The sequence below is a fragment of the Roseovarius sp. MMSF_3281 genome (assembly GCF_030733685.1).
In the GTDB taxonomy this organism is placed as follows: Bacteria; Pseudomonadota; Alphaproteobacteria; order Rhodobacterales; family Rhodobacteraceae; genus Roseovarius.
Window position 1 is genome coordinate 1 of sequence record NZ_JASHIM010000001.1, and the last position, 50,232, is coordinate 50,232.

Annotated in this window: 71 protein-coding genes (1 of these 71 only partly in view); 46 read left to right on the forward strand and 25 right to left on the reverse strand. The window is 59.5% G+C overall.

Going from position 1 to position 50,232, the window contains the following annotated elements; translation table 11 throughout:
* Positions 1-360 precede the first annotated feature (360 nt).
* The 4 genes from RBB32_RS00005 to RBB32_RS00020 all read right to left on the reverse strand — a co-directional run bounded on the left by RBB32_RS00005 (position 361) and on the right by RBB32_RS00020 (position 2,285).
* The gene (locus RBB32_RS00005) at positions 361-876 is read right to left on the reverse strand and encodes a hypothetical protein (RefSeq protein WP_306150615.1); all 516 of its coding nucleotides are present in this window, start codon (positions 874-876) and stop codon (positions 361-363) included.
* Positions 877-1,020: 144 nt separating this feature from the next.
* The gene (locus RBB32_RS00010) at positions 1,021-1,356 is read right to left on the reverse strand and encodes a hypothetical protein (RefSeq protein WP_306150616.1); all 336 of its coding nucleotides are present in this window, start codon (positions 1,354-1,356) and stop codon (positions 1,021-1,023) included.
* Between the two features lie 47 nt (positions 1,357-1,403).
* Positions 1,404-1,763, reverse strand: a complete 360-nt coding sequence (locus RBB32_RS00015) for a hypothetical protein (protein ID WP_306150617.1) — start codon at positions 1,761-1,763, stop codon at positions 1,404-1,406.
* 168 nt (positions 1,764-1,931) lie between these two features.
* Positions 1,932-2,285, reverse strand: a complete 354-nt coding sequence (locus RBB32_RS00020; RefSeq protein ID WP_306150618.1) for a helix-turn-helix transcriptional regulator — start codon at positions 2,283-2,285, stop codon at positions 1,932-1,934.
* Between the two features lie 89 nt (positions 2,286-2,374).
* Here RBB32_RS00020 and RBB32_RS00025 point away from each other — a divergent pair, with 89 nt between their 5' ends.
* Together RBB32_RS00025 and RBB32_RS00030 are read left to right on the forward strand one after the other, a co-directional pair.
* Entirely contained in the window at positions 2,375-2,596 is a 222-nt protein-coding gene (locus RBB32_RS00025) for a hypothetical protein (RefSeq protein WP_306150619.1), read from the forward strand.
* A complete protein-coding gene (locus RBB32_RS00030; RefSeq protein ID WP_306150620.1) occupies positions 2,593-3,024 on the forward strand; it encodes a hypothetical protein in 432 nt (143 codons plus the stop codon). The genes RBB32_RS00025 and RBB32_RS00030 overlap by 4 nt, the downstream gene beginning before the upstream one ends.
* Before the next feature lie 14 nt (positions 3,025-3,038).
* Here RBB32_RS00030 and RBB32_RS00035 read toward each other — a convergent pair whose 3' ends face one another.
* Complete coding sequence (locus tag RBB32_RS00035) at positions 3,039-3,368, reverse strand: hypothetical protein (RefSeq protein ID WP_306150621.1); 330 nt, start codon at positions 3,366-3,368, stop codon at positions 3,039-3,041.
* 167 nt (positions 3,369-3,535) lie between these two features.
* On the opposite strand from RBB32_RS00035, the gene RBB32_RS00040 reads away from it, so the two are divergent.
* The 33 genes from RBB32_RS00040 to RBB32_RS00200 all read left to right on the forward strand — a co-directional run bounded on the left by RBB32_RS00040 (position 3,536) and on the right by RBB32_RS00200 (position 30,503).
* On the forward strand, positions 3,536-4,072 hold the full coding sequence (locus RBB32_RS00040; RefSeq protein WP_306150622.1) for a hypothetical protein: 537 nt from the start codon (positions 3,536-3,538) through the stop codon (positions 4,070-4,072).
* Positions 4,069-4,818 carry a hypothetical protein gene (locus tag RBB32_RS00045; RefSeq protein WP_306150623.1) on the forward strand — a complete coding sequence of 250 codons (750 nt, stop codon included), beginning with the start codon at positions 4,069-4,071 and terminating at the stop codon, positions 4,816-4,818. Before RBB32_RS00040 ends, RBB32_RS00045 begins: the two co-directional genes overlap by 4 nt.
* Positions 4,815-5,804: a PcfJ domain-containing protein gene (locus RBB32_RS00050; RefSeq protein WP_306150624.1), complete on the forward strand. Its 990-nt coding sequence runs from the start codon at positions 4,815-4,817 to the stop codon at positions 5,802-5,804. Before RBB32_RS00045 ends, RBB32_RS00050 begins: the two co-directional genes overlap by 4 nt.
* Positions 5,801-5,992 carry a hypothetical protein gene (locus RBB32_RS00055; RefSeq protein WP_306150625.1) on the forward strand — a complete coding sequence of 64 codons (192 nt, stop codon included), beginning with the start codon at positions 5,801-5,803 and terminating at the stop codon, positions 5,990-5,992. Before RBB32_RS00050 ends, RBB32_RS00055 begins: the two co-directional genes overlap by 4 nt.
* The gene (locus tag RBB32_RS00060) at positions 5,989-7,101 is read left to right on the forward strand and encodes a hypothetical protein (RefSeq protein WP_306150626.1); all 1,113 of its coding nucleotides are present in this window, start codon (positions 5,989-5,991) and stop codon (positions 7,099-7,101) included. Before RBB32_RS00055 ends, RBB32_RS00060 begins: the two co-directional genes overlap by 4 nt.
* Positions 7,094-7,453, forward strand: coding sequence for a hypothetical protein (locus RBB32_RS00065; protein WP_306150627.1), 360 nt, complete (start codon positions 7,094-7,096; stop codon positions 7,451-7,453). The genes RBB32_RS00060 and RBB32_RS00065 overlap by 8 nt, the downstream gene beginning before the upstream one ends.
* Positions 7,450-8,169, forward strand: coding sequence for a helix-turn-helix domain-containing protein (locus RBB32_RS00070; protein WP_306150628.1), 720 nt, complete (start codon positions 7,450-7,452; stop codon positions 8,167-8,169). The genes RBB32_RS00065 and RBB32_RS00070 overlap by 4 nt, the downstream gene beginning before the upstream one ends.
* Positions 8,169-8,744 (forward strand): hypothetical protein, encoded by a 576-nt coding sequence (locus RBB32_RS00075; protein ID WP_306150629.1) that lies wholly within the window; start codon positions 8,169-8,171, stop codon positions 8,742-8,744. Before RBB32_RS00070 ends, RBB32_RS00075 begins: the two co-directional genes overlap by 1 nt.
* Positions 8,741-9,487 (forward strand): hypothetical protein, encoded by a 747-nt coding sequence (locus RBB32_RS00080; RefSeq protein WP_306150630.1) that lies wholly within the window; start codon positions 8,741-8,743, stop codon positions 9,485-9,487. The genes RBB32_RS00075 and RBB32_RS00080 overlap by 4 nt, the downstream gene beginning before the upstream one ends.
* 13 nt (positions 9,488-9,500) lie before the next feature.
* Positions 9,501-9,677, forward strand: coding sequence for a hypothetical protein (locus tag RBB32_RS00085; protein WP_306150631.1), 177 nt, complete (start codon positions 9,501-9,503; stop codon positions 9,675-9,677).
* 444 nt (positions 9,678-10,121) lie between these two features.
* The gene (locus RBB32_RS00090) at positions 10,122-10,496 is read left to right on the forward strand and encodes an HNH endonuclease (RefSeq protein ID WP_306150632.1); all 375 of its coding nucleotides are present in this window, start codon (positions 10,122-10,124) and stop codon (positions 10,494-10,496) included.
* A gap of 197 nt (positions 10,497-10,693) precedes the next feature.
* Entirely contained in the window at positions 10,694-11,056 is a 363-nt protein-coding gene (locus RBB32_RS00095; RefSeq protein WP_306150633.1) for a hypothetical protein, read from the forward strand.
* Entirely contained in the window at positions 11,037-12,758 is a 1,722-nt protein-coding gene (locus RBB32_RS00100; protein ID WP_306150634.1) for a terminase large subunit domain-containing protein, read from the forward strand. The genes RBB32_RS00095 and RBB32_RS00100 overlap by 20 nt, the downstream gene beginning before the upstream one ends.
* Positions 12,755-13,984 carry a phage portal protein gene (locus RBB32_RS00105; protein WP_306150635.1) on the forward strand — a complete coding sequence of 410 codons (1,230 nt, stop codon included), beginning with the start codon at positions 12,755-12,757 and terminating at the stop codon, positions 13,982-13,984. Before RBB32_RS00100 ends, RBB32_RS00105 begins: the two co-directional genes overlap by 4 nt.
* On the forward strand, positions 13,981-14,814 hold the full coding sequence (locus RBB32_RS00110) for a head maturation protease, ClpP-related (RefSeq protein WP_306150636.1): 834 nt from the start codon (positions 13,981-13,983) through the stop codon (positions 14,812-14,814). Before RBB32_RS00105 ends, RBB32_RS00110 begins: the two co-directional genes overlap by 4 nt.
* Before the next feature lie 15 nt (positions 14,815-14,829).
* Complete coding sequence (locus RBB32_RS00115) at positions 14,830-16,134, forward strand: phage major capsid protein (RefSeq protein ID WP_306150637.1); 1,305 nt, start codon at positions 14,830-14,832, stop codon at positions 16,132-16,134.
* Between the two features lie 100 nt (positions 16,135-16,234).
* Positions 16,235-16,468 (forward strand): hypothetical protein, encoded by a 234-nt coding sequence (locus RBB32_RS00120; RefSeq protein WP_306150638.1) that lies wholly within the window; start codon positions 16,235-16,237, stop codon positions 16,466-16,468.
* 6 nt (positions 16,469-16,474) lie between these two features.
* Complete coding sequence (locus RBB32_RS00125; protein ID WP_306150639.1) at positions 16,475-16,756, forward strand: head-tail connector protein; 282 nt, start codon at positions 16,475-16,477, stop codon at positions 16,754-16,756.
* Positions 16,756-17,112 (forward strand): head-tail adaptor protein, encoded by a 357-nt coding sequence (locus RBB32_RS00130; RefSeq protein WP_306150640.1) that lies wholly within the window; start codon positions 16,756-16,758, stop codon positions 17,110-17,112. Before RBB32_RS00125 ends, RBB32_RS00130 begins: the two co-directional genes overlap by 1 nt.
* Positions 17,112-17,591 carry a hypothetical protein gene (locus RBB32_RS00135; RefSeq protein ID WP_306150641.1) on the forward strand — a complete coding sequence of 160 codons (480 nt, stop codon included), beginning with the start codon at positions 17,112-17,114 and terminating at the stop codon, positions 17,589-17,591. Before RBB32_RS00130 ends, RBB32_RS00135 begins: the two co-directional genes overlap by 1 nt.
* A 4-nt stretch (positions 17,592-17,595) precedes the next feature.
* Positions 17,596-17,847 carry a hypothetical protein gene (locus tag RBB32_RS00140; protein WP_306150642.1) on the forward strand — a complete coding sequence of 84 codons (252 nt, stop codon included), beginning with the start codon at positions 17,596-17,598 and terminating at the stop codon, positions 17,845-17,847.
* Positions 17,847-18,200 (forward strand): hypothetical protein, encoded by a 354-nt coding sequence (locus RBB32_RS00145; protein ID WP_306150643.1) that lies wholly within the window; start codon positions 17,847-17,849, stop codon positions 18,198-18,200. Before RBB32_RS00140 ends, RBB32_RS00145 begins: the two co-directional genes overlap by 1 nt.
* 39 nt (positions 18,201-18,239) lie before the next feature.
* Positions 18,240-18,668 carry a phage tail tube protein gene (locus tag RBB32_RS00150; protein ID WP_306150644.1) on the forward strand — a complete coding sequence of 143 codons (429 nt, stop codon included), beginning with the start codon at positions 18,240-18,242 and terminating at the stop codon, positions 18,666-18,668.
* 8 nt (positions 18,669-18,676) lie between these two features.
* A complete protein-coding gene (locus tag RBB32_RS00155) occupies positions 18,677-19,045 on the forward strand; it encodes a hypothetical protein (protein ID WP_306150645.1) in 369 nt (122 codons plus the stop codon).
* A 285-nt stretch (positions 19,046-19,330) separates the two neighbouring features.
* The gene (locus tag RBB32_RS00160; RefSeq protein WP_306150646.1) at positions 19,331-21,508 is read left to right on the forward strand and encodes a hypothetical protein; all 2,178 of its coding nucleotides are present in this window, start codon (positions 19,331-19,333) and stop codon (positions 21,506-21,508) included.
* Positions 21,508-22,146 carry a hypothetical protein gene (locus RBB32_RS00165; RefSeq protein ID WP_306150647.1) on the forward strand — a complete coding sequence of 213 codons (639 nt, stop codon included), beginning with the start codon at positions 21,508-21,510 and terminating at the stop codon, positions 22,144-22,146. Before RBB32_RS00160 ends, RBB32_RS00165 begins: the two co-directional genes overlap by 1 nt.
* Positions 22,143-22,760 (forward strand): hypothetical protein, encoded by a 618-nt coding sequence (locus RBB32_RS00170; protein WP_306150648.1) that lies wholly within the window; start codon positions 22,143-22,145, stop codon positions 22,758-22,760. Before RBB32_RS00165 ends, RBB32_RS00170 begins: the two co-directional genes overlap by 4 nt.
* Positions 22,757-23,194 carry a GNAT family N-acetyltransferase gene (locus RBB32_RS00175; protein WP_306150649.1) on the forward strand — a complete coding sequence of 146 codons (438 nt, stop codon included), beginning with the start codon at positions 22,757-22,759 and terminating at the stop codon, positions 23,192-23,194. Before RBB32_RS00170 ends, RBB32_RS00175 begins: the two co-directional genes overlap by 4 nt.
* Before the next feature lies 1 nt (position 23,195).
* The gene (locus RBB32_RS00180) at positions 23,196-27,476 is read left to right on the forward strand and encodes a phage tail protein (RefSeq protein ID WP_306150650.1); all 4,281 of its coding nucleotides are present in this window, start codon (positions 23,196-23,198) and stop codon (positions 27,474-27,476) included.
* Between the two features lie 13 nt (positions 27,477-27,489).
* Positions 27,490-28,959: a hypothetical protein gene (locus RBB32_RS00185; RefSeq protein ID WP_306150651.1), complete on the forward strand. Its 1,470-nt coding sequence runs from the start codon at positions 27,490-27,492 to the stop codon at positions 28,957-28,959.
* 72 nt (positions 28,960-29,031) lie between these two features.
* Entirely contained in the window at positions 29,032-29,406 is a 375-nt protein-coding gene (locus tag RBB32_RS00190; protein WP_306150652.1) for a hypothetical protein, read from the forward strand.
* Positions 29,407-29,526: 120 nt separating this feature from the next.
* Positions 29,527-30,180, forward strand: coding sequence for an N-acetylmuramoyl-L-alanine amidase (locus RBB32_RS00195; RefSeq protein ID WP_306150653.1), 654 nt, complete (start codon positions 29,527-29,529; stop codon positions 30,178-30,180).
* Entirely contained in the window at positions 30,177-30,503 is a 327-nt protein-coding gene (locus RBB32_RS00200; RefSeq protein WP_306150654.1) for a hypothetical protein, read from the forward strand. The genes RBB32_RS00195 and RBB32_RS00200 overlap by 4 nt, the downstream gene beginning before the upstream one ends.
* Before the next feature lie 347 nt (positions 30,504-30,850).
* Here the strand turns inward: RBB32_RS00200 and RBB32_RS00205 are convergent, their stop codons facing one another.
* Entirely contained in the window at positions 30,851-31,132 is a 282-nt protein-coding gene (locus RBB32_RS00205) for a hypothetical protein (protein ID WP_306150655.1), read from the reverse strand.
* 314 nt (positions 31,133-31,446) lie between these two features.
* Here RBB32_RS00205 and RBB32_RS00210 point away from each other — a divergent pair, with 314 nt between their 5' ends.
* Entirely contained in the window at positions 31,447-32,409 is a 963-nt protein-coding gene (locus RBB32_RS00210) for a site-specific integrase (protein ID WP_306150656.1), read from the forward strand.
* A 141-nt stretch (positions 32,410-32,550) separates the two neighbouring features.
* Here the strand turns inward: RBB32_RS00210 and RBB32_RS00215 are convergent, their stop codons facing one another.
* The 19 genes from RBB32_RS00215 to RBB32_RS00305 form a co-directional block, all read right to left on the reverse strand.
* Positions 32,551-32,778 carry an excisionase family DNA-binding protein gene (locus RBB32_RS00215; protein ID WP_306150657.1) on the reverse strand — a complete coding sequence of 76 codons (228 nt, stop codon included), beginning with the start codon at positions 32,776-32,778 and terminating at the stop codon, positions 32,551-32,553.
* Between the two features lie 3 nt (positions 32,779-32,781).
* On the reverse strand, positions 32,782-32,991 hold the full coding sequence (locus tag RBB32_RS00220; protein WP_306150658.1) for a hypothetical protein: 210 nt from the start codon (positions 32,989-32,991) through the stop codon (positions 32,782-32,784).
* Positions 32,991-33,311 (reverse strand): hypothetical protein, encoded by a 321-nt coding sequence (locus tag RBB32_RS00225; RefSeq protein WP_306150659.1) that lies wholly within the window; start codon positions 33,309-33,311, stop codon positions 32,991-32,993. Before RBB32_RS00225 ends, RBB32_RS00220 begins: the two co-directional genes overlap by 1 nt.
* Positions 33,301-34,866, reverse strand: coding sequence for a hypothetical protein (locus RBB32_RS00230; protein WP_306150660.1), 1,566 nt, complete (start codon positions 34,864-34,866; stop codon positions 33,301-33,303). The genes RBB32_RS00225 and RBB32_RS00230 overlap by 11 nt, the downstream gene beginning before the upstream one ends.
* On the reverse strand, positions 34,863-35,051 hold the full coding sequence (locus tag RBB32_RS00235; RefSeq protein WP_306150661.1) for a hypothetical protein: 189 nt from the start codon (positions 35,049-35,051) through the stop codon (positions 34,863-34,865). The genes RBB32_RS00230 and RBB32_RS00235 overlap by 4 nt, the downstream gene beginning before the upstream one ends.
* Entirely contained in the window at positions 35,048-35,446 is a 399-nt protein-coding gene (locus RBB32_RS00240; protein ID WP_306150662.1) for a Lar family restriction alleviation protein, read from the reverse strand. Before RBB32_RS00240 ends, RBB32_RS00235 begins: the two co-directional genes overlap by 4 nt.
* 4 nt (positions 35,447-35,450) lie before the next feature.
* Entirely contained in the window at positions 35,451-35,624 is a 174-nt protein-coding gene (locus tag RBB32_RS00245; RefSeq protein ID WP_306150663.1) for a hypothetical protein, read from the reverse strand.
* Between the two features lie 235 nt (positions 35,625-35,859).
* On the reverse strand, positions 35,860-36,132 hold the full coding sequence (locus RBB32_RS00250) for a hypothetical protein (RefSeq protein ID WP_306150664.1): 273 nt from the start codon (positions 36,130-36,132) through the stop codon (positions 35,860-35,862).
* 83 nt (positions 36,133-36,215) lie between these two features.
* Positions 36,216-36,536 (reverse strand): hypothetical protein, encoded by a 321-nt coding sequence (locus tag RBB32_RS00255; RefSeq protein WP_306150665.1) that lies wholly within the window; start codon positions 36,534-36,536, stop codon positions 36,216-36,218.
* Positions 36,533-36,733, reverse strand: coding sequence for a hypothetical protein (locus RBB32_RS00260; protein ID WP_306150666.1), 201 nt, complete (start codon positions 36,731-36,733; stop codon positions 36,533-36,535). The genes RBB32_RS00255 and RBB32_RS00260 overlap by 4 nt, the downstream gene beginning before the upstream one ends.
* Entirely contained in the window at positions 36,730-37,041 is a 312-nt protein-coding gene (locus RBB32_RS00265; protein WP_306150667.1) for a hypothetical protein, read from the reverse strand. Before RBB32_RS00265 ends, RBB32_RS00260 begins: the two co-directional genes overlap by 4 nt.
* A 227-nt stretch (positions 37,042-37,268) precedes the next feature.
* Positions 37,269-38,318, reverse strand: coding sequence for a hypothetical protein (locus tag RBB32_RS00270; protein ID WP_306150668.1), 1,050 nt, complete (start codon positions 38,316-38,318; stop codon positions 37,269-37,271).
* Positions 38,319-38,443: 125 nt separating this feature from the next.
* Complete coding sequence (locus tag RBB32_RS00275; RefSeq protein ID WP_306150669.1) at positions 38,444-38,704, reverse strand: hypothetical protein; 261 nt, start codon at positions 38,702-38,704, stop codon at positions 38,444-38,446.
* On the reverse strand, positions 38,701-39,102 hold the full coding sequence (locus tag RBB32_RS00280) for a nuclease domain-containing protein (protein WP_306150670.1): 402 nt from the start codon (positions 39,100-39,102) through the stop codon (positions 38,701-38,703). The genes RBB32_RS00275 and RBB32_RS00280 overlap by 4 nt, the downstream gene beginning before the upstream one ends.
* Complete coding sequence (locus RBB32_RS00285; RefSeq protein ID WP_306150671.1) at positions 39,099-39,452, reverse strand: LexA family transcriptional regulator; 354 nt, start codon at positions 39,450-39,452, stop codon at positions 39,099-39,101. The genes RBB32_RS00280 and RBB32_RS00285 overlap by 4 nt, the downstream gene beginning before the upstream one ends.
* Positions 39,449-40,462 (reverse strand): recombinase RecT, encoded by a 1,014-nt coding sequence (locus tag RBB32_RS00290; protein WP_306150672.1) that lies wholly within the window; start codon positions 40,460-40,462, stop codon positions 39,449-39,451. The genes RBB32_RS00285 and RBB32_RS00290 overlap by 4 nt, the downstream gene beginning before the upstream one ends.
* 95 nt (positions 40,463-40,557) lie before the next feature.
* Positions 40,558-41,076 carry an HNH endonuclease gene (locus tag RBB32_RS00295; protein WP_306150673.1) on the reverse strand — a complete coding sequence of 173 codons (519 nt, stop codon included), beginning with the start codon at positions 41,074-41,076 and terminating at the stop codon, positions 40,558-40,560.
* Complete coding sequence (locus RBB32_RS00300) at positions 41,073-42,053, reverse strand: PD-(D/E)XK nuclease-like domain-containing protein (RefSeq protein WP_306150674.1); 981 nt, start codon at positions 42,051-42,053, stop codon at positions 41,073-41,075. Before RBB32_RS00300 ends, RBB32_RS00295 begins: the two co-directional genes overlap by 4 nt.
* Positions 42,054-42,301: 248 nt before the next feature.
* Complete coding sequence (locus tag RBB32_RS00305) at positions 42,302-42,730, reverse strand: helix-turn-helix domain-containing protein (protein ID WP_306150675.1); 429 nt, start codon at positions 42,728-42,730, stop codon at positions 42,302-42,304.
* Between RBB32_RS00305 and RBB32_RS21310 the strand changes: the two genes are divergently transcribed.
* The 10 genes from RBB32_RS21310 to RBB32_RS00350 form a co-directional block, all read left to right on the forward strand.
* Positions 42,729-42,992, forward strand: coding sequence for a helix-turn-helix domain-containing protein (locus tag RBB32_RS21310; RefSeq protein WP_371930999.1), 264 nt, complete (start codon positions 42,729-42,731; stop codon positions 42,990-42,992). The two genes, RBB32_RS00305 and RBB32_RS21310, sit on opposite strands and share 2 nt — an antisense overlap.
* Positions 42,985-43,317: a hypothetical protein gene (locus RBB32_RS00310; RefSeq protein WP_306150676.1), complete on the forward strand. Its 333-nt coding sequence runs from the start codon at positions 42,985-42,987 to the stop codon at positions 43,315-43,317. The genes RBB32_RS21310 and RBB32_RS00310 overlap by 8 nt, the downstream gene beginning before the upstream one ends.
* 134 nt (positions 43,318-43,451) lie before the next feature.
* Positions 43,452-43,850, forward strand: a complete 399-nt coding sequence (locus RBB32_RS00315; RefSeq protein ID WP_306150677.1) for a hypothetical protein — start codon at positions 43,452-43,454, stop codon at positions 43,848-43,850.
* A complete protein-coding gene (locus RBB32_RS00320; protein WP_306150678.1) occupies positions 43,813-45,264 on the forward strand; it encodes a DnaB-like helicase C-terminal domain-containing protein in 1,452 nt (483 codons plus the stop codon). Before RBB32_RS00315 ends, RBB32_RS00320 begins: the two co-directional genes overlap by 38 nt.
* Complete coding sequence (locus RBB32_RS00325; protein WP_306150679.1) at positions 45,261-46,184, forward strand: helix-turn-helix domain-containing protein; 924 nt, start codon at positions 45,261-45,263, stop codon at positions 46,182-46,184. Before RBB32_RS00320 ends, RBB32_RS00325 begins: the two co-directional genes overlap by 4 nt.
* Positions 46,153-46,401 carry a hypothetical protein gene (locus tag RBB32_RS00330; RefSeq protein WP_306150680.1) on the forward strand — a complete coding sequence of 83 codons (249 nt, stop codon included), beginning with the start codon at positions 46,153-46,155 and terminating at the stop codon, positions 46,399-46,401. Before RBB32_RS00325 ends, RBB32_RS00330 begins: the two co-directional genes overlap by 32 nt.
* A 246-nt stretch (positions 46,402-46,647) precedes the next feature.
* Positions 46,648-47,709 carry a hypothetical protein gene (locus tag RBB32_RS00335; RefSeq protein ID WP_306150681.1) on the forward strand — a complete coding sequence of 354 codons (1,062 nt, stop codon included), beginning with the start codon at positions 46,648-46,650 and terminating at the stop codon, positions 47,707-47,709.
* A gap of 56 nt (positions 47,710-47,765) precedes the next feature.
* The gene (locus tag RBB32_RS00340) at positions 47,766-48,407 is read left to right on the forward strand and encodes a hypothetical protein (RefSeq protein WP_306150682.1); all 642 of its coding nucleotides are present in this window, start codon (positions 47,766-47,768) and stop codon (positions 48,405-48,407) included.
* A complete protein-coding gene (locus RBB32_RS00345; RefSeq protein ID WP_306150683.1) occupies positions 48,404-49,015 on the forward strand; it encodes an HNH endonuclease signature motif containing protein in 612 nt (203 codons plus the stop codon). The genes RBB32_RS00340 and RBB32_RS00345 overlap by 4 nt, the downstream gene beginning before the upstream one ends.
* On the forward strand, positions 49,008-50,232 hold the 5' portion of the coding sequence (locus RBB32_RS00350; RefSeq protein ID WP_306150684.1) for a hypothetical protein. Its footprint extends 95 nt past the window's final position; 1,225 of the gene's 1,320 nt are visible here — the first part of the coding sequence; its start codon is at positions 49,008-49,010; its stop codon lies off the right edge, out of view. The genes RBB32_RS00345 and RBB32_RS00350 overlap by 8 nt, the downstream gene beginning before the upstream one ends.

Below are 50,232 nucleotides of genomic sequence, written 5' to 3' on the forward strand. Positions count from 1 at the left end.
GGGGCGCAGGGCGGGGTGGGCAGGCGGTCGAACCGGACGGGATTGCCTTGCGCCTCTTTCAGCGTGGCCCATGCGGTGGCGATCACGGCGGGTTGCGCGGCAAAGCGGGCCGGGTCCGTGACCACGGCGCGGGCTTCATTGATCTGTTGGGGAAGGGGGTGCATTGCGGTGCCTCCATCGGTTGTGATGGGGCCGAATGTCGTACATAAATAATGTACCGTCAAGAACATTGGTACATAAAATATTTACCCGAACATATACGTCGAAGAATCACTGCGCTATATTGGCGGTGTCGGAAGGGCGGGGCCGGAATTAAAAAGCCCCGCCGAAGCGGGGCGGAAAGGTGAATAAGATGGAAGGTTATCTGGTTGCGATATCGCTGTTTTTGTCGGGTATTTCGACAGGAGCGGGGATTGTGATTGTTTTGCTGGCGGCGCGCATAAGTCGGATCGAACAGGAAATGGTGAATATGTCGCTATCAATGGGGTCTCTAAAAACCGCGATCACGGCGGTTGCTTCCGAGTCCGGGGGGATATCAAAACCAAGCGAAACGCTGTTGCAGCGATCGTCCGGCGAAGATGGTTTTGGTGGGTGTGGCGTTTCGCCGTTTTCTTGTGGTGAATGAGCAAGGCGTTGTGAGCCTGACGGATCGGAGGCGGAGAGAGCGCGTACGGTGTGGCGTGTTTTGTTCCTGATGGTTAATCGCACCCATGCGCCAAGGTCGCCGTGGCTCATTATCTCGGCAAAAACCATCGGCTTGGTCGGCGGGAGGCTGTTGCGATAGGCTGCGATTGAAATAGTCGTGGCCACAATAGAGGTCAGCACAGGCACCCAGTTCGGCAAGCCATAAATTAGGCCTGAAAGAAAATCGAGCACAGATCAAACCTTTCCACCCTTCCAGATCAGCGCTGTTCTATGGAGTATTTGATATTCAAGCGATCTGGCGCTTCAACTCGCTCCAGGATGGTTAGCGCATATCCTTCAAAATAGGTAAAGCCAGCAGTTGGGAAGTTGTCGTTTCTAGCGACCATCGTCGTCCTCGCTATCATCGATGAGTATAATAGATACCACATAGCACGCATAGAATGCGAGGCAGAGCAGAAGGTGTGCAACACCAATCCATAAGAACGGATTGTCAAAAATAGACAGTGCGCCAAGAAGGAATGTAATTGGCCCTGTCGCGACAAGGGCTAGCCCAAAAATTAGGAACTCGAACAAGTGTTGAGACATGGCGGCCAAAATCTTCAACGTGTTTTTAGGCGCTGTTAATGCTGCGCTTAGAAACGCTCCACCGATCATTGCATAAGCAGCAATTAACACGGCCACAAAGATATCTATGAACGCCATTGCCTCCACGCTACGCCTTCCCTCCTCGGCTCCTCAAACCTTTCCGCCCTTCCAGATCAGCGCTGTTCTATGGAGTACTTGATATTCAGGCGATCCGGCGCTTCAATTCTCTCCAGAATGGTTAGCGCGTATCCTTCAAAATAGGTGAAGCCCGCAGTCAAAAAGTTGTCGTCTCCATCGTAGAGGCGGTAATTCATCTTGCCGTCTGCGCAGGTCATTGCGCCCGTCACCTTTAAGTATGATCCGCGAGTTGAGTAGTTGAAGTCTTCGATCTCGCATACGCCTGAAGCTTGATTTGCCATGGCGTCGTAACATTCGAGGCGCTTTTCGCTGTCAGTGATATCGGCGCACTGAGCAAGGGCGGGGTTTCCACCCAATAGCGCAATTGCAGCGGCGGCAAAGATAACTCTAATCATCATCATTTCTTTCTTTGTCGTGTTTCCAAATCCTTAAGGTGTTATCCACATCGCGCGCGCCTCGCGCCGTTGACGCCCTACATACTGCTCTCTTAGTCTGTGAGAACTTTTGAAGAACATTGGAGGGGTCCATGGGGGGGTATTTTGTGTTTGTTATTGGCCGTCCGCTTAGTCGCTGGGGTGTGAACCTGAACCTTGTGTTTGATCCTGTCCACTTTCTGTCTCGGAAAGCGTCTCAAAAAGGCGATCCTGAACATCGCCGGGAAGTTGGGAAAACTCACCACAAATCATGAAGTTAAAATCTATCCTGTGTTCTCGATACAGGTAAATCATAACCTTCCTGCTTGGGAGCGAGGATGCAGCTTCCGCATTGCTTATTGCCGCTTTGGTTAGCCCGGATTTCTTTCCAAGTTCAGGCTGGCTTAGGCCGATTGACTTTCGCGCAGCCCTAAGGCGGATTGCCGCGGCTTCCTTGCCGGTGTCGCCGGTGCGGGCGAGAGAGGCTTTCTCATCATAAGTCATGAGTGAATTATCAATCTGGGTACATGAAATGTGAACGTACATAATTTTTAACGCTTGAAAGTACATAAATTATGTACTAGCTTGCCGTTATGATGACCGTATCTGAAATCTGTACAACAATAGGCCGCAAGGAATTGGAGCGCGCTCTTGGGGTGTCCAAGGCGGCGATCAGCAATGCGGTTTCCAATGAAGCTTTTCCGCCGTCGTGGTTCGACGTGATCGAGGCCGAATGCGCTAAGCGTGATATCAATTGCGACCGCAGCCTGTTTGCGTTTCGGCGTGCGCCTCATGCCCCCGAGGACGCCGCATGAGTGGCGGGCCGTGGCATTCGGGGCCGGGGGTCGTGGTGCATGTGCATGGGTCATATCCCGAGCATGGCACGGGCCGGGGTGGCGATGCACCGCGCGATGTGTGCGGGCCATCGCCCGGACCTTTGGCCGGTTTTCCGCGCGAGGCGCATCAATCGGCGTTGTCTCGCGGGTCGGTGCCGCAGGCGGCTTTACCGGGCGCGCGCCCGGTGGCCGATCCGCACGAGGTGCAGCGCGCCATGCCCGAGTTGTGGCAAAGTTTCATCCGCGCCAATTTTTCCGATCTGCGCGCCGTGATGATGGCCTTCGGGGTCAGTGAGCGGGCGGCGCGAAAGTGGTGGAATGCCGAAGGCGGGGTGAACGGCGCTTACGTGGTGCATGCCTTCCGGCGTTGGCCCGACGCGGCGCGCGCGTGGTTGGAGGCGGCTTGATGGTGCGGCTGTTGTTATTGCGCGGTGTACGCCCGCAAGAGGCTCATGGCCGTGCTATTGGGGGTTTCTGCGCAGTCTGCGCGCAGGCGGATCAGGACGGTTTCGTGGTCGCCTCGGATGCCGGGGTTCGCGGCTTCAAATCCCATGAGGAACCCGAAGGCCAGGGCCATGTTCCCAATACCCTCCGGCGTGGCCGTGACGTTGTCGATGGTGGAGATCACTGCGGCGCAGGGTTCCGTCATAAACTGTTCTTGTACCGGGTGATTTTGAATCCCGTTTGTATTTTGGGCGCTGGCCGGAGCGGTGGCAATCATGATTGCAAGGGCCGGGGTGAGGGTTTTCATGGGCGGTCCTTTCCGCGTGATCGATCTGCGGTGGTCACTTTAAGCGCCATAAGCCCCTTGTCCATTGTGGCCATGGGGCTGTTCGGACTTTTGTCCGCACAAAGGGCCGCCCGATTGTTCGGGCTTTGGGCCGGTGGCTGCAAATTTGCAAATCTTGAGGTGATGGCATGACGGTTCAGGGCGAGGTTGTGCGGGCGAGTGCGGAAATCCCGCTGTTTAGCGATATGGGCGCGGATGAACTGGCGGCGGCCATGGATGATCCTTCGGCCCCGGCGCGCTGTCGTGGCTTGTGGGCCGGGGTGATCCTGCAACAGTGGACCTTGGTGTTCGATCCCTTGTCGCGGGATAGTGACGCCGTGCGATGGCAGGCGCGGGGGTGGTTTGGCGGGCCTGATTTTGCCATGGCCTGCGCCCTTGCGGGGTTTGACCCGGATCACGTTATGGAGGCGTTTCGCGTGCGCCTGGCGTTGGCCGAGGTGGCGGGGGATGGATTGCCCCTGCGCCCCGGTGGCAGGCGGCGCGGTGGAAACGACCGGGCGCGCGCGGCGCGGCGGCGCGAGGCGTTGACGGGCATGCGGGCCAAGGGGCTTTTGCCGCCGGTCGCCGTTCTGGCCCGGTCGTTTGACGTGAGCGTGGCGGTGATCCGCAGTGATTTCCAGATATTGGAATTTTCCGTCATTCGCGATTGCCGGAGGGTGGCGTGATGGCGCGCGGGGGGCAGAACAGATCAAGCGCCGTGATGGCGCAGCGGGCCGAGGCGCATGACAGCCTTGACGATTTCCCGACGCCGCCCTGGGCGGGCCGGGCGTTGTGCCAGTTCCTGCGCGGGCAGTTGTTGCAATACCTGCAATTGGTCGATGTGCGGGAGCCTGCGGCCAATCGCGGGCATCTTGTGCGGGTTCTGGCCGAGCATTTCCGCGAGGTTATTGCCTCGGATGTGCATGATTACGGGGCGGGCTTTCCGCTGCATGACTACCTGATGCCGGTGCAGGACGAGGTGCGCGTGGCGTGGACGATCACGAACCCGCCCTATCGGCTGGCCGAGGGGTTCATCGCGCGGGCGCTTGCGTGTTCGGGCGTCGGGGTGGCCATGCTGGTGCGCACCTCGTTCCTTGAGGGGGCAGGGCGGTTTACGCGGCTGTATGACGTGACTCCGCCCACCCATGTTTTGCAGTTTTCCGAGCGGGTGGTGATGCACAAGGGCACGCTGTCAGAGCATGGCAGCACCGCCACAAGCTATGCCTGGGTGATCTGGTTCAAGCCGCATATCGGCAAGCCCACGCAATTGCATTGGATCGGCACGGGGGCGCGCAAGCGCCTGACGCGGGCCGGTGATTACCCCGAGGATGGCATGGCCGTGATCGAGGGGGTGGTGGCCCTTTCGGCAGATTTGCAAGGCAAATCGCCTGACGGGCAACGCGCCCCTTCTGACGAAGGGACGCTTGCATGACGCAGCAGGAGCAATCCCCACAAGATCAGCGTATCTTGGAAGGTCTGTTTCCCGAGTGGAAGCCCCGGCCTGTCTGTGCGTGGGTGCGAAAATCAGGGCTTGGGCGGTCGCATCTGGTGTTGTCTGCGTTGAGCCTCATGGGCGGCACCGTGGAGCGGTTGGAGGCGGTCGGCGGCGAACAGGTCGTGCCGATCCTTCTGTGGTTTCGCGAGGATGTGCCGCAGGTGCGCCGCCGGATCGGCAAGGCGGCGTGGCGCGAGGTTCATCATTCCACGATCCACCACAACGGCAAGCGGCTGGCCCTGATGGTCAAGTATGGGTGGACTTTCGAGGAGGTCATGCAGGTGCCCGCATGGGCATGGCGGTATGTGACGGGGTGTTATGCGTCGGAGGCGTATTTTCGCCCGGCGGTTTTATGGGCAGTGTCTTGCCCCGCGCCGCATTCCGGCTCGGCTGATGCGCGAAGCGGCGCTGTCGAATCGAGGGTGACATTGTACTTAGATTCCGAGCAAATGTGCGTGTCGGTTAACCCCGCATGGTCAGAAGCACGGATGCGGCGCGAACATGACCGGGAGGCGATGGAGCAGGCCCGCGCCGATGCAGACCCCACCCCATGGGCGGAGCCTTGGGTGCATGAGGTGGATGGCTACCGCTTTACCCTTCTGCGTTCCGAGCGCGACTTTGCCGAGGAAGGGCTTTTGATGCGTCACTGCATCCGCAGTTACGCAAGCGCTGCGCGGCAGATGCGCACCGTGGTGTTGCGGATCGAGGGGGCGGAGCGCGGCACCTGCAATATGTTGACCAAGCCCTTTGTGCATCCATCGGGCGGTGTGGTGAGTGCCACGGTGCGGATCGACCAGGTGCAGGGATTTGCCAATACGTCGCTGACGAAGGCGGCGCGGGCAGCGGCCTTTCAGGCCTTCGAGGCTTACAATGAAAACCGATTTGCCACCGATTATCGGGGTATCCATGGGGGGCGCGTATGACCCCGCTGGACTACAAGCGCGCCACCGGCAAAGCGTCGCCTTTCGAGGTCAAACTGGCCTCGGTCACGTCATTGGATGAGTTGGACGGGTTCGAGCGCCGCGCGCGGGTCGATGGCAAGGTGAATGGCCGGGTTTCGGCGGCCATCGAAAAGCGCCGTGTGCAGCTTTCCAAGGGGGTGCGGCGATGAGTGGCGCGCGCGCATCCGCCCCCGGAAATGCCGTGGCACGGCGTTTGAGGCGATACGCATTGCCAGAAGGCAACGTGCAGATCGCGTTCAGTGGTGGGCGCACGTCTGCCTACATGCTGTTTCAGCTTTTGCGGGCCAATGGAACTTTGCCAGAACGGGTTGTTGTCACGTTCCAAAATACAGGTCTGGAAATGTGGCAGACGCTCGATTTCGTTCAGGAATGCGCGGATCGCTGGGGTGTTCCAATTGTTTGGCTCGAATATGCACCGCGCCGCGCGCTGAAACCGGAAGAATACGAGCTTGTCGAGCGCCATTTCGGGGCGGAGTACGCCGCGTTGTTCGCCGAATGGTGGGCGCGCAGTATGAACCCCGCCGGGTTCAATAGGGTGTCGCACAATAGTTGCGCGCGCGATGGTGAACCGTTCCTTGCCCTGATCCTTCTAAGGAAGTTCCTGCCGAACCAGAACAGTCGGTTTTGCACCACTGAACTTAAAGTCAGAACCGCCAAGCGATTTCTCATGTCGCTTGGCTGGGTTGAATGGATCAACTGCGTCGGCCTGCGCGCCGATGAGCCGCGCCGCATCAAGCCGGAAGGCGTGAAGTTCAAGGACCGCTGGACTGTCTGGCAGCCGCTGAACCATGCCGGTGTGACCAAGAGGATCGTGGCGCAGTTCTGGCGGGATCAACTATTTGATCTTCGCTTATCGAACATCAACGGAAATTGCTGGCTTGGGAACTGCAATGGATGCTTTCTCAAGAGCGAAGCTCATGTTGCGGCATTCCATCGTGACCATCCACAACTAGCGTGGTGGTGGGAGTGCGCGGAAAACCTCATTCAGTCGCTGTGGCCCGCGCTTTCACAGTGGCAGAGGCTGCGCCGGATCGTATCGGCAGATAGCGAGATCGCGCCGAAGCTACGCGAAGCATATGGACGGCCCGTTCCGTCTAGCGTGATCCGTGGCATGGTCGATCAGCCGCGATCAGCAGGCCAATTTTCGAAGCGATACGGACGGGCGGAACTAAGGCGGTTTGTTGAAAGCCAGGGCGATTGGATTTTCGACACAGAGGACGCGCTTTGTCAGGCGCGCGGAGGTGAGTGCGTTGGTTAGATCGCATGGCACCCGTGCGCATTTCGAGGTTGAGCCGTTTCGTGTCTTTGCCGAGCCGGAATTGACCGCCGCGCCGCCTTGGGTGCCGGGGGTTTGTTTCAATCCGTGCTGCGGCGCGCGCTTCACCCCGGCGCGCGAGTGGCAGATTTATTGCGGTGCGGCTTGCGAGGCCTTGGTGAAGGCCGAGTTGCGCCGGTGGGGCCATCGCGCGGCGCTGCCGCTGCTGGTGTGGCGCATGGGGAAATATCAGACCAAGGGGCCAGTGGGGGATCGCACCCGCGCGGCCCGTCGCTACATCACGCATCTGCAAAGCGCGTGGTGGGCCGAATGGCAGGCAAGGGGGCAGGAATGAGCGCGGCGCGTGAGCGGGTCACCCATGGCCGGATCATCGAGCAGGAAAATTGGCGGGGTATGCGGTGGGGCTGGATGGAGAGCGTGCGGCGCGATACCAGTTTGAGCGCCACCGCGCGGCTTGTGGCCGATATGCTTGCCTTGGATTTCGTCAACGTGCGCACCATGCGGTGTGACCCGTCGCATGGTGAGATTGCGGCCATTCTGGGCAGTTCGAAAGACACCGCAAAGCGCGCCGTGAATGACCTGATCAAGGCGGGTTGGCTGGTGCGGGATGCCGGGATCGGACGGGGCAACAAATCGTCTTATGGCTTTGTCAGCCGGGCGCAGGTTGTGCCGATAAAAGGGGGCAAAAATGCACCCCCAAAAGGGGGCAATGGTGCCCCCTTATCCGCATCCCAAAAGGGGGCAAATTTGCCCGGAAAAGGGGGCAAAAATGCATCGGGCCATAATATAGCTAAACCATGGAAAAACCATGGCGCGGGCGCGGGCGCAGACACGCGCGCGGGCGTAGGCGCGCGCGAGGGGCGCGTGAGTGACAACCCGATGGTCCAGCGCGATGCGCAGCGGGCGGTGGATAATTTCAGGGCAGGTCAGATCGGCGCTTTCGATGAGGTTCAGCCATGGATTTGGGAGCATGTTCTGGGCGCTGGTCTGCTGACCGATGAGGAGCGCGAAGCGGTAGCGGCGCGCATGGCAGAGAAAGGGGGCAAGTGATGGAAGGTGAGGCGCTAAGAGAGGGCAAGGCGCGGGTGTGGGCCGTGCTGATCGAGCCTTTGAAAGAGCGGGGCATGGTGCGCCCCCGGTCGATGAGCGTGGCCGATGAGGCCGCAATGCTGGACCGGGTGGCGGCGCGGCTGGCCTATATGAGCGTTGATGCCTTGGAGGCCTTGGCCGAGGTGGTCGAGGCAAACGCCACCGGCAAGGGGCGCGATTGCTGGCCGAAGGAGGTGTCGATTTCCAACTGGGCGCGGCGTATTCAGGCCCCGCCCGTGACGGTCAGCCGCCTTGTGCGCAGCTACATTCAAAGCGAAGGCGGCAAGGCGGCGCAGGCCGGTGGCTATCTGGCCGAACTGTTTTCTTATCTGCGCAAGCATGGCCGCCCGCCCACGCCCTATTGCCTCGATGAAATGCGGCAGGCCGCCGACGCGAACCGCAGCCGCCGGGCGCGGATCGAGCGCGAGGCGGAAAGGGGGTTGGCCAGTACCGCCGACCTGGCATGGCTTGAGGGCCATGTTCGGGCGCAGGAGCGGGCGCAGGAATTGTTCGACGCGAAGGGCGGTGCGGCATGAGCGGGGCGGAGCGGTTGAAGGCCGAGGGAATCGCCAAGGTGCGGGCGTACGAGGCCAGGCGCGATAAGCTGGCAGCGGAGGAGGCGGCGCGCGTTTGGGAGGTTTTCAACAAGGGGCATGTGCCGCCGGAATGCGGCCCGGAAATTCCCCATGCCCCGGCGCGCGGGACGATCCAAGTCTTTCAGGACGTCACCCTTTACCCCGATGGCGAGGATGGTTGGAAGGCTGAGTATTCTGGCTATCGCGGGCGAAGTGCCCTGCGCGTCGGCGATGCCTTTGACGTGATGCATGCGAAGGCGCGTAAGGTGCTGTTTTCGCCTGGGCAGGTGGCCATGGGGCGCTTCTACGCGGCCTTGTTCGAGGCCCATGCCAGCGCGGGGGTTCAATGTTCCTCGCTTGAGGGGCGCGTGGATCGTGGCGGCGGTGGCGGTGGTGAGTTCATCGACGCGGTGTTGCGGGATCGTGAGCGTCTGGACATGCTGCGCGCCCGGATCGGCGGCGGCGTGGCCATGCAGGTGCGCAAGCAGCGGCCCTCGGCGGTGGGGTCGCGGCGATTGATCAGTGATCGGGATTTGGTTGATGCGGTCTGTATTCACGAGCGCACCTTGGCCGATGTTCTCAAAGCGCATGGTTGGACCAAGACGGGCAAGTCGGTGGCCGCCCTGCGAGGGGCCTTGCGCGATGCGCTGGACCGGATGATGGGGCCGCAGCCGGTTTCGCGGGTGCAGGCGGTGGAATTTTGAAAGGAGATCGAAGATGTATGGAATATTTTACGGGCTATTGCTCATGGTCGCATCTGGTGTGTTTGTCATGGCATTCGCGCCCGATGCGCGGCGCAGCGATGACAGCGGGGTTCTGGATTTCGTTTTTGGGTTCGTTTTCGTGACCGGCCTTTTCTTGGTTGTCGTTAGCGCCTGTGAGTTGATCTGGTGACGGATAACCGGCTGCATAACGATTGCGATGGCGGGGCCTGTGTGGCCTGTGCCGAGGATGCCCGGCGGGCCAAAGGGTGGCGTGGTGCGGCACTTGGCGAAGAAAATTGCGCGCGGGTTCGGGCGTGGTTATCCACCCACCTCGGCGGCACAAATCGCGAGTGTGCGCAGGCACTTGGGCTATCCGAGGCGGCGGTTGGGCGGCATGTTCGGGTGATCCGGTCGGAATGGACGAATCACAAAATGCTTGACAATTAGGACACCGAATCACTACCCCTTGTGTCATCATCTACAAATGCGCCCACGGGAAACCGGCGGGCGCTTTTGCGTTGCGGGGGTTGGTCGTGGGTTGCGCCGCCCCGCATCCCCCGCCCGGCGCGTTGCTGTGTCCTTGTCCCTGCTGGCTGTCTGCCCGCCGGGCGGGTTTCAAGCAAAGAGGGTTTCAATGGGAAAGCTGGCTGGTCGCGGCCTGCCTTCGCGGCTTGGGTCTGTTGCATCAAGGCCGGGGCGCGCGGCGGGTCAGTCGCAGGTTGATCTAGATCGGCAGCGCAGTCAGGCGCAGCCGTGGCGAAAGTGGTACTACACCAAGCGTTGGCGTGATCTTAAAGCGAAGATTCATGCACGCGATGGTTACATCTGCTGTCAGACCGGGGTTCTATTGTCTGGGCGTAAGCATGCGCCGGATAGCCCGGTGCTTGATCACAAGGTGCCGCACCGGGGTGATCCTGCGTTGTTCTGGGATGAAACGAACCTGCAAACGGTCAGCAAGCAGTGGCATGACAGCGTAAAGCAAAGCATGGAGCGGCGCGGCGAGGTTTAAGGGGGGGTGGGTCAAAAGTCCAAAAACCCCAGAAACCCAAACCGGCAGCATTCTCAGTCGGAGGTTTTTTTTCTATGGCGGTGAATTTTGACCTGTTGGGTGATCCCATTCCAGATGGTCGGGGTAAAGCGGGTCGCACCGGCCATGTTCCGACCAAAGAAAATGCAAGCAAAATCAGGGTGTTACTGTTGGCCGGAATGGCTGTGGGTGATATTGCAAAGCATTTGGGTATTTCCGCGCCCACGCTGCGCAAGCATTATTTTCATTCCGGCAAGGTAAACGCGCGGCTTGCCCAAAAGATGGCGCTTTCGGAAACGCGTGCCAGGAACATGATCCGGCTGCAAGAGCAGGCAGACAAGGGCAACGTGGCCGCGATCAAGGAAATGAACCGGATCACCGATAAGATCGAGCGCGAGATTATCGAGCATGAAATGGCCGATGATCCAAAGCAGGAATCCATCGGGGTCAAGGCGCAGCGCGCTTTGGACGCGAACTCGGCAGAGGATGATCTGAGCGCGGAATTGGACAAAGAGGCCAGCCGTGCCTTTAGACCACACTGAAGACTTGCCCCGCTTTGCCTGCCCGGATTGGTGGTCAAAGATCAAGGCTGGTCAGACGCCTATGGCCGATGTGCCGGTCAATGAAGAAAAGGCCCGCAAGGCGCTGGCGTTTTTCAATCGTTTGCGCCTGCCAGATGTGGCGGGCAACCCCCTTATGCGGGACGCTTGCGGAGAGTGGTTTCGCGACGTGCTGGTTGCCTTTCTGGCCAGCGAATGCCCGGAAACCAAAGATCGCTTGGTTTGGGAACTTCTTTGCATGGTGCCAAAGAAAAATTCCAAGTCCACTTACGTGGCGGCCTTGGCGCTAACGGCGCTTTATATGGAGGATACACCAAACGCCCAAATGCTTTTGATCGGGCCAAGCCAAAACATTTCGGCACGGTGCTTTGATCAAGCTCAAGCCATGATCCGGCTGGACCCGCAGTTGGTGAAGGTTTTTCATATCCAAGATCATCTCAAGCGGATTAGCCGCTATTCGACTGGCACAAGCCTGGATGTAAAAACCTTCGATACCAAGATCGTCACCGGGGAAATCCCGATCCTGACGATCATAGACGAGTTGCACGAGTTGGGAAAAAAAGCGGGTGCGTTGCAGGTGATGCAGCAAATTCGCGGCGGTAGCATCACCACCACGGGCGGCCAGCTTTTGATGATCACCACGCAGTCGGACAAAGAGCCGACCGGCATTTGGCGGGCCGAGTTGGAAAAGGCGCGCGCCATCCGAGATGGCAAGGCCGGGGCGCAACCAATCATGTTGCCGGTGCTGTACGAGTTCCCAGAGGCATTGCAAAAGAAGGAAAGTTTTTGGCGCAAGCGGTCCAATTGGGATTTCGTGTTGCCCAATCTTGGCAAGTCAGTCAGCCGCAAGCGGCTGGAACAGGATTATGAAAACAACGGTAGCACCTCGCCCGAGGCGGAGCAGATTTGGGCGAGTCAGCACCTCAATATCCAGATCGGTCTTGGCCTGCATTCGAACCGATGGGTTGGGGCGGATTACTGGACGCGGGCCGCGCGCCCGGAAATGGACCTAGACCACCTTTTGGCGGTTTGCGAGGTGGTCGTGGCCGGTGTCGATGGCGGCGGTCTTGACGATTTGTTGGGGCTGGCAGTGACCGGGCGTCATGCCGAAACAAAGCAATGGCTGCATTGGGGGCGGGCCTGGGCGGATCGCGACGTTCTAAAGCTGCGCAAGTCAATTGCGCCTGAGTTGCTGGACCTTGAGCAAGCGGGCGATCTGGTCTTGGTCGACAATATCGAGGATGAGGCAAACCCGGAGATCGTTGATCTGTGCTGTCGGATTCGCGATGCGGGGTTGTTCCCCGAGCAAAACGGGATCGGCATGGACCCCGAGGGGGTTGGATCAATCATCGATGCGCTGGTCGATGCCGGGTTCTGTATCGAGGATATCGCGTCGATCAGCCAAGGCTACAAGCTGAACGCGGCGATCAAAACGGCCCCGGTCAAACTGAAAAACGGTACGATGCTGCATTGCGGCCAGCAACTCATGAGTTGGTGCGTGGGCAACGCCAAAACCGAATCGCGCGGCAACGCCGTAATCGTGACCAAGGCACAAAGCGGCACGGCCAAGATCGATCCGTTGATGGCCTTGTTCAATACGGTGATGCTGATGAGCTGGAACCCGCAAGCGCCAGTAAAAAAAGACTTGTCGCAATTTCTTAACAACCCGGTGATGAACGTATGATCAACCTGATGCGCGCCGCGTTTCGCGGCATCAAAGCGGAATTGTCCGCCGGGGAATCCGGGTGGGTCGCCTTGTCGGGCGAGCAACTGTTTAGCGATTTTGGCCTTCTGTCAAATGCTGGAACAACGGTGTCATCGGAAACGGTTTTAAAGCTTTCCTCGGTTTGGGCATGTGTCAGTCGCACGGCGCAATTGATCGCCACATTGCCATTGGACCTGATGGAAAAGCAGCCCGATGGTAGCCGTGAAAGGATCGATAATGATCTGGCGCGCATCCTGACGGTAAAGCCGAATGGTGTTCAAACCTCGGTCGAGTTTTGGGAGGGCGTCGTGGCCCATGCCCTGTTGCGCGGCAACGGCTACGCCGAAAAGCTGACCATCGGGCCGCGTCTGGTTGGGTTGCGCCCGCTTCTGTCGGTTGTTCCCCGGCGTCGTGGCGACGGGCAGTTTGATTACCGTGTGACCGAAAACGGCAGGGCCTACACCCTGCCCGCCGAAAAGGTGCTTCACCTGCGCGGCTTCGGCGGCGGCGATGGGCTTGGCCTGTCTGCGGTCAAATACGGGGTGCAATCTTTTGGCGCAGCCTTGGCGGCGGATAACACGGCATCGACCGTCTTTGATAACGCAATGATGCCTTCGGGTGTTTTGCAGTCAGACCAGATTTTGACGCCCGAGCAGCGCGACCAATTGCAGGCGATGATCACGACATATTCGGGGTCAAAGAAAGCCGGTAAAATCATGACGCTGGAAGCGGGGCTGTCCTTCGATCAGTTGCAAATGAACCCCGAGGATGCGCAGCTTTTGGAAACCCGGCGTTTTCAGGTCGAGGATATTTGCCGCTGGTTTGGCATGCCGCCGATCATCATCGGCCATGCCGCCGAAGGCCAGACGATGTGGGGGACCGGCGTCGAAAGCATCATGCTTTCTTGGCTGACCACGGGGATCAACCCGATGCTGCGCCGGATCGAGGCGCGGATGAATGCCGATCTTATCCCGGTCGGAAAGCGTGGTCGCTGGTATTTCGAGTTTAACCGCGAGGCCATGTTGCAGATGGACAGCAAGTCCAAGTCTGAATTCATGGCCAAGATGGGCCAATCCGGCACCATGACTGCAAACGAGCGGCGCGAGAAACTGAACCTGCGGCGGCACCCGGACCCGGCGGCGGATGAGTTGCTGGCGCAAACCGCCTTGGCCCCACTCAAGGATCTCGGAAAGGATGAGACATGAAACGCGATTTGCCAAAAGTCGAGGTCGGCGCGCGCCCCGGTGTGCGCAGCGATATTAGCCTGACAGCCCTCAATCGTTGGAGTCCCGACTTGCGGGCCGAGGCGAATGACGATGCCAGCATTTCCATCCTTGACCCCATCGGGGCGGATATCTGGGGCGATGGGGTCACGGCCAAGCGCATTGCGGGCGCGCTGCGATCCATCGGGGATCGCCCGGTCACGGTGAATATCAATAGCCCCGGCGGCGATGTTTTCGAGGGGTTGGCGATCTACAACCTTCTGCGTGAGCATAGCGCCGAGGTGACGGTGAAAGTGCTTGGCCTTGCGGCAAGTGCGGCATCGGTGATTGCGATGGCGGGCGATCAGGTGCGCATCGGTCGCGCCGCGTTCTTGATGATCCATAACAGTTGGGTTTTGGCCATGGGGGACCGGAACGCCCTGCGCGAGGTGGCCGATTGGTTGGAGCCTTTCGACACCGCCTTGGCGGATGTCTACCACGCGCGCACCGGGATCGATGCCGCCAAGCTGTCGACCATGATGGACCAAGAGACTTGGATCAACGGCCAGGGCGCGGTTGATCAGGGCTTTGCCGATGACCTGTTGGCGGCGGATCAAATTACCGTTGATGGCGATGCAGAGGCGGCCAAGGCCCTGCGCGCCGAAAAGCAATTCGACATTCTCGCAGCGCGGGCCGGGCTTCCCCGAAGTGCGGCGCGCGATCTTCTGCGCGAAGTCAAAGGGGGTATGCCGGGCGCTACCCCAACCCACATGCCCGAGGCTGTGGATATCGTGGCGGAGATCAATGGACTCCGCGCATCCCTGAAAACCTGAAAAGGAGCAATCACTATGAAACGTGATGCAATGGCCGCCCTCGCGGCCCACAATGCTGCGCGCCCGGTGGGCGTGCTGATGACCCCGCGTGCGGAAGCGACGGGCGATGTTGCCCAAGCCTTGACCGGCCTGAAAAACGATCTGTCGGAGGTTCGCGAAAACCTGATGCCGAAGGCCGAAAAGGCCCTCAAAGACGCAGAGCGCGCGGGCCGCGTCAGCGAGGATACCAAGGCCGAGTTGGACAAGCTGCTGGTCACCTTCAATGAATCAACTCAAAAGGTGTCGAAACTTGAAGGCACCCTTGAGGCCCTTGAAACCCGAAATGCCGATCTGGAACAGGTTGTGGCGCAGGGCCGGGGGGGCGGTGGCGGTGCGGCGACGACCGTGGGCGCAACGGTTGCCGAGGCCGATGATCTCAAGGCATGGGTTGCCAACGGTATGCCGGGCAACTTCCGCACTGATGTGAACGCAGCGATCACTACCGCCGGTGGGTCGGGCGGTGGCCTGATCTGGTCGGATCGCGATGAGGTGCCGGTGAACATGGCGCGGCGTCAATTGCGCATTCGCGACCTTTTGGACGTGGTGCAGACCGGCGCGGGCGTTATCGACTACACCAAGCAGACCACCCGCGCCAATGCGGCGGCGGCTGTTGCCGAAGAAGGTGCCGCGCCGGAATCCAGCTATGGCTGGACCAAGGCGCAGGTGATCGTGAAAAAGATCAGCCATGTCACGCATATCTCGGATGAGGCCTTGGCCGATTCCGCGCAGCTTGCGGGCGAGATCGATGGCGAATTGCGCTATGGTCTGGACCTTGCCGAGGAAAATCAAATCCTTGCTGGCGATGGCACGGGTGAAAACTTGTCGGGCCTCATTACCGATGCCACGGCCTTTTCGGCGGCGGCGGGCCTTCCCGATACTGACCGGATCGAGCGACTGCGCCTTGCGGTGTTGCAGGTTGTGCTGAATGACTATGCCGCCGATGGCATGGTGCTGAACCCGGCGGATTGGGCGGCCATTGAATTGCAGCGCGAAACCGCGACTGGCAAATTCATCATCGGTGGCCCGGATGCCCCGGCTGGCCCGGCGCTGTGGCGCTTGCCGGTTGTCGAAAGCAATTCGATGACGGCGGGGAGTTGGCTTGTGGGTGCGATGCGCATGGCGGCGCGTCTTTATGACCGCATGGAAACCGAGGTGCTGATTTCCTCGGAGCATGGCACCAACTTCGTGGATGGTATGAAAACCATGAAGGCCACCAAGCGTTTGGCCTTGGCGGTACGCCGTGCGCCTTCGCTTGTGACGGGCGACTTCACCTTCGCCTAATCGGCGGGGCGCTTGAGGACACGACAGAAGGGGGCGGCGATCATCGCGGCCCCCTCATTCATTCAATGAGGATAAGACCATGGCGAAAGTCACTGTTTTGATGAACCGCACGCAGCTTACCAAGTTTGGCATGCTGCATGCCGGTGTTGGCTATACCATCGATTGCAAAACCCCGGACGATGAAAAGGTGCTGAAAAACCTTTTAAATAAGGAATTCGCGGTTGAAACCAGCGAAAAGGAACTGCGTGAGCGCGGTGCGAAGCTGAATGCGGCGGCGGGTTCTGATGCTGACGCCAAGGCGAAGGTCGATGCCGACGCCAAGGCGAAAGGCTAAGACCTGATGTCAATCGTGGAATTGGGGCAGGTCAAGCAACATCTGGTCATCGAGCATGATGACGATGACCAGTTGTTGCAGGGCTATATCGATGCAGCGGAGGGCTTTGTGGGTGATTATCTGCGCCGCGACCTTGGCGCGGATTATCCGCAAGGCTTGCCTGCCCCCGTGGTGTCCTCGGTGATGATCTTGGCGGCCCGGTACTACGCGGATCGGGAAGCGGCGGAAATGGATGATCTGCCTGCATCGATCAAGATGATGCTGGCCAATTACCGGGTCTTTCTGTGATGGCCCCCGGTAAGCTGTCCGAGGCTTTCGTCTTTGATGCGCCAAGTGGCGGCAAGGACGCTTTCGGCGGCCCTGCGGTTGGTTGGTCCGAGCAGTTCGAGCGCCGCTGCGCCGTGATCTATCAGAAAGGATCAGAGGCGGTTGAGGCAGCGCGCTTGGCGGGCCGCGCGGTGTTCAAGGTCAAACTGCGCAATGACAGCGCCACCCGGCAAATCACCACCGATTGGCGGGCGCGGGACACGAGGCGCGGCGATCTGTCGGGGGAATTTCCCGGCGTTGAATACAACATTGTCGAGGTCGACGCGATCACGGATCGCGCTTGGGTTTACCTGGTGATCGAGGGGCCGGTGGTCTGATGTCCGTCAACATGAAATTTGAGGGTGGCCGCGACATCGAAAAGGCGCTGGCCGAATTGGCGGCGGGCACCGCGAAGGGCGTGGGGCGGCGGGCGCTGAAAAAGGAATTGCAGCCCGTCGCGTCCTTGGCGAATGCGCTTTGGCCGGGATCGGATGACAAGGTGTTTCGGGTCACATCGCGCATTGCCGGGGGCCAGCGGGGCGATAGTCACGCGCGGCGCGGGCGCAGCGTGATCAACATGTTCGTGGGCGCGCCGGGTGGGGCCAATGGCACCCCCGAGGCGCATTTGATCGAGTTCGGCACCGGCCCGCGGTACACGAAAAACGGATCGTTTCGGGGGTCGGTTGCGCCGCAGCCGATGCTGCAACCGGCGTGGGATGCCTACAAGGGCCAGATGCTTGATGGGCTTGGAGAGCGGCTTTGGGATGAAATCCAGAAGACGCAAGCGCGGGCGGCGAAAAAGGCGGCAAAGGGGTGACGTGATGGCCAAGACGGTTCTTTCAATCCAGGTGAAAAGCAATGTCGATGCGCTGGCCAGGGCGGTTGGTGCGATGCAGGCGCATTTTGAAGCCGCGCCCGATGATGACCCGGCCAAGTGCGCGATGATCGCTTTTGGCGAGATTGACGCCAAGCGCCATATCCAGACCGATGCCCGGTTCGAGGATGGGGTTTGCCACGTCACCCTTTCGATGTGTCCCGAATTGCAGGCCATCGCGGATATGGTGGCGGGCTGATGGAGGAGCATCTTTACACCCTGCTTTCCGGCGCGGTGAGCTTTCCCATTGCGTGGGGCACGCTTGGCAGCGGCACGTCAACGCCGCGCGCGGTGATGTTCCGCACAGGCGGGCGGCGCGACATGCATCTGAAGGGCAAGGGCCTGATGATGGGCCGGGTGCAGATTGATTGCTACGGCAAGACCTATCTGGAGGCGATCACGGCTAGCCGCGAGGTAAGGGCCGTTCTTGAGGGGTATCGCGGCGGTCCTGTTCTGGGCGCGTTCCTAGAAATCATCCGCGACACCAAAGACGATGACACGCAGCTTTTGCACGGCGTGTCTTTGACCTTCTCGATCACCTATCGAGAGTAACCCGCCGGGGTGCCCGGCTTTTATCGAAAGGAAGAAACGATGCCTGAAACGCAAGCTAATATCGGGTATGACTCGGAGTTCGCCATTGGCGACGGTGGCGATCCCGAAACCTTCACCGCGATTGCCGAGGTGGTCAGCATCACCCCGCCCGGACTGACCCGCGATAAAGAGGAGGCCACCCACCTCAAATCGCCTGACAAGTACAAGGAATACGTCATGGCGCTTTTTGACACCGGCGACGTAAGCCTGACCTTGAACTGGGTGCCTTCGGAAACCGACACGCTTTTTGACGCGTTCCATGCCGACCCCGGCAATATGCAGATCACCTTCCCCAACGGCGTGCGTATGCAGTTCGTCGGGGCTTTTGCTGGGTATGAAACACCGGAGTTGTCGCCAATTGGAAAAATGGAGGCCACCGCAACCGTCACCCGGACAAGCGGCAAGCCCCAGCTTCTAGCCGCAGAGTGAGGTGAGGCATGGGCAAGGTAACGGGTAAGACCACCGTCGCGGTGGATGGCACGAATTACACGCTGTTCTTGGGGTTTTCGGGTTTGGCCGAATTGCAGGAAAAGCACGGTCAGGATTTCCTAGCCAAGCTGACGCCGCCCGAAGGGGCCGGGGAGGCGTGGGTGCCGCCGATGGCGATCATGCGCGATATCATCTTGGAGGCCTTGCAGCGGCATCATGGGGATGAAGCGGATCGTTGGTTGGCTGACGATGTTTTCGCGGCTGACCCCGAGGCCGTCGGTTCGTTGATCGAGGCATCATTCCCCGATGAAGGGGAAGGCGGGGCAAAGGGCGCACCGGCGGGAAACGCGAAGGGGCCGGGGAAAAAGCGGCCCTAGATATCCCGAGCCTTCTGGAAAACTACATCGCGGCGGGCCTTGATCCGGCGCGGTTCTGGACCCTCACACCACGCATCTACCTGATCGAAATGAAGGGGGCCGCGCGCCGCCTTGAGGTCGAACGGTCGCATGTGTGGTGGGGGGCCATGATGCCCCACCTGAAGAACCCGCCGAGTTTGGCGGATTTCGTGGGCAGTAAAGCGAAACCCAAAAAGCAGACACCCGAAGAATTGCAGGCCATGTGCGAAGTGCTGGCCGCCGCTTGGGGTGCAAAAAGGTGACCTGATGGCTATTGAAATCGGCGCGTTGCGCGCGCTTCTCAGTCTGGATAGTGCCGCTTTCGAGCGGGGCGCGAAGCGCGCGCAAGCGTCGATGAATGGCTTGCAGCGGAGACTGACCAAGGCAAGCCGCAATATGCGGGGGATCGGCAAGAAGATGTCGCTTGGCATCACCGCGCCGATGGTGGCCATGGGTGGGGCGGCCTTGCGGTCATCCATGCAGACGGTCGATGCGCAATCGAAAATGGCGCAGTCGCTCAACACTTCCACCAAGTCGATGCAGGTTCTGGCGCGGGCGGCGGACCGGGCCGGGGTATCGACCGGCGAGTTGGAGCAGATCGGGCGGCAGTTGACCAAGCGACTGGGGGACGCGGCGCAGGGCACCGGACCTGCGGTCAAGGCCTTGGCGCGCTTGGGCCTCAAGGCCGAGGATTTGGCCGATATGGACCTTGACCAAAAGATCGCGGTGATCAACCGGGCGATTGCCGATACCGTCCCGGCGGCAGAACAGGCGGCGGTTGCGGCGGATCTGTTCGGGGATCGCGCGGGCATCGCGGCGGGGCGCATGGATGCCGCCACCATCGCGGCGGCCAATGAGGAATTGGAGCGCTTCGGCGTCACCGTCACCGAACTGGAAGCGGACCAGATCGAGGAGGCGAACGACGCGATTTCGGCGCTTGGGTTGGTGTCGCGTGGGCTTGCCAATCAATTGGCGGTGGCGCTTGCGCCCACGCTCAAGCGCATGGCCGAATGGCTGGCCGACCTGGGGGCAAAGTTTTCGGCGCTGTCGCCGCGTATGCAAAGGATCATCGGAATCGGCGCGGCCTTGGCCGCCTCGATTGGCCCGGTGGTTTTCATCTTGGGGGCGATGGCCGCCGGGTTGGCGGCGCTAGCCTCGCCGCTTGGCGCGGTGGTCTTGGGTATCGCGGCGGCGGCAGGCGCGGCGGCGGCGCTGTGGGCAAATTGGGATCGGTTGGTGCGGTCGGTTCCGGGGGTTGTGAACGCCATGGGAAACATCAAGTCGCGCAATATCGAACTAAATACCAGGTTTTGGGAGTTGGTTGAATCGACGCGCACTTGGGTTGATTTGATGCGGGATAGTATTTCTCAAGGCGACTATGCCGGGGCGATTCAGCGCGTGACCGAGGCTATGGCCTCGGTGCCGTGGCACAAGCCCGAGTTTTGGACCCGTATTGGCGATGCCATTGACGCAGGGGCGGCGCGAGCTGGTTTGGCGGCGTTCAACCTTGGCAATGCTGTGATTGATTGGCTGGGTGAGGGCCTTTCTAATTTGCCTGCCCGCATGGCGCAGTTCGGGGCCGATCTGGCGGCTTCTATTCGTGACTCGGCGGCGGCGGCCATATCCGCGGCGCTGGATATCGGGCGTAATATCGTGGACGGAATCAAGGCCGGGATCGATGAGAAATGGGAGGCCTTCAAGGCCCGGCAGGCCAAGCGGTTCGAAGGTTTGTCACAATCGATCAAGGATGTTTTCGGGATCAAGTCTCCCTCGCGCGTGTTCATGCGCATCGGGCGCGACCTGATGGCAGGGCTTGGCCTTGGGATCGAAGGCGGGTCAGGTGGCCCGCAGGCGGCTTTGCAGAGGGCCGCCGATCAGCTTGCCGGGGCGGTTGACGGGGCTGGCCTGTTGCACATTCCCCAGATGCTGGGCCAAGGGTTCGCGGGGGCATTCAAGTCGGCGATCACCGGGGCGAAATCCTTGGGCCGCGCGTTGAAGGATTTCGTCGGCAATGCCCTTTCGCAGATCAGCAATCAGCTTATCAGCGCCGGGATCGGGTCATTCGGTTTCGGGGGTGGTGCCGCCTCGGGTATCCTGGGGGCTTTCGCGGGCCTGTTTGACAACGGGGGGTTCATCCCCTCGGGCAAGATTGGTCGGGTTGCCGAGCGGGGCACCGAGTTGGTTAACGGCGTTCTGGTGCCGGGGCCTGCGCATGTCACGTCGCGGGCGGCCACGGAGCGGATGATGGACCGCGCGGGCGGTGGTGCCGCGCCGCAACTGACTTACGCCCCGGTGATTGATGCGCGCGGGGCTGACCCATCGACCGTGGCGCGGATTGATGCGCAGTTGCAGCAACAGGCGCGAGAGTTCGAAGGCAAGGTCTTCGAGGCCATGGTCAACGCCAAGCACAGCCGCCATTCGCGGGCATGGGAGGGCGAAAGCTGATGCTGCCTGATCTGATCGCGCCCCATAATTGGCGCATTGTGCGCCTCGCCTTGCGTCAGACGCAGGAGTTAAGCCCGGTGGCCGGGGGTGCGGTCACGGCGCGCGACCTTGGCCCGGCGCGGTGGCTGATGAGCGCCGAAAGTGCGCCGATGACGCATAGCGAGGCCGATGCGGTGATGGCCGATTTTGGCCGGTTGCGCGGCGCGCTTCTGACCTTCATCGGCCATGACGTGCGGCGCGATACGCTTGCCAGTCTTGACGGTGACGCGCCGGGGCAGGCGGCGCTTGGGGCGGCCAGCCCCGTGGTGCAGGCGGTGCGCGCGGATCGGGCCGCGCTGTCGATCAGCGGAGTGCCCGCCGGTCTGGTGTTCTCGGTCGGAGACAGGATCGGCGTAACCACCGGCGCTGGGGGATACGAGTATTTCCGCCTTCTGTCGGGCGGTGTGTCCGATGGCGGCGGGGTTACGCCCGATTTGGAGGTTGAACCGCATGTGCGCGCGGCGGTGCAGGCCGGTGACACGGTGACGATCCAGCCTGCTGTGTTGGAGCTTCGGTTGATGCCCGGATCGCTGGACGATCCGCGCGTGTCGATGCTGCACCGCAAGGTCGTTTTCGAGGCAATACAGGAAATCCGATGATTCCACGTAATGCGAATGTTGAGGCCCTGATCCAGTCGGGGCAGGTGGTGGTGCGCGATTTCCTGTGGTTCGTGCCGCGTGATCGCGAGGCCGGCGCACCGGCCCCTGTCGGGCTTTGGTCTGACGTGGGGCAGGTCACGGCGCAGATCATCGACCCGATCACCGACACGGCCCAGTCGCGCAGTTTTTCGGGCGGTGGCGTTGTCGGGGTGGGTGACGTATCGCGCGCCTCGGGCCTGACGGTGCAATCGGTCAAAATCCAGTTGGGTCAGCTTGATCCGAAGGGCGAAGAAATCGTGCGCACCCGCGACTTGCGTTTCGCGCGCGTTGAGATTTTTCGCGGCTGGTTTGATCCGGTGGGTCATACACTGGTCGCGCCTGCGGTGGCGCGCTTTACCGGCTTTGTGGACAAGGCCACGATCCGCACGCCCAAGGCGGGCGAGGCGGGCGGCATTGATCTGAACTGCAAGTCGTTCACTCAAGAACTGACCCGCAAATCGCCCGAGCGGCGCAGCGATGCCAGCCAGCGGCGGCGCGATCCCAACGACGCCTTTTTCAAGGACGTGGCCGTTGTGGGCGGCTGGAAAGTCTGGTGGGGGCAGGCCCCCGAATGACGGGATGGCTACGCCCTGCGGGGCATGACGACATTTCGGCGCTTGCGGACATCCTGCGGGCGGCGCGGGCCGAGTTGCACCCCGGCCAAGCCCATCACGCGGGCCAGTGCGCGCATACGTTGCGCCGGTTGATCGGGGACCGCATGGGCGCGGTCTGGGTGGCCGAGGCACGCGGCGCGGCTGTCGGCGTCATGGTGGCGCAGGCCGGGGCCGGGCTGTGGTGTCCCGGCGTGCAGGCCGATTGCGTGTTGCGATGGGTTGACCCGGCGCAGCGCGGGCATTGGGCGCGGCCCATGCAACGCGCCTTCGAGGCGTGGGCAAGAGAGATTGGCGCGGACGTTCTGACGGTCAGTCAGACGGGGCGCGAGGCGGAACAGTTTTACCGCGCGGCGGGCTATGCCCCGGCGGAACGCATCTATTTGAAAGGGGTCTGACGTGGGGTTCATTTCTGCGGCTGTCGCAGCGGTCACGGCGTTCCTGGCCTCGGCCCCGCCGCTTATCGCGGGCCTGTTCAAGCTGGGCGCGGGCCTTCTGCTGAACGCGGTCGCGCAGGCGTTTTTCGGGCCTAAGAAGCCGACCCGCAAGCGCGCGGGGATCACCGGGGAGTTGCAGCTTGGGGCCGAGGTGCCCCGGTCGATCATCCTTGGCCATACAGCCACGGCGGCCTCGCTGGTCTATCACAACCAATGGGGTGGTTCGGCCAACGACTATAACACCTTCGTCTTGGCATTGAGCGATATGCCGGTTGCAGGGCTGCGCGCCGTGTTCCTTGATGACGAGCGCAGCGATATCGACTGGGAAAATCCTGACCCGGACGGCAAGGGTTACCCCCTGCCTGCCTTTTCCGAGGAAACCGAACGCACGGTAAGCACGTGGGTGCCCGGTGGGCACGAGCATGGCTATTACGAATATGAAACCGTGGTCGAGACCAAGCCCCGCGCGTGGGTGCGCTTCCACGACGGCACGCAAACGCAGGCCGATGATTTCCTTGTAAATACCGTGGCATCCGACGCGCGCCCCTATGGTGCGGATCGGATCGGTTATGGCGTGGCTTATGCGGTTCTTACCGTGAAGTTCGACCGGGATTTCTGGCGCGGCAATCCCAAAGCGAAATTCGAGTTGGACGGCCTGCCGGTGGACGATCCGCGCGGCGGCACCTCGGCCACGGTGAACCCGATCCTGCTGATCCGGCGGGTGTTGCAGGGCTTTGAATATGGCGGGCAGTGGTTCTATGGGCCGCAGCGCCCCCTGCCGTGGGATGACGCCGAGATGATTGCCGAGGCGGACCTGTGCGATACGACCCCGCCCGGTTGGGCCGGTATGACCGATGCCGAAAAGATCGAGGTTTACGGCAGCACGGATGCGCCCGCGCGGTACAAGGCGGGGCTGGAGATCACGGTGGATACGCCGGTGGCCGATGTTCTGGAAGATTTGGCCATGGCCTGCAACGGGCGCTTTGCCGATGCCGGGACGCGCATGCGGGTGCAGGTGGGGGAGCCGCGCGCCGTGCTGACCCAGATCACCGATGCCGATTGGCGCATCGATGCCGAACAGGTCTTTGACCCGTTCAAGCCGCTGGCCGAAACCGTGAACGCGGTCACCGCCGTTCATCCCGACCCCGCGCAGGCGTGGGAGGCCAACGACGCGCCGCCGCTTTACAACCCGGATTTCGAGGCGCAGGACGATAACCGCCGCTTGCCGACAACTGTGGAATTCGCGGTCGTACCCTATGCCGAGCAGGTGCAGCGGCTCATGCAGGCCGCGCTGAACGAGGCGCGGCGGGCGCGGATGTTCTCGGGGTCGTTGCCGCCGAACGTGGGCGATCTTGAGCCGGGCGATTTCATCGAATGGACGTCGCAGCGCAACGGGTTTGCCGACAAGCGGTTCCGCGTCGATACCGTGGGAGATATGGCCAACGCCGATCTGGCCGTCACGCTGACCGAGGTGGACCCCGAGGATTACGACGGCTGGCAGCCGCAGACCGATTACACCGCGCCGGAATCGGGCACGATTGCCGATGGTCGGCCAGCACCGATCACGGTGGAGGGGTTCGAGGTGCGTGGCACTTCGGTGAGCGATGGGGCCGCAGATGCGCGCCGCCCGGCCATCGGGATCGAGTGGGATGCGCCCGACACCAATGCGGTCACCGGGCTTGTCTGGCGCTTGCGTGTCAAGGCGACAGGCGAGGTTGCGGGCGAGGGGCGCGTTGATGGCGCGGGACTTGGCGGGGCGCTGATCAAGGATATCCTGCCCGCCGTGGAATACCAGGTGCAGGTGCGTTTCGCTGCGCCGGGCCTGCGTACCCTTTGGACGTCGTGGCAGGATGTGACCACCCCGGACGTGCGCCTTGGGGCGGGTGATCTGGATGATGATATCAACGATACGATCACCACCGCCTTCGAGCGCCACGACGATGCGCTCGAGGATGCCGAGGGGACTGTGGCCAAGTTGCGCGACCGGGTGATCGGTGCGCTTGGCGATATCGGGGTGCCTTCCGGCGGGACGGTTGGCGGTTTGCCGCGCCTGTCCATTCAGGACCGTCTTGAATTCGATGAAACCCGCCTGACCACGGTGGAGCAAGCCGCGTCGGACCTTGAGGATGACCTGGTCGAAGCGGCGATTGCCAGCTTTAACATCGGCAAGCGGATGGTCGATGCCGGGGTCTACGTTGAGCCGGAAAGCGGTTTGGTCAAGATCAGCGGGATCGAGGCGCTTGGTAATCGGCAGTCGCAGGTGGAGATCACCGTCGATGCGCTGGCCTCGAAGATCACGCAGTATGCAACGACCACCTATGTCGATTGGAGGGTTACCGAGGCGCTGACAGACCCGTCGCAACTCCCGATCCTTCAAGATTTCGAGGCGCGGCTGACCAGTGCCGAAACCACACTGGACGGAGCCACAGGCGATATCACGTCGATCAGCGATACGCTGACGGTAGAGGGGTCTTTCGTCACCATGTCCGAGGTGACAACGCGCCTTTCCAGTGCGGAAGACGAATTGGCCTTGCGAGTGACCACTTCGGAGTTCGACACGCTTGAGGCGCGCACGTCAGACGTTGAGATCACGATGGATGCTCTGGACGTGCCGAGCATCCAGTTCACGGTTTCAGATAGTCGCCGCCAGCGTGACGAAATCGAACTTGCTGAAGACGCTCGGGTGATCGACCTGATTAAAAGCTGGCAGGGTGACAACGCGACACGCGCGGCGGATTCCTTGGGGCGTCGGCGGATCACGGCCAAGGTCAACGAGGACTTGGAGGCCGAGGCGCAGGAGCGCGCGGAACTGGCGGCGGTCGTGGATGATAACCAGGCGCTTTTCGAGCAGACCACCACGGCCTTGGCCGAGGCCGACGCGGCACAGGTTGAGCAGATCGAGACATTGCAGGTCGAAGCGGTTGGTAACGCGGCGGCCATCTCAAACGAGGCAACGGCGCGTGCCGATGCGGATAGCGCTTTGGCATCCGACATTGCGACCTTGCAGACCGAAACAGGTGATAACGCGGCGGCGATCACGGCGGAACAAACTGCCAGGTCGAACGCCGACAGCGCCTTGGCTTCGGATATCACGTCCCTTCAATCAGACGTATCGACGGCCCAAACCACCGCCGATGGGGCGAAGTCTACCGCCGATGGAAACACCTCGGCCATAAGTGGGTTGGACACGCGAGTAACCAACGCCGAAGGCCAGATCACCAGTCAATCGTCCGATATCACGTCCCTTCAATCAGACGTATCGACGGCCCAGACTGCGGCGGACGGTGCGCAATCAACGGCAAGCGGCAACGCGTCTGCTATATCCGGCCTTGATACGCGCGTCACCAATTCCGAGGGGGATATCACCTCGCTCGCCGGTCAGGTGACAAGTCTGAGCAGCAACGTGGGTGACAACTCGGCGGACATTTCCAGTCTGCAAGCAACACGCGTTACGGCGGCGGGGGCGGTGGCTGCTGTCGATCAGGTGGTCTCGGCCAGCTTCCAAGATTTGGAATCCATGGCATCGGCCACGGCTACGGCCAAGGCCACGGTTGACGGCATCGAAGCCGCCCATGTCCTGCGGCTGAACGAGCAAGACGTGCTGGAGGTCGTAAGCGTATCTGACGGGGAGTCCGGCCCGAAGGTCACGGGCCGCTGGTCTGGCGATTACCTGACGCTTGATGGCGACGTCGAGGTGGAGGGCACGTTCTTGGCCCAGAACGCGATTTTCGCCGGTCAATCAATCGAGTCCGACAATTTCGAGGCGGGCGTATCCGGCTGGCAAATCCGCCGCGATGGCGTGATCGAGGCGCATAAGGTCATCGAGCGGGCCGCACTGGCGGATAGCGCGGCGACGGATCGGGTTCACCAAGCCAATGAAGGCGAGATCATGCTGCCATCGACCGGCAGTTGGGAAACGATATGCCAGATTTCGCTGGGGCCGGTGGCGATTGATGAAATCTGGACGGTCACGGCCTTTGTTTTCCGGCGCACGGCCTCGGGCGACTCGCGCTGTCAAATCCGGTTCTACGCCGAGGGCGTCTGGAGCAACTGGAGCGGGGTGCCGGTGCTTGGCACGGGGTCATTCGCGACATGGGAAAACCGGGATTATTCCCGGCTGATCGGCGGCAAATACGATGACGCGGAGGTCCGTATTCAAGGGATCGCGAACCTTCCCCCATCCTCATACACCGACGCCTTGCATCGCGACGCGGCGATCACGGCGGAAAAGAGCGTGAAATAGAGAAGGATCAAAGATGGCAATCACATACAGCACAGGCACCGTATCGCTGACCAATGGCAGCGCCACGGTCACGGGGAGCGGCACTTCGTGGTGGGGCAATATAGAGGGAGGCTACCTACTCTGGGTAGACGGAGCGCCGGTCGGCGTGGTGCAAGAGGTGGTCAGTGCGACCGAGTTAATCTTGATGGAGAATTTTTTGGGGTCCAGCAAGAGCGGCGTGGATTACCACCTGGTCCCGATGGGGGCGGTCAAGACGGGGCTTGCGGCGGCGGTCAATGAGCTGATCGCGGATATAGAGGCGGTGCAGGACGGCGCGCTGTCGGGCCGCTTCGGGGATGGTGATGCGGCTGAGCCGGGGATCGCATTCCTCGGTGAGATCGACCTTGGCTTCTACCGCAAGGCGGCTGGCCTCATCGCGGCGACCGGAGGCTTGGAGGTGCCCTCCTTGTCTGGCGATGCCGTGACCCAGACTAAAAAAGACACCACGTCGAATCGGCTTACCAAGGTTGGCGATTTTGGCGTGGGCGGCATCGGACCCGATATTGCGGATTGTGATGCGCCCGTTTCGGGCTGCGTGGAGCGCGTCACAACCGCCACGGTCAACACGCCATCCATCGCAGCCTCGAATATCGCGGGGCCTTTGGAATCAAATTTTTGGAGCGGGGCGGTTGCAGTTCAGACCTTGAGCGCATTCTTTCCGGCGTCCGAGGCTGGCAACAAGTATCACCGGACGCAAGATGGCGGGGTGTGGGAAGCTTGGCGTATGACCTGGGACACGGGCAACACGACCGTTGACGGGTCCGGCTTCATCCTTGAAGCCTCGCCGATTATCCGCATCTACCCGGATCGGATCGAAGAACCCAACGCGCCGGTGGGCGCGCAAATGACGCGCGCGGGGTTGGGGCATTATGTGCTGTCCAACGTGCCTCCATTGGCCGTCAAGGGCTGGCAGAAGCGCGGCGCAACCGATGTGAACGGCGCGAAGATTTGCGGCATTGATGATGCTGTTTTCCATGCCGGCGATCTGCATGTGTTCACCTCTGGCGCGGATGGTGCCCCGGCGGATGTGCCAGCCGATTGTTTTGTCATGCTGCGCTTTTGGGAGGCGAAAGAAGAGGGCGAGACCGCCCCGGATATCTCGCAGATCGACGCCGCCACCCTGAACGCCATAGTGAGTGAGCGGGGCGTCAATACGATCAAGGCCGAATGTGGCGCGCGCATCCTTGCTGTCGCATCCGAACAGGCGCAGGCCAACCTTGCGCAGTCCATGGTGGCTTACACCACGGAAGTCTTGCGTGGAGGTAACGAGGGTGAGGCCGAAACTCTGTCCGGGCTGACCAATGGCGATTTTGCCGTCGCGAAGGCCGCCGTGTCGTGGCGCAAGGACATGGTGGACGCTTGCCGCGCTGCTGTCGCATCCGGCGATGATCCGGTGTGGCCGGATGTACCGGAAGGCGTGGTCGAGTTGATGGACCGGATGTGATGGCTAACGGTCCTGCCATTGAAGGCGGGTAATTCGCCCGCGCGCAGCAAATTCAGAAAACGAGGTGGTTTAATGCAACAGGTGGATGCCGTGGGGCCGGTGGCCTTTGGCGTGATGGGTGCGGCGGGGTCTTTCCAGGCCTACGGCACAAGTGGCTTGGCCGTGGCGCTGGCCCTGATCGGGGCCGGGCTGGCCGCCTCGGAGATCGACCCGTTCAAGTGGCGGGCGGCCTTCGGGGTTCTGATCTTCAACCTGATCGTGGGTGTGCTTGGCGGGGCTTTGATTACCGCGCTTATGCAGGCCGAGGCCAGCGGGATATTCGACCATCCGCTGATGTTGGCGGGGGTGTCTTTTGGCGTGGCCTATTTCGGGCATGACGCGGTGCAGAACCTTCGCCCGGCGGTGTTCAAGGCGGCGGCCAAGCTGTTGGGAGGGGGTAAGGCATGACGCGACGCGTTGTCAGATCGAAGGGGTACAAGCGGTTTCGGGCCGGTGGGTCTTGGGCGGTTTGGGGTCTTATTCTATGGGCGGTCATCTGGGCCGCCTTTTTCAATTGAGGAGGTCGGTATGAATACCCGAGACATTCAGGCGCGGCTTGCCGCCTATCGCATTGACCCCGGCCCGATTGATGGCCTGATGGGGCGGAAAACCCGCCGCGCGATGGCGGCCTTTCGCTGGAAACAGGGACGCAGTATCCGGGCCGACTTTCACGAGTCCGGCCTGCACCGGGTGATCATTCATTGGCCAGTCAGCGGTGAGGGGGCCAGCGAGTCCGATCTTCAGCATTATCACGCCACGGTCACGCATGATCTGCGCGTGATGCTGGGCTATCTCAAGCCGGAGGCCAATGCCGATTGCACCGATGGGCGCTATGTCGCGCACACGCGCGGCCTGAACACTGGCTCGATCGGGGTGGCGATAGACGGTATGATCGGTGCGCAGGAGCATCCGTTTGATCCCGGCCCGGCACCATTCAATAGGCAGATGGTTAATGTCCTTGCAGTAACGGTTGCTGATTTCTGCCTGACCTACGATATCCCCCTGAGCCGATATACCGTTCTGACCCATGCCGAGGTGGAACCGACGCTGGGCGTGTGGCAGCGCGGGAAGTGGGATGTGCGTTGGCTGCCCGGCATGGATAAGCCCGGGGGCGCAATCAAGGTGGGCGATGTTCTGAGGGCCAAAATTGCAAAAGCAATGCCGCGCGAGATGGCGGCATGATCCCCGATTTGGCGTTCCGATATGTCCCTACGATCCTCGTGGCGCTTGCTGTGGGTGGCGTTGGCTGGTGGATCTACGTCGAAGTCAAGGACCGAGGGTATCAGGAGTGCCGCGCCGAGGTGGCCGAAGATACCGCCGAAACGCAAGAAGGCTTTGACGCCAACGCTGCACGCGCCAAGCGCCTCGCCATTGAACTCATGGCCGCGCAGGAGCGCATGACGGAACTGGAAAGGAGACTTGCCGATGAAGCTGCAAACGATCCTCTGGCCGATAGTCCCGGCCTTTCTGTTGACAGCCTGCGGAGGCTCGACCGGATCAGGTGATCCGGCGCGGCTTCAGATCGACCCGCCTGATGCGGTCATAACCCAAAGCACGGACGGACCCGCCCCGATACCCTCTACCGCCACCACACAGCGCGCGCAGGAAGCCCTGTGGCGGCGCGACCGTGTGAACCTGTCGCAATGCGTGGCGCGGCACGGTGGGGCGATTGAGTGGATTGAGGGGGTAGTGTCCGTCCTGCCAAGAAATCAACCGCCCGGTTGATGCGCTATCGGGTCGCTCACCTGTAATTCCATTCAAACAGGAAAGGTGCCCAAAGGACGGCTTTGCTGTCCCTGCCAAATCTCAACTTCCCCGGCCCGCGTGGCCGGGGCTTTTTTGTGTTTGGGGGTCAGGGGGTGCGGCTGATCGTGTTCATACGTTCGAGAGATACGCCAAGTTTTTTTATGCTTTCTACGGCTTTGGTGCCCTCCTGCGCTGACATCATGGCCCGGATCAGGGCATTATGGTTGCGTTTGATCCGCTCCTCGATTTGAGCGCGTCGCGTCAAGTCGCTCAGGTAGCGTAGCCTTTGGCGGCGGGCGATCACCGCTTCGGCAAGCTGTGTTTCGTTGATCCCGTGCCGGGCGGCGCAAGCCCGTATGGCGTGGTGTAGTTGGTCAAGGTCTGTCATGGATTTCAGCCTTATGTACTTTGCATTGAGCGGTGATCCCACTTTCTTGATTCGTTCTTGTTATGTCTGTGGGGGCGTAATACATCTAAGCCTCTAAATTCATGCGAAGTCGGCTAAATTCAAAATCCCCCGATGGCAACATCGTGTGAGTTCGAATCTCACCTTGGGCACCACGTTTCCGCGCATTGATGAGCATATTTGCTCGAAAACGCTTATTTTCTGTGGATAACGCTGTATAAAGCCGCGCTTGCGCTTGCCATGTATACGCATTTTCGCGCACGACGTTCCCCATATTTACGCATTCATGGGGAATCATGGCGTCGATCAGCAAGCACGGAAAGCAATGGCGCGCACAGATCGCTCGGCGAGGGATTCGCAAGAGCAAGGTATTCCCAACGCGCCAAGCTGCCAAGGATTGGGCGGCGCGCGAGGAATACAAAATCTCCAATGGTGAGAAAGTCGCTGCCTCAATGCGGCTATCAGAAGTGCTTGATCGGTACGCCCGCGAGGTGTCTCCATCGAAGCGCGGGCACAGGTGGGAAATTCTGCGCCTTGAGCGGATGCAACGCGAGATCGGTCATCACCGTCTGGGTGATTTCACGGCAAAAGATGTCGCGGCATGGCGCGATGCTCGATTGCAGGAAGTCGCGCCCGGATCTGTACGCCGCGAAATGGGATTGCTGGGCGCTGTTATGCGTCAGGCGGTCGAGGAATGGGGCTTGATGCAGTCCAGTCCCACGAAGGGCGTCAGGAAGCCTGCTGAGCCACCACCGCGCGACAGGCTTCCAACAGATGACGAGATCGAGCGTCTGGCCTATGTGGCGGGTGACGATTTGACCACGTCCACGGGGCGGGTGTTCCACGCATTCCGCTTTGCCTGCGAAACCGCCATGAGGGCAGGGGAGATTGTCGGTCTGACCTGGGGTAATGTCGATCTGGATCGAAGGGTCGCCCATCTACCGAAGACCAAGAACGGCCATTCTCGTGATGTGCCAATGACGGCCGAGGCGGTGAGGCTTCTGCGGGAACTGCCGTATGCTGACCCTGTGTTTGGGCTCAACACGGCCCAGATGGATGCGCTGTTTCGATCAATACGGGCCAAGGCCGAGATCGAGGGGCTTAGGTTTCACGACAGCCGGGCCTATGCGCTGACGAATTTATCTCGAAAGGTCGATGTGCTGACGCTGGCCAAGATCAGCGGTCATCGCGATCTGCGCATCTTGAGCAATACCTACTATCGAGAGTCGGCCGAGGACATTGCGAAGCGTCTTGATTGAACTGGCAGTCATGCTTTGGGGCTTTCATACCCGGGCGCCATTTCCAGCAAGGCCCATGGTGCTCGTGCCACTTGGTCACGTGGTTCAGGCATATCGGGCAAAAGAATAGCCGCGGTTGGCGCCTGAGCCAGTCGTGAAAGTTCACAGCCGCACTCGCCTTGCCTTGCCGGCCATGCCGTTCGTTTCGATCTCACCGGCGGCGATCTTACGGCGCACTGTGCTTTCGTGGACACCCATTTGCCGCGCGGCCTCTGGCACGGTGATCCATTCTTTGGGTGGGGCGATTTGGCGGCGCAGGTCGCGCACCTCCTTCACGAGCGGCGCGACGGCGGCGGAAACAGCTTTTTGGATTTCAGCGTCGATGCTCATACCTCAATCCTCCGTGCTTGGCGGGGTGTGGTGGACGGCAATAGCAACGACCAAGGCAGCCGTAATCAATTCGTCAACAATATCCGAAGCCGTTAGATGCCCCTCAATCCCAACCATTCTAATATGCGGGCCAACCGCCCCAGAAAGTGACGAGCGCAAGAATTTGCGTGTTTCACCCTTATGGAGCGCGGCCCAATCATCGTTATCGCCCATCACTCACCTTCCTTTCCGGTGTCTCGCAGGGCGGCGTGAGCTCTTGCCTCGCCAAACTTCCGCTGTTGCTCCATGCGCCATTCAATGTTTTTCACGCACGCCGGAATGTCGGCCTCATAGAAGCCAAACCGCTTGTCCGTGGTGAAGAATTCCGAGCCGCCAACGGTTAGACTGGTGAGTGCTTTTGATACCACAAATGAATACTCTTTGAGGCGCGCGTTCTCGTCCTCTAGGGCTTCGATGCGGTCGGCGGCTTGTCTGGTCGCCGTGTCGGGGAAGTTTGTTAACGAACGCAGTCGCTTCACCAAATCATTCGCCATCGCTCTGGTCCTCCGTGATCAATGCGAGGATTGCAGAATGGTCTTTTCGACGCGCAACGCACGATCCGCACCGACAGTCTAGCACATCCCCGTTGTGGCCAACTTTTGCGCCAATCACGCTTGCCGCCTCCCTCAGCGCATTGTTCCGGGCCTCGCGCTTTACACTCTCGTCACGGGCCTCAAGCGCCTCGGTGGCGTCGTCGGGGGTGCGGGCGCGGATGTAGTCTTCAACGTTCAGCAGGATGATTCCAACGGGGCCATGAATTGACACATAATTTGTTGCGTTCCGCGCATCCTCATAGGCCGCAGCCACGGCGGCTTTGTGGTGGTCTTCGGGGACGTAGGGTTCATGGTCATCGCGTTCTCGCGTCCAGCATGATCCGAACATATGGCCGGGATCGTCAGCGTCATTTGTCAGAAACGCCCAAATCCGCTCAGGTGCTTTCTGTGTCATTCGCTGTCTCCCGGATATGGCATGGCGCGGATGGCTTCGGCTGCGCTTTTGTGTGCCAAATAAAGCCCCCTTCCCGTTACCTTCGTTGGCCCTTTTGTCGCAGATTTCCGCCGCCGCCTCTTTCGCCTGCTTCCATCCTTCGCGGTGGGTCTGGTCGGGTTCGAGGGCGGCAAGGATGCGCTGTTCGTAATCGGCTTGGACGAATTCTTGAGCAAGCCGATAAGCAGATCGTATTGGGTCAGAATTAAATCCCACATGGACAATTTCTTCGCCCTCGGGGTCTATGACCTCGTATCCATCTGGCGTCTGGTGGATAGAATAGTCACCAAATGGCGTAGAAGCTTTGTTGTCCTTCCACTCCAGCGGCTTCACCTTCACCCCGGCAGGCTCGGACACGTCGCCCTTGTGGCCAGAACCGCCGCAATGTGGGCAGGCGTTCTCTACGTCCTCACGCCAGCGTTCCTCGGCTCCTGTGGTGGCGAAGCCCGCAGTCTTGTAGCGGGTGTTCCCTGCCCAAATCATGATCTTCCACTCACGCGAGTCGCCGGCGAGGACTTCTGCGGCTTTCCTGGCATCCTCCGCTCGGTCAAGGAATACCTCTGGCCCTCGCTTGTTGTGACCGCAGCAACATCCGCGCGTCCAGACACCGGCTCTCCAAAGTGCCTCGATCTGCTCAGCGATACAGGCGTCAACACAAACCGTTTTCGTCGTGAAATCGAAGTATGGGCGAGGATCAAGTATGGTCTCTGGTATATTTCCGGTCGTATCGGGCTGGTTGCTACTCTCGCAATCACACCCGGCAGGCTCGGCGTCGATCTGGGCGAGGGTGGCGCGGGCTTCTGTAACTGATGGACCAATGTCAGCGGGATGAACTTCACCTTGCCCTAATGCGAACACCTCGTCTTGAACGTGGGTCAACATGCTCTGCAAAGCCGCCTCCGCCCGCTCGGCCCGTGCTTGGGCTGCATTGCGTTCGGTGAGGAGGGCGCGGAGTGCCTCAACCGTTTCAAATCGCTCGGCAACCGTAGGATTTCCATATGGGCGGGCATAAATCTCGATAAGCCGCTCAACCGCCGCTACGCTTGTGTCTGTGTCAGTCATTCCCATTCCTCACGGCCTGCAACATCATCAAGCGTTTCTGAGATAGCCTTTTTTGCTTCGTGCGAAAGTGAAGGCCACACGTCACGTAGCCGTTCGCCTGCGTAATTCTTCCAGTCGTGTACTTTTTGAGCGTTGGCCCAATCTGGCTCACACCAATCGCTTGGCACTCTTCCTTTATAACTCATTCCCGTTCTCCCCTTGTTGCTTGGTAGGCGGCGAGGGTCTTATCCATCCGAAGGCGTGCGCGTTGAAGGTCTGCAAAAACCTTGGCGCAATCTTCTTTGTTGGCCCCTTCGCTATGCAGGAAAAAATCTGCCAATTCGCAAATCTCTTCGCGTGTCTGCTTGTGGTCTTCCGCCAGTTCATCCGCCGCTTTCAGGGCCTCGGCGTTGGCGCGGGTGTTCCATGCGGTTATGGCTCGATCAGCGCTAGACGCATATGGCCCTTCCGTCCCACAACTTGTACACTCAACAGTATAGTTCCAGCCTACGTGTCTTGTCGCGACCTTACATACATTCAAGGAGTATTCTGATGCTCCGTCATTCCTACAAAACGGACATGACTTCATCTTATCCGTCATCAGATCATTCCTCCTTCCAAATCGGCGCATCAATCCAAGGCTCAAGGCGATCCCATGCGACCTGAATGTCCTGTGTGCCTTCCCTCTGGATTGCGCGGCGCAGGTCATTCACCGCCTTGCGGATCTTAGATATCCGGGTGTTGCCGTAGCGGTCGGCAGGCGCTTGCTTGCGGGTCATGGCCTATGCCCCTTGAACAGCCGCCCTTTTCGCTGTGACCAGCTAAGACGGTGGTAGCAATTGCGCTTGGTTCTGCGCCGCCGTTTTTGCCATAATTTTTTGTTCTCACGTCGCTTGATACGGTGCTCCCTCTCAAGGCGCTCCGACGCTGTGACCGTAACAGGCGCAGGCGGCATGTTGTGACCGATACCGGCCAACGCCAGACTGGCAGCGCCAGCGATTAACAGCTTGCGCATCACTCGCCCTCCCGTTGCTTGAGCATGGCGTCGGCTTGGTGGTAGGCCCATCTGGCGCGAGAACGCTGCGCCTCTGGCTTGCGCATGTCGATCCTCGGATCACCCGCCTCTACGGAAGTCACGCCATCCGGCCAAGGCACCCAATCATCCATCCCCGCCAAAGCCGCTTTCGCAATTTCATCCCGCTTGGCCTGTCGGATCATATCGTCAAGCCACTCGGTCCCACTGTCAGGGACGCGCAGCTCAATGGCGGCGAGTTGGCGAAGGGTCATACCTTCGCATCCGTCAAATCCGCACCACCCTTCGTATGCGAGGGCAGGGTTTGGAAACGCTGGCCCGCTTTTGGTATCATGTGTCATTGGTCTGCCTCCGCAACTTTTTGCACGAGACTGAACCCGCCATGTTCCTTCATCCATTTCATGGACTTTTGAAAATTCAGGTCAGCGCCGTAATCTGTGAGGCGATATGTGGCGCTTTCCGGGTATCCATCGTCAGCTTTTTCACAGCTTATCATCCCAGCTCCTATCAGTTCTCGCATCGCCTTTTCTCCGCGCCTTGAAAGGGCGTACTCCTGATTTTGCAGGGTCAGCGTCATGTTCTTTCCCAGCATCCAATTGCCAGCCAGAACGGCCTGCGCGTCATTGGATAGCGAGAGAATTTCAGGGTCATTCTTCATCCCTCTTTCCCCTTCCATGTTCCCAAGGCCACCCACCGCCGTAGCGTTTCGGGATAGCCAGTTGATTTCTCGATTTCCCGCAGCTCCGCGTACATCAGTACGGCCCGCGCGTGGCGTATGACGGGCAGGCGCTTCCACCACGGGGCGGCAGGCATTGCCCAGCCCATGTGCAGGCGATCTTGTTCCCACTCGGTCATTCGCCCCTCGCCCTCAATTCTTCGTAAAACCCGAGCCTCGCCTGCGCGCTTGGGTCGGTGGGCCAGCGGTTGCGCTGACGGGCAAGCGTCAGATTGGCTTCGTCTGTCACGTCGACCAACTTCTGGACATGGAGGTTGTCGCCGCGCTCAACACGAAGAACGACCGCCCCAAGCGTGTTGTCGCCTTCAAGAGCCTCGGCGTAGTGCCAAGCCGCATCGGCCAAGTTCCGGCAGACTCGGGCAGTGGGGTCGCCGTAGAAACGGTCCAGCCAAAGCACATGCTCCTTTTCATGATCACGCGGCCCCATGATCGTTTTCCTTCCCACGGTGGCTGTAGGCTCCAACGGATTGATCGTTTACGATCTTGCGCGCCTTGGTTTCAGGCATGAGTGCGCCCGATGTTGACACTAAAGCCCGGCGAGGCAGCGCCTTTGCAGAGAGCGGGCGTAGCAGTTCCATCAACGGCATATCGCTGTCTGTGATACTGGTTCGCGGAGGTAAGCGTTTCATTTTGATCGCCTCGGATTTGACTTGGTCAGAGGTTGACCGTTACATGCCGCACCTTGCCTTCCAGCATGGCGCCCGGCAGGTCGGCGGCGTCGATTGATGCGATGTCCTCGCCGATCTCGCGCAGGATTTTTTCGCGATGACGCTTGTTTTTCTCTCGGCGTTCTTGCGCCTTACGTTCAGCCTCGGCCGCTTCATCAGCTTTGCGTTTTTGCTCAGCAATGGCCTCTTGGCGGGCCCTTTCCTCGGCCTTGGCACGTTCTTCCTCTTCGGCGCGCGACTGCCTCTCTGCGTCGTGCTCCATCTGAGCTTTTAGGTGGTCAATGCCAGCCAGCCTTACGGCCTCAACGGCATCTTTGTGGTCACCAAGGCCACTGGCCATTGCCTCGGGCACCTTTTGCTCCAATTCGTAGATCAGAACGCCATATGGCTGAGACTGTCCGCCAATAGTTCCGTTGCGGACCTCTGTAATGTCAGCGATCAAGGACTCGGCCCGAGAGCGTTGATCGGCCGCCTCCTGTTCTTTGGCGCGGCGTTCCTGCTCTTCGCGCTCACGTTTTTCGGCCTCGGCCTGCTCCTTGGCTTCACGCTCTTCTTTTTCAGCGCGCAGTCGATTGAGTTCGGCCTCTTGCTCTTCGCGCGCTTCGGCGTTGGACAGGTCGGCACGGTATTTCTCCAAGGCCTCGGCCTTCGCCTCTTCCGCCAGCCCCCGAATTTCCTGCCAGCTTTCATCAATAGCGATGTTTTCGACTTCCGTGATCACTGCTCGGATGTCATCGGTCGACATCTTCCAGTAGGTGCGCCCCTTGTCAAAAGCCTGCATGCGCTCCTGTAGAGCGGCCTTGCGCTTTTGTTCCTTCTCTTCCCATTCATCCAGCGGCTTGCGTACCCGCTCTTTCAGGTCGTCCAGCGTGTCGCGAACCTTCCGGCGCTCTCCGTTGACGGCCTCGATCTTTGCCCGTGCGTCATCGGTCAGGGCTTTGCCGGCCTTGTCCAGAGTGGTCTTGGATCGCGCGACCTTGTGGGCAATCGAGGCGATTTCCTTGCGGCCTCTTGCCGTGGTCACGTCCAGCGCCATCGAGTCGACTTCTTCAACGATACGGCCAAGGATTTTGTCGATTTCTCCGTTCTGGAAGAGCGATGGCAAATCTTCGGCATCCGGCAGCGTTAAGGCGGTGCTGGTTTCGATTGTGGTTTGGTCATTCATGACTGGCTTCCTTCGTTGGTTTCATTGAGGTTGCGGGCTGTGCGAATAGCGTCTTTGAGTTTTTGGGAAGCGCCTTCGCCGTTGCCGTTTCTGACTTCGTCTGTTGCGTCCGTAATGCTGACGAGCATTTCGAATGCGGCCTCTGAATTTCTTGCGCGGCGCGATGCGCGCAGATAGGCAATAGCCAACTGTCTGGGCGATTGTTCGCGTACCAGCTTTTCGATTTTCGCTTCGGGCGGCTTGTAGGGTTTGCTCAAATCAACTCTCCCCCTTTGACGACAACGATTTCGTGCTCGATCAGCATGGCCAGCGTTTCGTGCTGCGCGGTGATGATCCGGTTCATGGTTTCAAAGCAGCGGTTATCCATCAGCCACCACCAGCGGCTATCCCGCCCGTCGATCAGGTCATGGCAGGCCATGCAGGCAGCAACGCAGGCAATATCACTGACCTTCGTTGACACGCCTTTGCCAAGGTTTCCGGTATGCGCCGCAACGACGGTCGATTGATCCGCGCAACGGTGCCCGGGCACGAGGCCAGAGATCCGAACTGTGCAGGGCATGGGCGCTGAGAAGTGCTGACCGGCGATCTTGCCGCCGATGGCATTGGTCAGGGCTTCGGATCGAACCTTTGGTAGAAGGTGAGGGCGGTAATTCATTCCCTGACCCCCAGCATTTCCGGCACCGACCGCATGGCCATCAACGCAGACTGTTCGTCGCGCATCCCGATGTAGTGCTCACGGAGCACATCGTTGATGTAATCCGCGATCTCCTTTGCACGTTCGGCGCTGATATGCCCGGGCAAGAATTGCACGGGCGTGATCGACCTGGCGCGCCCATGCGTATGAACGATGAGTCCTTGATCCTGTAGCGCGCCAACAAGGCGGTGAACGCTGGACTTGGACATTAGGCCAGTACCATCAGCGATCTCGGTAAAGCTCGGTGAATAGTCGTGCTTTTCGTAGAAGGCGACGATGAAGTCGTATGCTTTGCGTTGCTGCGGGGTCATGCTGTGTTCTCCACGCTATCGAACCCGGCCAGCCAGTTGGCCTGTTCAACGGTTGCCTCGTCATTGCCGTTGAACGGCCCTTGATCCCGGCTGATGAAACCTTCCTTCGCCGCCTCGGCGCCCATCTGGTAGGCGGGGCTTTCCGCGTCGATCTCGACTTCCCCCTCGGGCGCATCGTCGTCGTGAGTGGTGGATTGCTCCTGATCGCCGTCTTGGGCGTCCTGATCGGGCGCAGGAGTGTCGTTGTCGTCGCCCGAGGGGGATTGTGGGTCGGACGCCTGTTTCGCCTCTGTGGAGGCTTTTTCGCGGGCGGTCTGCCCGAGTTGCGCAAAGCCGTTTTGTTTCGGTGTCACGTCGCGCATCTGGCGCATGTCCTGAACCTCGTCATCGGAGTAGGCGCCAAGCATGAGGTCAGAGCGGAAACGTCGCGCCCAACCGCGGCCTGCATAATAGGCAAGCTGTTGGTCTGGATCGTTGTGCCAGAGCGGGCTGTTCTTGATCGTAATCTCGTCAAGCGTCGGCGTTTCGTACTCAAGTACGCGCCCGTCCTCTTCGAGATAGGCGATGCACTTCCTGTCACCCACAGCGCCGCTTTGGGCGACGACATTGCCCTTGGCCGATTTCACGGGCTTGCCGGTTTTCTCGAACGTACCTTCGTAGCGATAGCTCAGCCGAACGCCTGCCTTGCGCATCACGGCGGTAAAGACCTTGGCCTGAAACCCAATGGGACCGCCGTTCTTGGCTTGGAAGCTCTCAAAGGCGAGAGCGAAGGGATCAAATCCCCAATGCACTGCGCGCATCGTCAGCGCGAGGCAGATCGCCGGGTTGCGCTGCGCGTGTTCCGGCAGCATTGCCCCAGCCTGACACATCACTTTCGAGAACTCCACGAACTGCGCAAGGTCGCCGAACTGGTATTGCCCAAGGCCGGGATCGAGCGATTGAATTTCAGGAACCGCATCGCCAACTTGGCGCGGTTCGATCTGATCTTCGGGCTTCATGTCTACTTTCATCACGGTTTCCTCAGTTGTTAGGGTGGCCGGGGCGGTCTTGGGGATGGTTGACTGTGCCCCGGCCCACTGCGCAGGTGGTTGACGCAGCGATCTCGTTACGGGGTGACGCCAGCGGTGTTGGTTTCTTCGCTTGAAGGCAGGTATTTGAAGCTCTGCCGACGAACGATTGCGCCGACTGTCGAAGGTTTTAGGCCAAACCTCTCTCCAATCTCGGCATAGGTGATTCCGCCAGCGGCATAAGCGGTCCTGATTTGAATGACATCTTCATTCGTCAGATGTGTCATTCCGTGATTTTCGCCGCAGCAACTACGCGCTTTTGCCGCCATGTCCTGCATGTTGATCATCTGATTTCCGAGAAATAAGTGATCTGGGTTAACGCACGAACGAATATCGCACCGGTGCAATACGTGCTGACTTTGATCAAACGGACCAAATGTTGCCTCATATGCAATGCGATGGGCGCCTTCTGGTACCTTGTTCCCTGCGTCGGTAAGTCGGCCGCAATAAACCTGCCCATATCCGCCCGTGTCGGTCGCACCGATCCAAATCCAGCAGCCGCACTCGGAGATCGGCACTATCTTGTCGGCGTGCCGCGTAAAGAAATTGATGGTCATGGCGCCACCCCAGCAGTCTGCATTTCCTCAATTAGCCGTTCGCGGAACCAGCTTGGCATTTGGTAGGCGCCGATATCCTCGCCCGGGCCCCACCAGTTGTTGCTGTCGAGGCATTCCCGAAACAGGCGACGAGCGCGCCGGTTTTGAAATTCGCCAATAGCAAGAGCCTCTTCATCGACTTCGCGCAGGATCACGTGGTACGGCGCTTTATCGACCTGAAACACGAGACCTACCTGCTGCGGTTCCTCGCCGATCAACGATACGAAGCCTTCTCGAGCGAAGGCCATCTGTTGATGGTAACCGTGATCGGTGATCCGGTTATCGCAGACGCGGTAACTGAACGGCCGACCTTGCGTATTCACCTTTTTGTAATCCGAAAGCATGCCGTCGAAGCTGGTCTGGTCAGGACGTGCAAGGCACCAAAGGTCGGTTTCGTGGTCGTACCAAGCCATCGTGATCTCTGGCTCTCCGCCAAGCGCGGCCGATGCAGCTGGATCTTGCGCCAGGACTTTGCCCATGTTGCAGATCAACTCCCATTCGGCTTCCGTAACGATGTCGCGCGGGTCTTCTTCGACCTTCTGCCAGAAGTAGATCGACTTGAGCGCGGCGTCGCTTGCACGGCCCTCTTTGAACGCCGTCAACTGCACTTCGGTTGGTCTTTTCGGCTTGTCCTTTGGTAAAACGCGAAAGTGACGCTCCAATTCTTCCGGACCACCTTCGATGAACGCGGCCATCGCTCGGCCCATGCGTAGTGCGTCGGTTTGTTCTCGCTCATAGCGATCTGGATTTAGGCCGTGAAATGCCCAAACATCTGCCGGGGTCTGGATCTCCATCTTTCGCAAGACTGAGCTTGTGACGCTGACGCCGTCGCATGGCTGGCCGTGGTGGCGCTCCATGGGTATCCGGTAAAACCCCGGCTCGGTGATCTTTTCGTCGTCTTTCAAGTCGCGCACGAGAAAGTTGGATATGTCGCGCATGGCATGCTCCCGTCGAATATAACAGGAACAAACGTCGCATATAGCGATATATATGTCAATAATGGGTGGGTGAAAAAATCGCTGTTTGCGACTCTTGATCTCGCTATTGACGTGTGCAACGTTGCGTTGCGTTATTCATCTACGAATATTTCAGAGGGGGGGATGGAATATGGCCATGGCAACGGCGCGGATATGGGCAACCGTTTTGAGGCTCAACGAAAAGGATGTCGCAGAAATTTTGAAAGACGCTACCGCTCGTCTTTCTTGCGACCCTGAGCCAACTTGTAGCTCGCGAAATCAGCGACTTCATCAACATGACTCTCATCAAGCTCCATGAGCTTATTGAGGGTTTTATTGAGTTCACGCAGCTTTTCATGAAGTGATCCGGCCTCATTCGAGCGGATAAGCTCGAATGGCTGGACGCCAAAGGCCTTTGCGATTGCCTCCATGCGTCCTGCGTTGATCTGTTTCTTCTCAAGCTCAAGCTCAGTGTAGTACGACAAAGAGATACCCGCCTTCTCGGCGACCTCTCTTTGCGTCCAGCCCTTTTCTTTGCGCAATTCTTTGAGTCTTAGCTTCATGCCGTTCATATAGCGACATCCGCCCGAATGGGGGAGTCGATTATAGCGACTTTTGGTGTTGCGACAAATGTCGCTATGTGCGATATTCAAGTTCATGTCACTTTTCCTACGATACCTGAAAAATACTGGGCAAACGAAGACAGACTTCGCAAAGCGCATCGGTATTTCGCAGAACTACCTCTCCGAGATTTCGAGAGGCGTTCGGCTTCCGTCTTACACTGTGGCGTACAACATCTTCAAAGAAACGCACGGTGAAATCCCAATGAGCTTTTGGGGCGACAGCTTCACCCCGGGCCAAGGAATATCGCAGAGAGCGATAAATAATTCAAGCCAAACAAAGGAGAACGCAAATGGCTGATGGAGGAAATGCGCATAAGAATAGCGCTGACAACGTGGATTACGAGGAACTGCAATCGTTTCTCGATGAGCTTGGCGACAAGCAACATTCGGTTTCCGAGGCCACGGGTTCTTTGCGGTCGCGGATCAAGGGCATCATCGACGAGAAGGGCTGGAACAACGCGGCCTTGGCGACGATCCGCACCATCGAAAACAAGTCAGAAACCGCAAGAGCGGACTTCATGCGGACGTTCTTGCCGATGTTCGAGGCCATGCTTGAGCACAAGTGGCGTGAGGAAATGCACGACATGCTGGACGGCGTTGGCGAAGACGGGCCGACGGAATGATCATTCTGGCGTTCGATCTTGCGACGGCGACGGGTTGCGCATTTGGCGATGCCAATGGCGCACCGACGTTCCAGACCGAGCGTCTGAGTGAACCGGGGGCGCCGCATGGTCGGCGCTTTCGAAATACCATGGGAATGACCAAGCGACTGATCAAACGAGTGAACCCTGACGTGGTCGTGATCGAAGAGGCGATTGCCTCTGGTGGCGGGGGCGCACAGAGCCGCATTCAGCTCGCCATGGGCGACCGGGCCGCGGTTATGATCATCTGCGACCAGATGGGGTTCAAGGTGCGCGAATACGCCGTGCCGAGCATCCGCAAACACTTCATTGGTCATGGCAGACTACGCCGTGACGTGGCGAAGGCCAGAACGATAGCCCGATGCCGTTCGCTTGGTTGGAATGTCAAGAACGATAACGAAGCCGATGCCTGTGCAGTATGGGAGTTTGCGAGAGCAAAGCTGACAGGCATGGCCTCGATGCCAAAGGGACTCTTCGATGCAAGAAGTGAGGAGCTTCAATCCAAACGAGGCTGAGCCGCCTCATTCAATTGAAGCTGAGCAGCAAATCCTTGGCGCGTTACTTATGGATAACCGCTTAATCCAGAAGATTGACGGGGCAATAAGCGCGGCCGATTTCTATGATCCTGTTCATGCGGATGTCTTCGCCGCTATTGTTGATCGTATTGAGGGCAATCAAATCGCGAGCCCGGTTACGATCAATCACGCAATGAGCCAACACAAAGGGCTGAGCGAGATTGGCGGCGGCGGTTATCTGGTGCGGATGGCGGCATCTGCGATCAGCAGCTTTGCCATTGCTGAATACGCACAGATTGTTACGGATAACGCCAACAAGCGTCGCCTGCTTGATGTGATGCGCGATGCGCATGAGAAGATCATCAACACCGCAAAGCCAGTATCCGAGATCGCGGAAAAGATTGAGACATCGGCGGGTGGATTGCTTGCCAACTCTAATGTCAAACCACTGATCCGGTCGCACCTTTCGTCAGTGATCGGTGCCCTTGATGAAATCAACATAGCATACCAAGGCGAAACTGCGATTGGCGTGTCGACAGGGCTGCCCCAACTTGACGCCAAGATCGGCATGTTGCGGCCCACGAATTTGCTTGTGCTGGCCGGAAGGCCCGGGATGGGGAAGACCACGGTGGCCCAAAACATCGCCTATTCGGCCGCAATGGGCAATGTCGGTGTCTTCTTTGCGTCACTGGAAATGTCAGGCGAAGACTTGGGTAAGCGTTTTCTGTCGAAAGGTTTGGCGGAAGAGGGCAACCAAGTCGCATACAACAGCATGATCAACGGCCGCTTGTCCGAGGAGCAAATGCGGCTGATTGTCGATGAAGCGCGTCGACAGGAAAGCCTGCCGATCATTACTGGTGAGCGCGATGTTCGAAAGGTGTCACGCCTCAGAGCCGCGGCCCGACGCGCGCAGCAGCAACTTGATGGCACGGCGGCACCCTTGGGGCTGATCGTTGTGGATTACGTTCAGCGCATCGCGTCCGATGACCCTCGCATGGGCATTCGCGAAAGGGTTTCAGAAGCGACGGACATGCTCAAGAGCTTGGCCATGGAAATGAACTTGCCGGTGATCGCCTTGGCGCAGCTAAGCCGTGAGGTTGAGCGTCGCGAGAGCAAGATACCCATGCTGTCCGACCTCAAGGAAAGCGGATCGCTCGAAGAGGACGCGGACGTTGTCATGTTCTGCTACCGCCACGCCTACTATCTCGAAAAAGAGCTTTCGGCCATTCGCGGTGGCAATGATTTCGAGCGAGAAGCCGATTTGCGCGCCGAGTACGAGCGCTGTGCCAAAGACCTGGACCTGATCGTGGCAAAGCAGAGATCAGGCCCAGAAGGCACTGTGCGGGCGTACATCGACCCCGGCCTTTGCCACATTTCAAAAGATCGAGCGCGCGAAGAGGACCAACTGATATGAGCATCAAGATCATGTCAGCCGTCTATGATGGCGACTTAACAGACATTTACGAGGTTTCTGTTTTGCTGGCGTTAGCGAACCACGCTGACGACGAAGGCCGGTGTTATCCATCCCTGAAACGCATTGCCAAGCTAGCCCGAGTGACGGAGCGCGGGGTGCAGAAGATCGTCAAGCGGCTTGAGGATCGGGGATACCTTGATGTGCAGATCAACAAGGGTCCGAAGGGCACCAATTTGTACCGCGTGATACCCGAGCCAAGACCTCTTTTGGACCAGATGGAAGGATACCCCCGAACGGAGTTCACCCCGAACCCGGAGACATATACCCCCGAACGGGGTTCACCCCACCCCCCGAACACGAAAGCAAAAACCCCCGAACGGGGTTCACCCGAAACGTCAGGAACCGTCATTGAACCGTCAGGAACCGTCAATGGCGCGCATGGGAAGTTTCAACCTCTTCGCTTCCAAGAGTTCTGGGATGCTTACCCTCATCGTGGTGGTGCCAAGAAGGGCCGGGCAAAGGTTGAGCAAAAATATCGAAAGCTAGTCGAAGACGGCGTGCCCGAGTCGACGTTGATCGAAGGGGCCGTTCGATATTCGCAGGATGCGCAGGTTTTGCGCGGATACGGCAAAGGCCCAGAGCCTTGGCTTAATCAGAGAGGATGGGAGGATGACATTGAACCAAGTCAGCCACAGAACAACGCATATGACGCCCGAAGAGGCGAGCCACATTCAAGCCTCATGGCGGGATTTGCTAGATCGGCCGCTAAACGATCAGGCGGAAGCGGATCAGGTCAGGAACACACTCAAACGCATGCGATGCCCGGCAACGCCGAAATGGATTGCCGGCCGTGTGGCGGTTCTTCTCAACCAATACTTCGTTTCGGCTATGGACCCGGCGATGATGGAGGGCATCGCTGATGATTGGGTTGACGAACTCAACGGGTTGCCAGCCTGGGCGATCCAGAAGGCATGCCAGTGGTGGATCGGCGCGGACAACCCGGATCGCCGAAAACGGCCCTTGCCCGGTGATATTTCCCAGCGGGCTAGAAAGGAAATGGGGATCATTCGCTGTGCTGAGCTTGCGCTTGAGCGACACGATCAAAATCGTATGCCGCTACGATTGGCCCATGACTGATCGGTTGACCTGCCTATGCCCCGGCTGCAAGCGCACGGCGGCCAGACGCAGGTTTCCAGATGCGGATGAATGGATTTGCGGGAAGCACTGGCCAGCCGTTCCGAAGCCCATGCGCCAGCGGCTTGCCAGGGCGCGGCGCCGTATCCGTGCCGGTGATCTCCGCTGGCGGTCAGTCGAGCAGCGTATGTGGGCCAGATGCCGCCAGCGCGCGATCGAGGAAGCGCTTATGGTGGTGAGTCTGTGAAGATGTCTTACCTGATCCCAGACGGCAACGTGCAGATCGCGTTCAGTGGTGGGCGCACGTCTGCCTACATGCTGTTTCAGCTTTTGCGGGCCAATGGAACTTTGCCAGAACGGGCCGTTGTCACGTTCCAGAATACCGGGCTGGAAATGTGGGAGACGCTCGATTTCGTTCAGGAATGCGGTGATCGCTGGGGTGTTCCAATTGTTTGGCTCGAATATGCGCCGCGCCGCGCGCTGAAACCGGAAGAATACGAGCTTGTCGAGCGCCATTTCGGGACGGAGTATGCCGCGTCGTTCGCTGAGTGGTGGGCGCGCAGTATGAACCCCGCCGGGTTCAACAGGGTGTCGCACAATAGCTGCGCGCGCAATGGCGAACCGTTCCTTGCGCTGATCCTTCTTAGGAAGTTCCTGCCGAACCAGAACAGTCGGTTTTGCACCGTCGAACTGAAGGTCAGAACGGCCAAGCGGTTTCTCATGTCGCTTGGCTGGGTCGAATGGATCAACTGCGTCGGCCTGCGCGCCGATGAGCCGCGCCGCATCAAGCAGGAAGGCGTGAAGTTCAAAGACCGCTGGACCGTCTGGCAGCCGCTGAACCATGCCGGTGTGACCAAGAGGGTCGTGGCGCAGTTCTGGCAGGGTCAGCCCTTTGACCTTCGCCTGCCGAACGTGAACGGGAACTGCTGGCTCGGGAATTGCAACGGCTGCTTTCTCAAAAGTGAGGCTCATGTCGCGGCATTCCATCGTGACCATCCACAATTGGCTTGGTGGTGGGAGTGCGCGGAAAACCTCATTCAGTCGATGTGGCCAGCGCTTTCACAGTGGCAAAGGCTGCGCCGGATCGTAACGGCAGATAGCGAGATCGGGCCAAAGCTACGTGAGGCGTATGGGCGTCCCGTTCCGTCCAGCGTGATCCTCAGCATGATCGATCAGCCGCGATCCGCAGGCCAATTTTCGAAGCGATACGGACGGGCGGAACTTCGGCGATTTGTTGAAAACCAGGGCGATTGGATTTTCGACAACGAGGACGCGCTTTGTCAGGCCAATGGCGGGGAGTGCATGGGATGAGTCGAGCACTATTTCGAGCCACGAAGTCTAAGCCAAAGAGCGATCCCCGTCAGTCCGTGATCTTCGATGATCTGGAGCCACAGACGGCGCCGGTGAAGGGTCAGCGCGTGGCCAAGGATTACTACCCCACTGGTCAGCCCGAGGCGATCCTTGCGTTACTGCACGCCGACGGTGAGCGCATACGCGCCTCTGGTAATGTCTGGGAGCCGGCCTGCGGTAAAGGTGACATGGTGCGCCACATTCGCAGCTTTGGCATTCCGTGCTGCGCCTCCGACATCGAGGATCGCGGCTGCCCTGATAGCTGGGTAGCGGACTACTATTCGTGCCTGAAATCGCGCGGCGGGGCGATCATCACCAATCCGCCTTACAACGAGATCAACGCCCGCGATGGCCATGGCCGCTGGCTTCGTCACACGCTCGAAATGCCAGGTTGGGATTACTTGGCGCTGCTTTTGTCTTGGGATTGGCCTGCGGCCCGCGCCAATGGCCTCGGAGAACTGCTCGACGAGCACAGCTTTACCTATTGCTACCTAATGAGGTTCCGCCTCGACTTCACGGGCGAAGGATCTCCCCCTCAACGAAATGCATGGTTTGTGTGGCGTCGCTCCGACCCTCGGTCGTGGTCAAACGATGATCTGCCGAACCCTGAGTTCCGAGTATTGGACCGTGTTGACCCAAGACAAAGGAGTCTACTTTGAAACATCGAGAGTTTTTGAGGCTGATGGAAGCGGCGCGGGCGAACAATGCCGATGGCGTCAAGTCTGCCATCTTGCCGTTTTTGAATGAACTGCTGGCCTACGATCCTAAAACGGGGAGCCTCACTTGGCGGCAACGAGCGCGGCGCTGGTTCCAAAACAATCACGCTTATCGGTTATGGAATAGCCGGTACGCTGGAGAGCCGGCATTGGCTACAGTTAAGAACCATGGCTACAAGTGTGGCGCCATCCTCGGGGTGTATTTTCTCTCTCACCGCGTCATTTGGGCGATGGTGCATGGTGAGTGGCCTGACGAGTGCGATCACATCAACGGTCTTCGATCCGACAACCGGATCAAGAACCTAAGAAACACCGATAAATCAGGAAATCAGCGCAATGCTGGCCTGCGGAGTGACAACACCAGCGGTCGGGTTGGTGTTTATCGGGCTTTGGACCGGGAGAAATGGGGCGCGAACATCTTTCATCATGGCCGTCTTCGTCACCTCGGTTTTTTTGAGGATTTCTCCGATGCGGTTGCAGCTCGCGAGTCTGCCGAGGTGATCCTCGGTTATCACGAAAACCAGCGCCGGGGAGGACTTTTCAATGCCTGACAAGATCACACCCAATGAGCGCGAACTGATCGACGCTGCCTTGAAGCGAGGCAAGAAGGTCCAGAAAGTGCCGCGTGGCAAGTCGGCATATCAAATGAAATGGGACGAAGAGAAAAAAGGCCTTCGCTACGTTGAGGCCGAGGTTGCTAATAGCCTTCGCGGCACGTCCGGTATGATGGGGCGTAGCCGCAAAACAAAGCGCGATCCGAAGGTTGCTATGCGCCGCCAGCGCCTGAGTGATTTGATGCGGGTGGGTAAGACAGCAAGACAATGCGCAAGCGCTTTAGGCGTCGAAATTAATGTCATCTACAACGATGTGCGTGAATTGGGCTTGAAGTTCCAGCGCAGCCAGTCGGTTAATGTTCAGCAGCGCCGCGCTGAGATCCCTGCGATGATCGAAAAGGGGCTTACTCGTGGTGAAATAGCGGATCACTTTAAGGTCAGTGTCGGGACAATTTCAAACGATGCCGACATACTTGGCCTGACGTTTCCCAAGGCCCGCCGCCGCGTTTACTCTGGTGTCGACAAGGCTGCGGCGATCAAGAAGGATCGGGCAGCGCGTAAGTCTCAGGAAGTCAAAGATCGGCGGCGCTTCAAAACAACGCCAGTACCACTTGGGAAGGCCGGTCGTGTCAAAAAGCACCTGACTGGTGCGATGTATCCGAACCGCGTGTCTGACGTTTCGGACGGTGAGGCCGTGCTTAAAGATGGCCGCAATAATTCCAAGATCGGCGGCGATGTACTCGTTGGCTGGTTGAAGGGTGCAAGGATATTTACTCTATCGCTTGAAGAGCGCGCGACTTGTCCAACCTCATGCGTGCTCTGGGATTCCTGCTACGGAAACCAGATGGAAAAAGCGCGTCGGTGGCGCCACGGCCCGGAGCTTATCGAGCGCCTGCGAGTCGAGATCGCCGAACACTGCGCAGAGCATGAAAACGTGCTGATCCGGTTGCACGTCCTCGGTGATTTTTGGTCCGAGGAATACCTGCAATTCTGGGCCGAAATGCTCGACAAGCACGAGAACTTGCACGTCTTTGGGTTCACGGCCTGGCCCAACACCTCCAAGATCGGCCTTGGCGTGGCTTGGCTGCGTGATCAGTCACCTCGCAGGTTCATGGTGCGGACCAGTGGCATGACCGGGCAATGGGGCAGTTTTACAATCGACTTTCCTACCGATCAGAAAAAAATCGGCGATGCCGTTGTTTGCCCAGAACAGC

Excerpts from the sequence above, each read along its gene's own strand:
- RBB32_RS00090 (WP_306150632.1), top strand. The coding sequence starts at position 10,122 with ATGGGAAAGCTGGCTGGTCGCGGCCTGCCTTCGCGGCTTGGGTCTGTT.
- RBB32_RS00075 (WP_306150629.1), top strand. The coding sequence starts at position 8,169 with ATGGAAGGTGAGGCGCTAAGAGAGGGCAAGGCGCGGGTGTGGGCCGTG.
- RBB32_RS00265 (WP_306150667.1), bottom strand. The coding sequence starts at position 37,041 with ATGGGGCCGCGTGATCATGAAAAGGAGCATGTGCTTTGGCTGGACCGT.
- RBB32_RS00270 (WP_306150668.1), bottom strand. The coding sequence starts at position 38,318 with ATGGCGCTGGACGTGACCACGGCAAGAGGCCGCAAGGAAATCGCCTCG.
- RBB32_RS00210 (WP_306150656.1), top strand. The coding sequence starts at position 31,447 with ATGGCGTCGATCAGCAAGCACGGAAAGCAATGGCGCGCACAGATCGCT.
- RBB32_RS00080 (WP_306150630.1), top strand. The coding sequence starts at position 8,741 with ATGAGCGGGGCGGAGCGGTTGAAGGCCGAGGGAATCGCCAAGGTGCGG.
- RBB32_RS00185 (WP_306150651.1), top strand. The coding sequence starts at position 27,490 with ATGGCAATCACATACAGCACAGGCACCGTATCGCTGACCAATGGCAGC.
- RBB32_RS00300 (WP_306150674.1), bottom strand. The coding sequence starts at position 42,053 with ATGCGCGACATATCCAACTTTCTCGTGCGCGACTTGAAAGACGACGAA.
- RBB32_RS00240 (WP_306150662.1), bottom strand. The coding sequence starts at position 35,446 with ATGACGGATAAGATGAAGTCATGTCCGTTTTGTAGGAATGACGGAGCA.
- RBB32_RS00165 (WP_306150647.1), top strand. The coding sequence starts at position 21,508 with ATGCTGCCTGATCTGATCGCGCCCCATAATTGGCGCATTGTGCGCCTC.
- RBB32_RS00145 (WP_306150643.1), top strand. The coding sequence starts at position 17,847 with ATGGAGGAGCATCTTTACACCCTGCTTTCCGGCGCGGTGAGCTTTCCC.
- RBB32_RS00295 (WP_306150673.1), bottom strand. The coding sequence starts at position 41,076 with ATGACCATCAATTTCTTTACGCGGCACGCCGACAAGATAGTGCCGATC.
- RBB32_RS00020 (WP_306150618.1), bottom strand. The coding sequence starts at position 2,285 with ATGACTTATGATGAGAAAGCCTCTCTCGCCCGCACCGGCGACACCGGC.
- RBB32_RS00215 (WP_306150657.1), bottom strand. The coding sequence starts at position 32,778 with ATGAGCATCGACGCTGAAATCCAAAAAGCTGTTTCCGCCGCCGTCGCG.
- RBB32_RS00140 (WP_306150642.1), top strand. The coding sequence starts at position 17,596 with ATGGCCAAGACGGTTCTTTCAATCCAGGTGAAAAGCAATGTCGATGCG.
- RBB32_RS00285 (WP_306150671.1), bottom strand. The coding sequence starts at position 39,452 with ATGACCCCGCAGCAACGCAAAGCATACGACTTCATCGTCGCCTTCTAC.
- RBB32_RS00195 (WP_306150653.1), top strand. The coding sequence starts at position 29,527 with ATGAATACCCGAGACATTCAGGCGCGGCTTGCCGCCTATCGCATTGAC.
- RBB32_RS00290 (WP_306150672.1), bottom strand. The coding sequence starts at position 40,462 with ATGAAAGTAGACATGAAGCCCGAAGATCAGATCGAACCGCGCCAAGTT.
- RBB32_RS00325 (WP_306150679.1), top strand. The coding sequence starts at position 45,261 with ATGAGCATCAAGATCATGTCAGCCGTCTATGATGGCGACTTAACAGAC.
- RBB32_RS00150 (WP_306150644.1), top strand. The coding sequence starts at position 18,240 with ATGCCTGAAACGCAAGCTAATATCGGGTATGACTCGGAGTTCGCCATT.
- RBB32_RS00160 (WP_306150646.1), top strand. The coding sequence starts at position 19,331 with ATGGCTATTGAAATCGGCGCGTTGCGCGCGCTTCTCAGTCTGGATAGT.
- RBB32_RS00085 (WP_306150631.1), top strand. The coding sequence starts at position 9,501 with ATGTATGGAATATTTTACGGGCTATTGCTCATGGTCGCATCTGGTGTG.
- RBB32_RS00070 (WP_306150628.1), top strand. The coding sequence starts at position 7,450 with ATGAGCGCGGCGCGTGAGCGGGTCACCCATGGCCGGATCATCGAGCAG.
- RBB32_RS00060 (WP_306150626.1), top strand. The coding sequence starts at position 5,989 with ATGAGTGGCGCGCGCGCATCCGCCCCCGGAAATGCCGTGGCACGGCGT.
- RBB32_RS00235 (WP_306150661.1), bottom strand. The coding sequence starts at position 35,051 with ATGAGTTATAAAGGAAGAGTGCCAAGCGATTGGTGTGAGCCAGATTGG.
- RBB32_RS00190 (WP_306150652.1), top strand. The coding sequence starts at position 29,032 with ATGCAACAGGTGGATGCCGTGGGGCCGGTGGCCTTTGGCGTGATGGGT.
- RBB32_RS00260 (WP_306150666.1), bottom strand. The coding sequence starts at position 36,733 with ATGACCGAGTGGGAACAAGATCGCCTGCACATGGGCTGGGCAATGCCT.
- RBB32_RS00035 (WP_306150621.1), bottom strand. The coding sequence starts at position 3,368 with ATGAAAACCCTCACCCCGGCCCTTGCAATCATGATTGCCACCGCTCCG.
- RBB32_RS00245 (WP_306150663.1), bottom strand. The coding sequence starts at position 35,624 with ATGACCCGCAAGCAAGCGCCTGCCGACCGCTACGGCAACACCCGGATA.
- RBB32_RS00110 (WP_306150636.1), top strand. The coding sequence starts at position 13,981 with ATGAAACGCGATTTGCCAAAAGTCGAGGTCGGCGCGCGCCCCGGTGTG.
- RBB32_RS00175 (WP_306150649.1), top strand. The coding sequence starts at position 22,757 with ATGACGGGATGGCTACGCCCTGCGGGGCATGACGACATTTCGGCGCTT.
- RBB32_RS00225 (WP_306150659.1), bottom strand. The coding sequence starts at position 33,311 with ATGGCGAATGATTTGGTGAAGCGACTGCGTTCGTTAACAAACTTCCCC.
- RBB32_RS00125 (WP_306150639.1), top strand. The coding sequence starts at position 16,475 with ATGTCAATCGTGGAATTGGGGCAGGTCAAGCAACATCTGGTCATCGAG.
- RBB32_RS00120 (WP_306150638.1), top strand. The coding sequence starts at position 16,235 with ATGAACCGCACGCAGCTTACCAAGTTTGGCATGCTGCATGCCGGTGTT.
- RBB32_RS00115 (WP_306150637.1), top strand. The coding sequence starts at position 14,830 with ATGAAACGTGATGCAATGGCCGCCCTCGCGGCCCACAATGCTGCGCGC.
- RBB32_RS00155 (WP_306150645.1), top strand. The coding sequence starts at position 18,677 with ATGGGCAAGGTAACGGGTAAGACCACCGTCGCGGTGGATGGCACGAAT.
- RBB32_RS00310 (WP_306150676.1), top strand. The coding sequence starts at position 42,985 with ATGGCTGATGGAGGAAATGCGCATAAGAATAGCGCTGACAACGTGGAT.
- RBB32_RS00030 (WP_306150620.1), top strand. The coding sequence starts at position 2,593 with ATGAGTGGCGGGCCGTGGCATTCGGGGCCGGGGGTCGTGGTGCATGTG.
- RBB32_RS00170 (WP_306150648.1), top strand. The coding sequence starts at position 22,143 with ATGATTCCACGTAATGCGAATGTTGAGGCCCTGATCCAGTCGGGGCAG.
- RBB32_RS00220 (WP_306150658.1), bottom strand. The coding sequence starts at position 32,991 with ATGGGCGATAACGATGATTGGGCCGCGCTCCATAAGGGTGAAACACGC.
- RBB32_RS00335 (WP_306150681.1), top strand. The coding sequence starts at position 46,648 with ATGTCTTACCTGATCCCAGACGGCAACGTGCAGATCGCGTTCAGTGGT.
- RBB32_RS00280 (WP_306150670.1), bottom strand. The coding sequence starts at position 39,102 with ATGAATTACCGCCCTCACCTTCTACCAAAGGTTCGATCCGAAGCCCTG.
- RBB32_RS21310 (WP_371930999.1), top strand. The coding sequence starts at position 42,729 with ATGTCACTTTTCCTACGATACCTGAAAAATACTGGGCAAACGAAGACA.
- RBB32_RS00230 (WP_306150660.1), bottom strand. The coding sequence starts at position 34,866 with ATGACTGACACAGACACAAGCGTAGCGGCGGTTGAGCGGCTTATCGAG.
- RBB32_RS00205 (WP_306150655.1), bottom strand. The coding sequence starts at position 31,132 with ATGACAGACCTTGACCAACTACACCACGCCATACGGGCTTGCGCCGCC.
- RBB32_RS00200 (WP_306150654.1), top strand. The coding sequence starts at position 30,177 with ATGATCCCCGATTTGGCGTTCCGATATGTCCCTACGATCCTCGTGGCG.
- RBB32_RS00305 (WP_306150675.1), bottom strand. The coding sequence starts at position 42,730 with ATGAACTTGAATATCGCACATAGCGACATTTGTCGCAACACCAAAAGT.
- RBB32_RS00255 (WP_306150665.1), bottom strand. The coding sequence starts at position 36,536 with ATGAAGAATGACCCTGAAATTCTCTCGCTATCCAATGACGCGCAGGCC.
- RBB32_RS00250 (WP_306150664.1), bottom strand. The coding sequence starts at position 36,132 with ATGACCCTTCGCCAACTCGCCGCCATTGAGCTGCGCGTCCCTGACAGT.
- RBB32_RS00025 (WP_306150619.1), top strand. The coding sequence starts at position 2,375 with ATGATGACCGTATCTGAAATCTGTACAACAATAGGCCGCAAGGAATTG.
- RBB32_RS00055 (WP_306150625.1), top strand. The coding sequence starts at position 5,801 with ATGACCCCGCTGGACTACAAGCGCGCCACCGGCAAAGCGTCGCCTTTC.
- RBB32_RS00095 (WP_306150633.1), top strand. The coding sequence starts at position 10,694 with ATGGCTGTGGGTGATATTGCAAAGCATTTGGGTATTTCCGCGCCCACG.
- RBB32_RS00015 (WP_306150617.1), bottom strand. The coding sequence starts at position 1,763 with ATGATTAGAGTTATCTTTGCCGCCGCTGCAATTGCGCTATTGGGTGGA.
- RBB32_RS00330 (WP_306150680.1), top strand. The coding sequence starts at position 46,153 with ATGGACCCGGCGATGATGGAGGGCATCGCTGATGATTGGGTTGACGAA.
- RBB32_RS00105 (WP_306150635.1), top strand. The coding sequence starts at position 12,755 with ATGATCAACCTGATGCGCGCCGCGTTTCGCGGCATCAAAGCGGAATTG.
- RBB32_RS00130 (WP_306150640.1), top strand. The coding sequence starts at position 16,756 with ATGGCCCCCGGTAAGCTGTCCGAGGCTTTCGTCTTTGATGCGCCAAGT.
- RBB32_RS00135 (WP_306150641.1), top strand. The coding sequence starts at position 17,112 with ATGTCCGTCAACATGAAATTTGAGGGTGGCCGCGACATCGAAAAGGCG.
- RBB32_RS00320 (WP_306150678.1), top strand. The coding sequence starts at position 43,813 with ATGCAAGAAGTGAGGAGCTTCAATCCAAACGAGGCTGAGCCGCCTCAT.
- RBB32_RS00040 (WP_306150622.1), top strand. The coding sequence starts at position 3,536 with ATGACGGTTCAGGGCGAGGTTGTGCGGGCGAGTGCGGAAATCCCGCTG.
- RBB32_RS00050 (WP_306150624.1), top strand. The coding sequence starts at position 4,815 with ATGACGCAGCAGGAGCAATCCCCACAAGATCAGCGTATCTTGGAAGGT.
- RBB32_RS00315 (WP_306150677.1), top strand. The coding sequence starts at position 43,452 with ATGACCAAGCGACTGATCAAACGAGTGAACCCTGACGTGGTCGTGATC.